Origin of the sequence: Paractinoplanes aksuensis (assembly GCF_024137025.1) — a bacterium.
In the GTDB taxonomy this organism is placed as follows: Bacteria; Actinomycetota; Actinomycetes; order Mycobacteriales; family Micromonosporaceae; genus Actinoplanes; species Actinoplanes aksuensis.
The window spans coordinates 1-56,927 of sequence record NZ_JAMYJR010000053.1; the positions used below are offsets into that span (position 1 = coordinate 1).

51 protein-coding genes and 2 pseudogenes (1 of these 53 running past the window's edge) are annotated in these 56,927 nt (G+C 70.1%); 26 read left to right on the forward strand and 27 right to left on the reverse strand.

What is annotated here, in order from left to right; translation table 11 throughout:
- Positions 1-78: 78 nt before the first annotated feature.
- Positions 79-798 carry an SDR family NAD(P)-dependent oxidoreductase gene (locus tag M1L60_RS41225; RefSeq protein ID WP_253243040.1) on the reverse strand — a complete coding sequence of 240 codons (720 nt, stop codon included), beginning with the start codon at positions 796-798 and terminating at the stop codon, positions 79-81.
- Positions 799-867: 69 nt separating this feature from the next.
- On the opposite strand from M1L60_RS41225, the gene M1L60_RS41230 reads away from it, so the two are divergent.
- Positions 868-1,695: a LysR family transcriptional regulator gene (locus tag M1L60_RS41230; RefSeq protein ID WP_253243041.1), complete on the forward strand. Its 828-nt coding sequence runs from the start codon at positions 868-870 to the stop codon at positions 1,693-1,695.
- Positions 1,696-1,775: 80 nt separating this feature from the next.
- Here the strand turns inward: M1L60_RS41230 and M1L60_RS41235 are convergent, their stop codons facing one another.
- Positions 1,776-4,025 (reverse strand): putative bifunctional diguanylate cyclase/phosphodiesterase, encoded by a 2,250-nt coding sequence (locus M1L60_RS41235; RefSeq protein WP_253243042.1) that lies wholly within the window; start codon positions 4,023-4,025, stop codon positions 1,776-1,778.
- 156 nt (positions 4,026-4,181) lie between these two features.
- On the opposite strand from M1L60_RS41235, the gene M1L60_RS41240 reads away from it, so the two are divergent.
- From M1L60_RS41240 to M1L60_RS41250, 3 genes are all read left to right on the forward strand, one after another.
- Positions 4,182-5,354 (forward strand): TetR family transcriptional regulator, encoded by a 1,173-nt coding sequence (locus tag M1L60_RS41240; protein WP_253243043.1) that lies wholly within the window; start codon positions 4,182-4,184, stop codon positions 5,352-5,354.
- A gap of 210 nt (positions 5,355-5,564) precedes the next feature.
- Positions 5,565-6,152, forward strand: a complete 588-nt coding sequence (locus M1L60_RS41245; RefSeq protein WP_253243044.1) for a transcriptional regulator — start codon at positions 5,565-5,567, stop codon at positions 6,150-6,152.
- On the forward strand, positions 6,149-7,405 hold the full coding sequence (locus M1L60_RS41250; RefSeq protein ID WP_253243045.1) for a PEP/pyruvate-binding domain-containing protein: 1,257 nt from the start codon (positions 6,149-6,151) through the stop codon (positions 7,403-7,405). Before M1L60_RS41245 ends, M1L60_RS41250 begins: the two co-directional genes overlap by 4 nt.
- On the opposite strand, the gene M1L60_RS41255 is transcribed toward M1L60_RS41250, so the two are convergent.
- Positions 7,402-7,758: a PRC-barrel domain-containing protein gene (locus M1L60_RS41255; protein WP_253243046.1), complete on the reverse strand. Its 357-nt coding sequence runs from the start codon at positions 7,756-7,758 to the stop codon at positions 7,402-7,404. The two genes, M1L60_RS41250 and M1L60_RS41255, sit on opposite strands and share 4 nt — an antisense overlap.
- A gap of 98 nt (positions 7,759-7,856) precedes the next feature.
- On the opposite strand from M1L60_RS41255, the gene M1L60_RS41260 reads away from it, so the two are divergent.
- Positions 7,857-8,393 carry a YbhB/YbcL family Raf kinase inhibitor-like protein gene (locus tag M1L60_RS41260; RefSeq protein WP_253243047.1) on the forward strand — a complete coding sequence of 179 codons (537 nt, stop codon included), beginning with the start codon at positions 7,857-7,859 and terminating at the stop codon, positions 8,391-8,393.
- Between the two features lie 54 nt (positions 8,394-8,447).
- Positions 8,448-8,807, forward strand: a complete 360-nt coding sequence (locus tag M1L60_RS41265) for a hypothetical protein (protein ID WP_253243048.1) — start codon at positions 8,448-8,450, stop codon at positions 8,805-8,807.
- An 85-nt stretch (positions 8,808-8,892) separates the two neighbouring features.
- Here the strand turns inward: M1L60_RS41265 and M1L60_RS41270 are convergent, their stop codons facing one another.
- Genes M1L60_RS41270 through M1L60_RS41280 form a run of 3 tightly spaced genes read right to left on the reverse strand, consistent with a single transcriptional unit; the run spans position 8,893 to position 12,312 of the window.
- Positions 8,893-10,224, reverse strand: a complete 1,332-nt coding sequence (locus M1L60_RS41270) for a dihydrolipoyl dehydrogenase family protein (RefSeq protein ID WP_253243049.1) — start codon at positions 10,222-10,224, stop codon at positions 8,893-8,895.
- On the reverse strand, positions 10,214-10,924 hold the full coding sequence (locus M1L60_RS41275; RefSeq protein WP_253243050.1) for an SDR family oxidoreductase: 711 nt from the start codon (positions 10,922-10,924) through the stop codon (positions 10,214-10,216). Before M1L60_RS41275 ends, M1L60_RS41270 begins: the two co-directional genes overlap by 11 nt.
- Positions 10,921-12,312, reverse strand: coding sequence for an MFS transporter (locus M1L60_RS41280; RefSeq protein WP_253243051.1), 1,392 nt, complete (start codon positions 12,310-12,312; stop codon positions 10,921-10,923). The genes M1L60_RS41275 and M1L60_RS41280 overlap by 4 nt, the downstream gene beginning before the upstream one ends.
- Positions 12,313-12,469: 157 nt before the next feature.
- Here M1L60_RS41280 and M1L60_RS41285 point away from each other — a divergent pair, with 157 nt between their 5' ends.
- Positions 12,470-13,081 (forward strand): VOC family protein, encoded by a 612-nt coding sequence (locus tag M1L60_RS41285; RefSeq protein WP_253243052.1) that lies wholly within the window; start codon positions 12,470-12,472, stop codon positions 13,079-13,081.
- Between the two features lie 187 nt (positions 13,082-13,268).
- Here M1L60_RS41285 and M1L60_RS41290 read toward each other — a convergent pair whose 3' ends face one another.
- Complete coding sequence (locus M1L60_RS41290) at positions 13,269-15,722, reverse strand: transglycosylase domain-containing protein (protein ID WP_253243053.1); 2,454 nt, start codon at positions 15,720-15,722, stop codon at positions 13,269-13,271.
- A 437-nt stretch (positions 15,723-16,159) separates the two neighbouring features.
- On the opposite strand from M1L60_RS41290, the gene M1L60_RS41295 reads away from it, so the two are divergent.
- From M1L60_RS41295 to M1L60_RS41305, 3 genes are read left to right on the forward strand one after another with little or no spacing between them, the layout of a single operon-like run.
- Positions 16,160-16,600: a hypothetical protein gene (locus M1L60_RS41295; protein ID WP_253243054.1), complete on the forward strand. Its 441-nt coding sequence runs from the start codon at positions 16,160-16,162 to the stop codon at positions 16,598-16,600.
- Entirely contained in the window at positions 16,597-18,861 is a 2,265-nt protein-coding gene (locus tag M1L60_RS41300) for a putative bifunctional diguanylate cyclase/phosphodiesterase (RefSeq protein WP_253243055.1), read from the forward strand. The genes M1L60_RS41295 and M1L60_RS41300 overlap by 4 nt, the downstream gene beginning before the upstream one ends.
- Before the next feature lie 2 nt (positions 18,862-18,863).
- The gene (locus tag M1L60_RS41305; RefSeq protein ID WP_253243056.1) at positions 18,864-20,306 is read left to right on the forward strand and encodes a GGDEF domain-containing protein; all 1,443 of its coding nucleotides are present in this window, start codon (positions 18,864-18,866) and stop codon (positions 20,304-20,306) included.
- Here M1L60_RS41305 and M1L60_RS41310 read toward each other — a convergent pair.
- Positions 20,291-20,890 (reverse strand): MarR family winged helix-turn-helix transcriptional regulator, encoded by a 600-nt coding sequence (locus M1L60_RS41310; RefSeq protein WP_253243057.1) that lies wholly within the window; start codon positions 20,888-20,890, stop codon positions 20,291-20,293. The genes M1L60_RS41305 and M1L60_RS41310 overlap by 16 nt on opposite strands.
- Positions 20,891-21,016: 126 nt before the next feature.
- Here M1L60_RS41310 and M1L60_RS41315 point away from each other — a divergent pair, with 126 nt between their 5' ends.
- Positions 21,017-21,547 carry a carboxymuconolactone decarboxylase family protein gene (locus M1L60_RS41315; RefSeq protein ID WP_253243058.1) on the forward strand — a complete coding sequence of 177 codons (531 nt, stop codon included), beginning with the start codon at positions 21,017-21,019 and terminating at the stop codon, positions 21,545-21,547.
- 3 nt (positions 21,548-21,550) lie between these two features.
- On the opposite strand, the gene lexA is transcribed toward M1L60_RS41315, so the two are convergent.
- The gene (lexA, locus tag M1L60_RS41320) at positions 21,551-22,195 is read right to left on the reverse strand and encodes a transcriptional repressor LexA (protein ID WP_253243059.1); all 645 of its coding nucleotides are present in this window, start codon (positions 22,193-22,195) and stop codon (positions 21,551-21,553) included.
- A gap of 69 nt (positions 22,196-22,264) precedes the next feature.
- On the opposite strand from lexA, the gene M1L60_RS41325 reads away from it, so the two are divergent.
- The 3 genes from M1L60_RS41325 to M1L60_RS41335 all read left to right on the forward strand — a co-directional run bounded on the left by M1L60_RS41325 (position 22,265) and on the right by M1L60_RS41335 (position 25,000).
- Entirely contained in the window at positions 22,265-23,278 is a 1,014-nt protein-coding gene (locus M1L60_RS41325) for a proline racemase family protein (protein ID WP_253243060.1), read from the forward strand.
- Entirely contained in the window at positions 23,275-24,168 is an 894-nt protein-coding gene (locus tag M1L60_RS41330) for a DMT family transporter (RefSeq protein WP_253243061.1), read from the forward strand. The genes M1L60_RS41325 and M1L60_RS41330 overlap by 4 nt, the downstream gene beginning before the upstream one ends.
- 205 nt (positions 24,169-24,373) lie before the next feature.
- Positions 24,374-25,000, forward strand: a complete 627-nt coding sequence (locus M1L60_RS41335) for a pentapeptide repeat-containing protein (RefSeq protein ID WP_256518358.1) — start codon at positions 24,374-24,376, stop codon at positions 24,998-25,000.
- Between the two features lie 24 nt (positions 25,001-25,024).
- Here the strand turns inward: M1L60_RS41335 and M1L60_RS41340 are convergent, their stop codons facing one another.
- The 5 genes from M1L60_RS41340 to M1L60_RS41360 all read right to left on the reverse strand — a co-directional run bounded on the left by M1L60_RS41340 (position 25,025) and on the right by M1L60_RS41360 (position 28,825).
- Positions 25,025-25,456, reverse strand: a complete 432-nt coding sequence (locus M1L60_RS41340; protein WP_253243063.1) for a peptidase inhibitor family I36 protein — start codon at positions 25,454-25,456, stop codon at positions 25,025-25,027.
- 107 nt (positions 25,457-25,563) lie between these two features.
- Positions 25,564-25,809, reverse strand: coding sequence for a hypothetical protein (locus M1L60_RS41345; protein ID WP_253243123.1), 246 nt, complete (start codon positions 25,807-25,809; stop codon positions 25,564-25,566).
- 329 nt (positions 25,810-26,138) lie between these two features.
- The gene (locus M1L60_RS41350; RefSeq protein WP_253243064.1) at positions 26,139-27,356 is read right to left on the reverse strand and encodes an outer membrane protein assembly factor BamB family protein; all 1,218 of its coding nucleotides are present in this window, start codon (positions 27,354-27,356) and stop codon (positions 26,139-26,141) included.
- Between the two features lie 187 nt (positions 27,357-27,543).
- On the reverse strand, positions 27,544-27,840 hold the full coding sequence (locus tag M1L60_RS41355) for a hypothetical protein (RefSeq protein WP_253243065.1): 297 nt from the start codon (positions 27,838-27,840) through the stop codon (positions 27,544-27,546).
- A gap of 1 nt (position 27,841) precedes the next feature.
- The gene (locus tag M1L60_RS41360; RefSeq protein WP_253243066.1) at positions 27,842-28,825 is read right to left on the reverse strand and encodes a 5'-methylthioadenosine/S-adenosylhomocysteine nucleosidase family protein; all 984 of its coding nucleotides are present in this window, start codon (positions 28,823-28,825) and stop codon (positions 27,842-27,844) included.
- A gap of 358 nt (positions 28,826-29,183) precedes the next feature.
- Here M1L60_RS41360 and M1L60_RS41365 point away from each other — a divergent pair, with 358 nt between their 5' ends.
- Positions 29,184-32,891, forward strand: a complete 3,708-nt coding sequence (locus M1L60_RS41365; protein WP_253243067.1) for a TIR domain-containing protein — start codon at positions 29,184-29,186, stop codon at positions 32,889-32,891.
- A gap of 12 nt (positions 32,892-32,903) precedes the next feature.
- On the opposite strand, the gene M1L60_RS41370 is transcribed toward M1L60_RS41365, so the two are convergent.
- From M1L60_RS41370 to M1L60_RS41380, 3 genes are all read right to left on the reverse strand, one after another.
- Positions 32,904-34,241 carry a UTP--glucose-1-phosphate uridylyltransferase gene (locus M1L60_RS41370; RefSeq protein WP_253243068.1) on the reverse strand — a complete coding sequence of 446 codons (1,338 nt, stop codon included), beginning with the start codon at positions 34,239-34,241 and terminating at the stop codon, positions 32,904-32,906.
- A 24-nt stretch (positions 34,242-34,265) separates the two neighbouring features.
- On the reverse strand, positions 34,266-36,518 hold the full coding sequence (lon, locus tag M1L60_RS41375; protein WP_253243120.1) for an endopeptidase La: 2,253 nt from the start codon (positions 36,516-36,518) through the stop codon (positions 34,266-34,268).
- Positions 36,519-36,640: 122 nt separating this feature from the next.
- Complete coding sequence (locus M1L60_RS41380; RefSeq protein WP_253243069.1) at positions 36,641-36,823, reverse strand: GNAT family N-acetyltransferase; 183 nt, start codon at positions 36,821-36,823, stop codon at positions 36,641-36,643.
- Between the two features lie 107 nt (positions 36,824-36,930).
- On the opposite strand from M1L60_RS41380, the gene M1L60_RS41385 reads away from it, so the two are divergent.
- A complete protein-coding gene (locus M1L60_RS41385) occupies positions 36,931-37,575 on the forward strand; it encodes a hypothetical protein (protein ID WP_253243070.1) in 645 nt (214 codons plus the stop codon).
- 56 nt (positions 37,576-37,631) lie between these two features.
- On the opposite strand, the gene M1L60_RS41390 is transcribed toward M1L60_RS41385, so the two are convergent.
- The gene (locus tag M1L60_RS41390) at positions 37,632-38,429 is read right to left on the reverse strand and encodes a (2Fe-2S)-binding protein (protein ID WP_253243071.1); all 798 of its coding nucleotides are present in this window, start codon (positions 38,427-38,429) and stop codon (positions 37,632-37,634) included.
- Between the two features lie 169 nt (positions 38,430-38,598).
- On the opposite strand from M1L60_RS41390, the gene M1L60_RS41395 reads away from it, so the two are divergent.
- The 4 genes and pseudogenes from M1L60_RS41395 to M1L60_RS41410 all read left to right on the forward strand — a co-directional run.
- Positions 38,599-39,933 carry a DUF1996 domain-containing protein gene (locus tag M1L60_RS41395; RefSeq protein WP_253243072.1) on the forward strand — a complete coding sequence of 445 codons (1,335 nt, stop codon included), beginning with the start codon at positions 38,599-38,601 and terminating at the stop codon, positions 39,931-39,933.
- Between the two features lie 58 nt (positions 39,934-39,991).
- On the forward strand, positions 39,992-41,461 hold the full coding sequence (locus M1L60_RS48110; protein WP_308208620.1) for a diguanylate cyclase domain-containing protein: 1,470 nt from the start codon (positions 39,992-39,994) through the stop codon (positions 41,459-41,461).
- A gap of 30 nt (positions 41,462-41,491) precedes the next feature.
- Positions 41,492-41,605, forward strand: a pseudogene (locus M1L60_RS41405) (transcriptional regulator); the annotation flags it as partial.
- Positions 41,606-41,677: 72 nt separating this feature from the next.
- Positions 41,678-42,061, forward strand: a pseudogene (locus M1L60_RS41410) (NAD-dependent epimerase/dehydratase family protein); the annotation flags it as partial.
- Between the two features lie 231 nt (positions 42,062-42,292).
- Here M1L60_RS41410 and M1L60_RS41415 read toward each other — a convergent pair.
- Complete coding sequence (locus M1L60_RS41415; RefSeq protein ID WP_253243124.1) at positions 42,293-42,643, reverse strand: hypothetical protein; 351 nt, start codon at positions 42,641-42,643, stop codon at positions 42,293-42,295.
- Between the two features lie 374 nt (positions 42,644-43,017).
- On the opposite strand from M1L60_RS41415, the gene M1L60_RS41420 reads away from it, so the two are divergent.
- Positions 43,018-43,224, forward strand: a complete 207-nt coding sequence (locus tag M1L60_RS41420) for a hypothetical protein (RefSeq protein WP_253243073.1) — start codon at positions 43,018-43,020, stop codon at positions 43,222-43,224.
- Positions 43,225-43,261: 37 nt separating this feature from the next.
- On the opposite strand, the gene M1L60_RS41425 is transcribed toward M1L60_RS41420, so the two are convergent.
- Genes M1L60_RS41425 through M1L60_RS41435 form a run of 3 tightly spaced genes read right to left on the reverse strand, consistent with a single transcriptional unit; the run spans position 43,262 to position 45,238 of the window.
- On the reverse strand, positions 43,262-43,681 hold the full coding sequence (locus M1L60_RS41425; protein WP_253243074.1) for a MarR family winged helix-turn-helix transcriptional regulator: 420 nt from the start codon (positions 43,679-43,681) through the stop codon (positions 43,262-43,264).
- A gap of 26 nt (positions 43,682-43,707) precedes the next feature.
- A complete protein-coding gene (locus tag M1L60_RS41430) occupies positions 43,708-44,688 on the reverse strand; it encodes an alcohol dehydrogenase catalytic domain-containing protein (RefSeq protein WP_253243075.1) in 981 nt (326 codons plus the stop codon).
- 49 nt (positions 44,689-44,737) lie between these two features.
- Positions 44,738-45,238 (reverse strand): hypothetical protein, encoded by a 501-nt coding sequence (locus tag M1L60_RS41435; RefSeq protein ID WP_253243076.1) that lies wholly within the window; start codon positions 45,236-45,238, stop codon positions 44,738-44,740.
- 106 nt (positions 45,239-45,344) lie between these two features.
- Here M1L60_RS41435 and M1L60_RS41440 point away from each other — a divergent pair, with 106 nt between their 5' ends.
- The 3 genes from M1L60_RS41440 (at position 45,345) to M1L60_RS41450 (ending at position 48,956) form a co-directional block, all read left to right on the forward strand.
- The gene (locus M1L60_RS41440) at positions 45,345-46,823 is read left to right on the forward strand and encodes an MFS transporter (protein WP_253243077.1); all 1,479 of its coding nucleotides are present in this window, start codon (positions 45,345-45,347) and stop codon (positions 46,821-46,823) included.
- A gap of 72 nt (positions 46,824-46,895) precedes the next feature.
- The gene (locus M1L60_RS41445; protein WP_253243078.1) at positions 46,896-47,456 is read left to right on the forward strand and encodes a TetR/AcrR family transcriptional regulator; all 561 of its coding nucleotides are present in this window, start codon (positions 46,896-46,898) and stop codon (positions 47,454-47,456) included.
- 96 nt (positions 47,457-47,552) lie between these two features.
- Entirely contained in the window at positions 47,553-48,956 is a 1,404-nt protein-coding gene (locus M1L60_RS41450; RefSeq protein WP_253243079.1) for a glycerophosphodiester phosphodiesterase family protein, read from the forward strand.
- Here M1L60_RS41450 and M1L60_RS41455 read toward each other — a convergent pair.
- Complete coding sequence (locus tag M1L60_RS41455; protein ID WP_253243080.1) at positions 48,919-49,836, reverse strand: carbohydrate kinase family protein; 918 nt, start codon at positions 49,834-49,836, stop codon at positions 48,919-48,921. The two genes, M1L60_RS41450 and M1L60_RS41455, sit on opposite strands and share 38 nt — an antisense overlap.
- An 86-nt stretch (positions 49,837-49,922) precedes the next feature.
- Between M1L60_RS41455 and M1L60_RS41460 the strand changes: the two genes are divergently transcribed.
- The gene (locus M1L60_RS41460) at positions 49,923-50,678 is read left to right on the forward strand and encodes an alpha/beta hydrolase (RefSeq protein ID WP_253243081.1); all 756 of its coding nucleotides are present in this window, start codon (positions 49,923-49,925) and stop codon (positions 50,676-50,678) included.
- Positions 50,679-50,738: 60 nt separating this feature from the next.
- Here the strand turns inward: M1L60_RS41460 and M1L60_RS41465 are convergent, their stop codons facing one another.
- Entirely contained in the window at positions 50,739-51,473 is a 735-nt protein-coding gene (locus M1L60_RS41465) for a CPBP family intramembrane glutamic endopeptidase (RefSeq protein WP_253243082.1), read from the reverse strand.
- A gap of 32 nt (positions 51,474-51,505) precedes the next feature.
- Positions 51,506-52,348 carry a helix-turn-helix transcriptional regulator gene (locus M1L60_RS41470; RefSeq protein ID WP_253243083.1) on the reverse strand — a complete coding sequence of 281 codons (843 nt, stop codon included), beginning with the start codon at positions 52,346-52,348 and terminating at the stop codon, positions 51,506-51,508.
- Positions 52,349-52,473: 125 nt separating this feature from the next.
- On the opposite strand from M1L60_RS41470, the gene M1L60_RS41475 reads away from it, so the two are divergent.
- Positions 52,474-53,472: an aldo/keto reductase gene (locus M1L60_RS41475; protein ID WP_253243084.1), complete on the forward strand. Its 999-nt coding sequence runs from the start codon at positions 52,474-52,476 to the stop codon at positions 53,470-53,472.
- An 88-nt stretch (positions 53,473-53,560) separates the two neighbouring features.
- Here the strand turns inward: M1L60_RS41475 and M1L60_RS48115 are convergent, their stop codons facing one another.
- Both M1L60_RS48115 and M1L60_RS41485 read right to left on the reverse strand, forming a co-directional pair.
- The gene (locus M1L60_RS48115) at positions 53,561-56,638 is read right to left on the reverse strand and encodes an ATP-binding protein (protein WP_253243085.1); all 3,078 of its coding nucleotides are present in this window, start codon (positions 56,636-56,638) and stop codon (positions 53,561-53,563) included.
- Positions 56,635-56,927, reverse strand: the final stretch of a protein-coding gene (locus M1L60_RS41485; protein WP_253243086.1) for a hypothetical protein. 343 nt of this gene lie beyond the right edge of the window; only the last 293 of its 636 coding nucleotides appear in the window; its start codon lies beyond the right edge, outside the window; it ends in the stop codon at positions 56,635-56,637. Before M1L60_RS41485 ends, M1L60_RS48115 begins: the two co-directional genes overlap by 4 nt.

Below are 56,927 nucleotides of genomic sequence, written 5' to 3' on the forward strand. Positions count from 1 at the left end.
ATTGGGCCGTTCTGCGGACGCCGTCAGGCGCGGGCTGGGCCACGCCGCAGCCCCGCGTGATCCACCAGATACGCCCTTCTACCAGGCGACCGGGCCGGCGTCGTCGAAGAAGGCGCCGGTCGGGCCGTCGTCGGGCAGCGTGGCCAGGTGGATCGCGATCGCCGCGCCCTGGGTGGGCGTGCGATAGCCGCTGAAGTGGTTGAGGTCGGTCGCCACGTAACCCGGGCACCCCAGGTTGATCAGGATGTTCGTGCCCGCCAGCTCCTTGGCGTACTGCAGGGTGACGGCGTTCAAAAAGGTCTTCGAGGGTGCGTACGCCGCGGAGACGGGCCCGGTCGCGTCCGTGTTCCCGCTCTGCAACGTCAACGAGCCCACGCTGCTCGACATGTTGACGATCCGCGGCGCCGCCGAGCGGCGCAGCAGCGGCAGCATCGCGTTGGTGACCCGGATGACGCCGAGCACGTTGGTGTCGATCACCGTGCGGATCATCGCCGGGTCGACCACGGTCGGCTCCTGCGGCATACCGCCGGTGATCGCGGCGTTGTTGACCAGCACGTCCAGGCCGCGCTCGGCCAGCAGGCCGGCGGCGGCGGTCACGCTCGCGTCGTCGGTCACGTCCAGGGGTACGCCGAACGCGTCCACGCCCGCGGCCCGCAACTTCTCGACGGCGGTCTCGCGCCGTTCGGCCGAGCGGGCGCCCACGCCGACCGTCCAGCCCAGCGCGCCCAGACCGGCCGCGATCTCGTACCCGATGCCCTTGTTGGCGCCGGTGACCAGCGCAATTGTCTTCTCGCTCATGAATCGATCCTGTCCGCGGCGGGCGATCCGGGCCAACACCATCTGGGTCGCCGGCGATACCGTGGGGGTATGGAAACGCGGGAGCTGCGCTACTTCGTCGCCGTGGCCGAGGAGCTGCACTTCGGGCGGGCGGCGCAGCGGCTCGGCATGGCCCAGCCGCCGCTGTCCCGCGCGATCAGTCAGCTCGAGCGGCGTCTCGGCGTGAATCTGCTGCATCGCACCAGCCGCTCGGTGACGCTGACCGAGGCCGGGGCGGTGCTGCTGCGCGAGGGGCGGGCCGCTCTGGGCGCGGTCGAGGCGGCCGAACGGCGTACGCGCCGGGCCTCCGAAAATTCGGGCCTGGTGCTCGTCTCGAAGGCCGGGGCGACCGGCGAACTGCTGCCGAAGCTGCTCGACGCCTACGCCGCCGAACCGGGAGCTGTGCCGATCGAGGTCGTGCTGTGCGGGGCGGGTCAGCAGGAGGCATTGCTGCGCGACGGGCGCGCCGACGTGGCGCTGCTGCACCTGCCGTTCGACTCGACGGCCGGACTCGACGCCGAGGAGCTGACCACGGAAAGTCAGGTGCTGGTGATGCCGGCCGGGCACGAGCTGAGCACGCGGGCCAGCGTGCGGATGTCCGACCTGGCCGGGTTGGCCCTGCCGCGCTGGCCCGAGCTCGACGGCACGTATCTGCAGGGGCCCGGGCCCGAGGTGCACGATGCCACCCAACTGCTGCAGTTGATCTCGCTGGGCCGGGCCGTGACCGTGCTGCCGGAGTCGGTCCGGGCGTCGCTGCACGAAGGGCTGACCACCGTTCCCGTTCTGGACGCGCCGCTGGTCACGACCGTGATCGCGTGGCCGCCGCACAGCCGGTCGCTAGCGCTGGCCGGGCTGGTTCAGGCAGCCACGCGCCTCTGAGACATCGACTCGGGCGACCCGCCTCTGATGGCCGCCGACCCGGGAGCGGCCCGGTCGACGCAGCGTTGCGCCGCTGGGGGTCACTGACGCGGGCGGGCCCGGTCGAGGCGGCGTTCCGCCTCCGAGAGTTTCGGGCTCGGGTGGGCCGGGTCGAGGCTGCGGCCCGCGTTGGTGAACACGGCCTCCAGGGGGCCCGGTTTCGCGTACAGGAAGCCCTGGCCGGTCGGGCAGCCGAGCGCGAGCAGTTCGCGGGTCTGGTCGGCGGTCTCGATGCCCTCGGCGATCGTGCGCAGCCGCAGCACCTGGGCCAGCCGGATGACCGCCTCGGCGATGGCCGAACCGGTCGGGGTGCCGTCGAGCTCGGCCACGAAACTGCGGTCGATCTTGAGGATGTCGACCGGCAGCCGGGTCAGGTAGTGCAGCGACGAGTATCCGGTGCCGAAGTCGTCGACCGCGATCCGGATGCCGTGCCCGCGCAGCTCGTGCAGGGTGACGATGCTCTTCTCGTCGACGATCGCGGACTCGGTCACTTCGAGAACCAGGCGCTCCATCGGCAGCCCGGCCCGCTTCACGGCCGACAACACGTCGTGCACCAGCGTCGGCGTTTGCAACTGCCTCGGTGACAGATTCACCGACACGTACGGTGATCCGGGCGCGTGCACCAAGTCCGTGCAGGCCCGGGTGAGCACGTACAGACCGAGGTCGTAGATCAGGCCCGTCCGCTCGGCGACCGGGATGAAGTCGAGCGGCGGCACCAGACCGCGGACCGGGTGACGCCAGCGGACCAGGGCCTCGTACCCGCTCGGGTTTCCCGTCGCCAGGTCGACGATCGGCTGGTAGAGCACGATCAGCTCACCCCGCCCGGCCGCCCCGGTCAGGTCCTCGGCCAGCAGGGCGTCCATGGCGCGGCGGTCGACCATCGACGGGTCGTGCTTCATCCAGGAGTGCGCGCCGGCCCGCTTGGCCGCGTACATGGCCAGGTCGGCCCGGCGCATCAGCTCCTTGCTCGTGTCGCCGGGGCGGGTGCCGGTCAGCCCGATGCTGGCGTGCACGACGACCGTGTCCTCGCCCAGCCGCACCGGATGGGCCGCGAGCGCGGTCAGGATGCGCTGGGCGACCAGGTCCGGCCCGACCCCACCGATCAGCAGTACGGCGAACTCGTCACCACCGATGCGGGCGCACGTGTCCGGGGCCCGCACGACTGCGCGCAGATGATGACCGAATTCGGTGAGCACGGCGTCACCGGCGGCATGCCCGTAGGCGTCGTTGATCAGCTTGAAGTCGTCGAGGTCGATGAGCAGCAGCGCCACCGGTTCCTCACGCCGGGCCGCGGCGGCCATCGCGTCGTCGAGCCCCGTGCGGTTGGCCAGCCCGGTCAGCGGGTCGGTGACGACCAGGTCGCGGGCCGAGCGCAGCGACACGGTCATGTGCACGACCACGGCCGCGACCATCAACAGCAGGCAGCCGACCAGGCCGCCCCACGGGAACATGTCCTGCTCGGCGATGGTGACCGCGATCATCATGCCGACCCCGGTCAGCAGCGACACCATGACCAGACGCTGCGACCAGGCCGGGGCCCGGGCCGGCGATACGCGGGGGCCGTGCTGCGCGAGCGCGGTGATCGGGGCCAGGGTGAGCAGCAGGCTCGCGCCGACCATGCCCAGGCCGACCAGCCAGATGTCGGCCGTGCCGTCGCTGTGCAGGTCGGTGGCGTTCCAGGCGAGGTCGGTGACCAGCAACAGCGAGAGCCCGCCGACCAGCGGGGTGCCCGGCCGGGCCCCGCCGAGCAGCAGCGAACAGACGGCGGTGAGCACGAGCAGGTCACCGACGACGTAACCCAGGATGCGGCTGAGCTCGGGCCCGGCCAGATGCTGGGCGAAGGCCTGGTCGATGACGAAGTACCAGGCCAGCATGGTCCCCGCCGACACCACGATGACCACCTCGGCCGCGAACGACCAGCGGCTGCGGCCCCGGATCTCGAACAGCCGGGACAGGAAGGTGGCCGCGGCCAGCAGGACGAACATGAGCCCGCGGAGCCCGATGCCGGCCCAGTAGGCGAAGGCCGAGCCCGAGACGGTGAACCAGAGCAGCGTGAAGAACGCGGCCACGGCGCTGGCCCGGGCCAGACCGATGAGCCGCCAGCCCCACGGGTAGGGGCTGTTCCGGACGGCCCGGAAGCTGAACCAGACACCGACGGCGTCGAGCAGCAGCACCGAGCTGAACAGAACCGGCCGGCGCAGGTCAGGCACGGCCAGCGAGGCGATCTGACTGACGACGACCAGCCCCACCAGCGCCGCCGCGACCCGTGAGACCGGCCGCCACCTGGTCATCCGGGACAGTACGGCCACGCCCTCCCGATCGGACGAAAACCCCCGGCGCTGAGCCGGTCGAGATCGAGGCGGATCCGGCGGGATGTCTCCAGCGGCAGCCGTCACTCGCACTTTCGGATGTTCACGTCATCCGAATGATATGAGTATCCTGATGCGGTGAGAATCTCACGGGTGGAACAGCAGGCCCGCACCCGGCGGGCGGTGCTCGAGGCGGCCCGATCCGAGTTCGCCGAGCGCGGCTTCATCGAGGCCAAGATCGACCGAATCGCCGACCGCGCCGACCTGACCCGCGGCGCCGTCTACTCGAACTTCGCGAGCAAGCGGGCGCTCTACCTGGCCGTCCTGCTCGACACCGCCAACAGCGACACACCCCCGACCGGGAGCAACGCGTTGCCGCTCAGCGATGACGCTTCGAGCAGAGACGCAGCGAGCGGTGGCGCGTCGAGTGGGTCGGGGGACGGCGGGGGGCTCGACGGGGCCGGGCGGATCGTGGCGCTTGATGTGGCTGGTGCGGTTGAGGCGTTCGCGCGCACGTGGCTCGAACGGCTGCCGCTGGCCTACGGCGACACCACCGCCGGGCGGCTGCAGGCGCGGTCGCTGACCGGGGTGTTCGACGAAGACCCGCGCGGGCGGGCCGTTCTGGCTCAGATCACGCGGCTCGAGTCGTTGCTGCTGGCCGTCGCGCTCGAGTCGTGCCGGGCCCGGACCGCCGGGCGGCGGGTGCGGCTGGCCGAGCTGATCCTCACGATGTTGCACGGCGCGGCCGGCCTGGCCGAGACCGCGCCCGGCTTCGGCGACGCGTTCGACGTGGCCCGGGCCTGCCGTCACCTGGCCGGGCTCGACCTCGCCGACGAGTGGGATCCGCCCTATCTGCCTTACGTCCACCCGGCCCGGCTGGTCCGCGAGGCCTGGATCCCGCCCGGCGAAACGATCGACGAGCTCAGCGGCCGCCCCTTCACCGTCGGCGACGGCATGATCGTGGCCCTCGGCCCCGGCCGGATCGGTGGCGCCGAGGACGCGGTCCGCGCCGCCCGCCCGGGCGAGATCGTCACGATCGCCGCGGTCATCGACGACCCGGCCGAGACGGGCGCTCTGGTCCGCCTGCGACTCACCGACCTGACCGCGAACCTGCGCCGGCTCTTCGGCCCGGCCTATCACCCGTCGCTACGCCTCGTCCTCGATGACACCGGCGCCCTCGCCTCGGCCGTCGGCGTCACCCCGGCCTTCGACACCGAGGTCTCCATCCGCGTCAGCGCGGACACGATCGTCAACCGAGCCGAGGGCCCCGGCGCCGCCTACGCCACCGCCACCGCCCGGGACTCGCCATGAACAGCATGTTCAGGCTCGTGGACACCTCCAGCGCGGCGTGCTCACGCTCGGCGCACCCCGCCGGAGACGGCGATCCGCGACTGGTTGGCACGGGCCTGCACAAGCCATAACAACCCCGGCGGAAACTCGGTCGGGCCCGAACGACGGGGACCGCAGGCGAGGCGCGCCGAACACCGGATTTAACGATATGAAGAAACGCAGGTGGGCGTGGTGAGTGATGTGCTGCATGTGTTGCGGTGTACGGGTTTTGCTGAGCTGGCGCGGGTGGCCGACGCCGCTGGGCTGAGCGAGGCGGAGACCGAGTCAGGCCTGATCGACCTGGCCGTCGACGGGCTGGTGACGCGCGAGATGGGGGCCTGGGGGCTCACCGCGGCCGGCACGGCGGAGGACCTTCGGCGGACCGCGGCCGAACTGGCGGCGGCCGGCACGGAAGGGCTGGTCGGGTCGGCGTACGAGAAGTTCATGGTTCTCAACCCGGAGCTGCTCGACCTCTGCTCGGCCTGGCAAATGCGCAGCGTCGATGGGGTGCCCACGCCCAACGATCACCGCGACACCGCGTACGACACCAAGGTTCTGGAGCTTTTCGGCGATCTCGACCGGCGCGCGGAAGAGGTGTGCGCCGAGCTGGCCAAGGCCCTCCCCCGGTTCGGGCGCTATCGGCACCGGCTGGGCGCGGCCCTGGAACGAGCCCGCGGCGGTGCCCGGGAGGAACTGGCCGACAGCATGACCTCGTACCACGTGGTGTGGTTCCAACTGCACGAAGACCTGCTGGTCACCCTGGGCCGGCCGCGCGGATGATCCACCCGCTCGAACCCGGCCTCGACAAGACGGCCGACGCCATCGGCGGCAAGGCGGCCGGGCTGGTCACCCTGATGCGGCTCGGTCTGCCCGTGCCACCCGGTTTCGTCGTGGACGTCGATGCCTGCCGGGCCTTCCTGCGCGACGGCACGATGCCGACCGGCCTCGAGGAGACCCGCGCCGCCCTGGATGCGGTCTCGGTGCGCTCCGGCGCCGCCGTCTCCATGCCCGGCATGATGACCACGGTGCTCGACGTCCGCGGCCCGATCTCCCCGGCCGTGCGCGACGTCTTCGCCTCGTGGAACACGCCCCGCGCCCGGACCTACCGCACCCTGAACGCCATTCCCCACGACCTCGGCACCGCCGTTGTCGTCCAGGCCATGGTGTACGGCGACCGCGACCCCCACAGCGGCAGCGGCGTCGCTTTCAGCCGCGACCCCACCACGGGCGCCCGCGACCCGTACGGCGATGTGCTTTTCGGTCACCGCGGCGACGACGTCGTCTCGGGCCGCTCAGCCACCCTCCCACTGGCCGCACTCGAAGACCGGGAGCCCGCGACCTGGGCCGAGCTGACCGACGCGCTCGTGCGGCTGGAGAAGCACTTCGCCGACGCCTGCCACGTCGAATTCACTGTGGAGTCCGGCCGCCTGTGGCTGCTGCAGGTGCGCCCCGGCGGCCTGACCGCGCGGGCCGCCGTACGGGTAGCGGTCGACCTGGCCGACGAGGGACTGATCGACCGGCGCGAAGCCGTACGCCGCATCTCGCCCCAGCTTCTCCGGTCCGCCGCCGTCCCCCGGATGCTCGCCGGTGACCGCTTGGCCCTCGGCCGCGGCGCGTCGCCCGGAGTGGCCACCGGCCGGGTCGCCCTCACCGCCGACCGGGCCGTGCGCCTGGCCGCCGACGGGCCGGTCATCCTCGTACGCCCGGAGACCTCGCCCCTCGACCTGCACGGGCTCGCCGCCGCGACGGGCATCGTCACCCACCGGGGCGGGCTGGCCAGTCACGCCGCCGTGGTCGCGCGGTCGCTGGGCCGCCCGGCCGTCGTCGGCGCCGCCGATCTGCGGCTCCCCGAGGGCACGGTCATCACCATCGACGGCACGAGCGGCGAGATCGCGCGCGGCAATCCCGGCCTGACCCCGGCCGTGGCCGACCCCCACCTGCACCGGCTGCTGGCGTGGGCCGACGACATCTCGGGCGACCGCTCCCCGCGCGGCGGCGAGGAACGGCTGGCCGCCGCCCGCGGAACGCTCTAGCGGCGGGCCAGACGGCGAACCCCGGCCGCACCGGTCTCGTACGGCAGGTTGTAGTGGGCGAAGACCTTGGGCTCCTCGGTGGCCGCCAGCTCGCCGTCGACGTCGATCGTCGGGGCGTCGCCGACCGTCTTCTTGTCGTAGCGCACGCGGACGGCGCCCGGCAGCACGGTCGCGCCGTCCAGGGGTACGAAAACCAGCCGGTGGCGGCCGATGATGCCGACCCGGACGGTGGCGAACGCGGGCTGGTCGGTGGCCGTGTCGACATACACCGCCTCCAGGTCGCCGATCTTGGCGCCGTCGGGGTCGATGACTTTCTCGCCGCGCCAGTCGCGCAGGTTCTCAGCGGGGAACATGCACGTCAGATGCCCTGCGACCGCCCCCGCGAAACGGCCCGGCCGGCGGCAGTAGGTTTGATGATCGTAGGGACCCGTTCTCACCGAGGAGACAAACGATGAACGACCCGTTCGCCCGGCTGCCCGAGGTGCCCAGCTTCACCGTCACCAGCACCACCGTCAAGGACGGCGAGGTGTTCGGCGCCGCGCAGATGTCCGGCCTGTTCGGCGTCCCCGGCGGGCAGGACGCCTCGCCCCAGCTCAGCTGGAGCGGCGCCCCCGAGGGCACCAGGAGCTACGCGGTGACCGTGTACGACCCCGACGCCCCCACCGGTTCCGGCTTCTGGCACTGGGCCGTGGCCGACATCCCGGCCGCCGTCACCTCCCTGCCCGAGGGCGCGGGCGACGAGGCCGGCTCGGGCCTGCCCGAGGGCGCCTACCAGCTGCCCACCGACGGCGGCGCGGCCCGCTTCATCGGCGCCGCCCCGCCCGCCGGCCACGGCGCGCACCGCTACTTCATCACGGTGCACGCGCTCGACGTCGAAAAGATCGGCGTGCCGCCCACGGCCACCCCGGCTTACCTGGGCTTCAACTTCCTGGGCCACATCCTGGGCCGCGCCACCCTGGTCGCTACCGCGGAGACCCCGGCCGCCTGAGCCCCACTGGCCGCAGGGCGACTGCCCTGCGGCCGGTACGGGTATAGACCGGGCATGGCGAAGTACGAGGTCAACGACAAAGCGGTCAGGCGGGCGTCGAGTCTCATCGCGGCCCGCCAGTACGTGCTCGACAGCGACTGGGGCCAGGTCCAGCCCCGCGCCGGCGACGAGAACGCCTACCTCGAGAGGCACTCGTGGGACGACTACGCCGGCTGGCACCTGGGCCTGACCGACGGCGCCACCGACGAGACCAAGGCCCGCTACGCCTTCGTCTACGGCGACCTGCGCCGCGTGCACCGCAGCGCCCTGATCGCCTGCGTCTACCGAGCTTCGGAATGGCGCCACAAGGCCGTCGAGCTGGCCGCCCACAACCTGCTGCAGGAACTCGACGCCGCCGCCGGCCTCGCGGAGTGAGACCCGGGTTTTCCGGGGGTGACCACCCCCGCACGTGGAGCGAAGCGACCCTCGGCGAGAGCTGCGGTCCGCACCACCCACCCTGCTACGACATCTTGATTCTTCTCAATGCTTCTACGTAGATCTCGGAGAACGTGGGGAAGGGCTGGATCGTGTCGCGCAGGACGGCGAGCGGGATGCGGGCGCGGATGGCCAGCGTGGCCTGTTGCAGCCACTCGCCGGCTTCGGGGCCGAGGGCGTACGCACCGACCAGCACTTCGCCGTCGCTCAGCAGGGTCAGAAAGCCCGGCGATTCGGCGTACGCCCGGGACCAGGTCTCCATCTTGGCCACCTCCCGGATCGGGACCGTCGCGGTGAACGGCGCCTCGGTCGCCCCCACCGCCGCCGCCTCGGGGTCGGTGAAGACCGCCCGCGGCACGGCCCGGTAGTCGGCCTCGCGCGGCCGCCCGAGCAGGTTGTCGGCCACCACCTCGCCCTGGTACTTGCCCACGTGGGTCAGCATGTGCAGCCCGGTCACGTCGCCGATGGCCCACAGCCGCTCGGCCACCCGCAACCGGCCGTCGACCGGCACGCCGGCCTCGTCGACGGTCACCCCGGCCGTCTCCAGCCCGAGGTCGTGCACCCGGGGCCGCCGTCCGGTCGCCACCAGCAGGCGGTCGCCGCGCAGTTCCCGCCCGTCGTCCAGGGCGAGCACGTAGTCGTCGCCGTCGCGCCGGGCCCCGACCGCGGCCGGTCCCAGCACCACTTCGACGCCGTCGCGGCGCAGGATCTCGCCCAGCGCCTTCCCCAGCGGCGCCGGTTCCCGCGGCAGCACGTGGTCGCCGCGGGCGGTCAGCACGACCCCGCCACCCAGCCGCCGTACGGCCTGGGCCATCTCGACCCCGACCGGGCCCGCGCCGAGCACGATGAGCCGCCGCGGCACCTCGGTCAGACCGGTGACCTCCCGGTTGGTCCAGACCCCGTCGAGCTCACGCAGCCCGGGGACCGGCGGGATGATCGGCGACGCCCCGGTGGCCAGCACGACGTGATCGGCGGTGTGGCGCATCCCGTCGACCTCGACCAGGCCTGTCCCGGCCAGCCGGCCCCGGCCGCGCAGCAGGTCGATCCCGTTGTCGGCCAGCCATTTCTGCTGCCCGGCGTCCGAGTAGTTCGACACCATGAAGTCGCGCCAGGCCAGCGCCCGCTCGACGTCGACCTCGGCCGTCGACTCGGCCTCGCGGGCCGCGTTGACCGCCGCCCCGGGTCGCAGCAGCGTCTTGGACGGGATGCAGGCGTAGTACGAGCACTCCCCGCCGACCAGTTCGCGCTCGACGACCGCCACCCGCAGGCCGCCGGCGGCGAGGTACCCGGCGCAGTGCTCCCCCGGCGAGCCGCCGCCGATCACGATGACGTCGTAGTCGTTCCGCTCAGTGGACAAGTTGCTGACCTCCGTCAACGTCGTAGACGGCGCCGGTCAGGGCGGTGTTGGTCATCAGGTGGAGGACCAGGTCGGCGACGTCGGACGCGGTCACGACCCGGTGGATCGGCAGGGTGTCGCGCAGGTCCTGGCGGCGGGCCTCCAGGTCCGCGCCCAGGATCCGGGCCGACAGCGGCGTGTCCACGAACCCGGCCGCGACCGCGTTGACCCGGACCGGCCCGATCTCGAGGGCGGCGTTGGCCACGATCGCCCCAATGGCGGCGGTGCCGATGGCGGCCAGGCTGATGCCGACGGCGGCGTGCCGGGCGCCGGTGCCGCTGATGAACGTCAGCGAGCCACCGGGCCGCACCGCGGCCGCGCACAGCTTGACGATCCGCAGGTAGCCCAGGATGTGCTGGTCGAGGAAGGCCCGGGCCTGCTCGAAGTCCATGTCGGCGATCGGGGCGTAGAACGGGCCGCCCCCGCTGACCAGCACGTGGTCGACCGGCGTGGGCAGCCCGGCGAAGAACCGGGCCACCGCCTCGGTGTCGGCCAGGTCGAGCGGCTCGGCCACCGCGCCCAGCTCGTCGCGCACAGCCTCGAGCCGGGCCCGGTCGCGGCCGGTGACGACGACGTCGGCGTCGGCCGCGCGGGCCATCCGGGCCGTCTCCAGACCGATGCCGGAGGTGCCGCCGATGACGACGACAGTGCTTCCCTTCATGATCCACTTCCTTTCATCAGTACGGCGTTGGTCCGCACGCCCCGGGCGGGGACGAACAGGGCCGTCAGCACGGCCGCGCCCAGGGTCACGACGGCCAGCACGACCATGGCGAACCGGTAGCGGTCGGCCAGCGGCCCGGCGAAGTCGGCCGCGCCGCTCACCCCGAGCAGCAGCGGGACGAGCGCGATCAGCACCACGCCGCCGACTCTCGACGCGGCGTCGTTGATCGCCGACGCCTCGCCCAGGTCCTGATCGGGCACGGCCGCCAGCACGCCGGCGGTGAGCGGCGCGACGGCCAGCCCGAGGCCCAGACCCCACAGAATCGCCCCGGGCAGGATCGCCCGGACGTACGGTTGGCCCGGCTGCGCCGCCGCGAGCCAGACGAACCCGATCGAGACCAGCAGGATCCCCGCCGCCATGGGCCAGCGGGTGCCGATCCGGGCCACCAGGGCGCCGGCCAGCGGCGAGACGATCAGGAAGACCGCCGACTCGGGGATCAGGGCCGCGCCGGCCTCGGTCGCGCTGTAGCCGAGGCGCAACTGGCACAGCAGCACGACCAGGTACGAAGCGGCCGAGATGGCGCCGTAGAACAGCACCGTGGCCACGTTGATCGCGTCGAACGGCCGCGACCGGAACAGCGACGTGCGCAGCATCGGGCGGCCCAGCCGCGGCTCGAGCAGCACCAGGGCCACCAGACAGGCCACGCCGAGCACGCCGATCGGCCACGAGGTCGAGGTGAGCGCGAAGATGACCGCGCTCAGACCGACCACGGCCAGCAGCGCCCCGGCCACATCGACCGACAGCGGCCGCCGGTCCTCCGCGTCGGCCGGCACCCGCAGCAGCGCCAGCAACGCCAGGCCGATCAGGGGCACGTTGACCAGGAAGACCCAGCGCCACGACGCGTGATCGACGAGCCAGCCCCCGCCGTACGGGCCGAGGGTCGTGCCCAGCGTCGAGATCCCGGCCCAGATGCCGATGCCGCGGGCCCGGTCCGCCGTCGGCAACGATCCGTTGAGCAGGGCCAGGCTGCTCGGCACGACCAGCGCCCCGCCCGCGCCCTGCAGCAGCCGGGCCGCGATCAGCGCTCCCGCGTTCGGGGCGACGGCGCACGCGACCGAGGCGACGAGCATCACGAGCAGCCCGGCGATCAGCACCCGCTTGCGCCCGAACCGGTCGGCCAGGGCCCCCGAGAGCAAAAGCAGCGAGGCGACGGTGATCAGGTAACCGGTCAGCACCCACTGGATCTGGGTCACGCTCGCGGGCAGGTCCCGGCCGATCGCGGGCACGGCCACGTTGATCATGTACGCGTCCACGAAGCCGACCATCGAGGCCAGCACCGTCGCCGTGATCAGGGCCACCCCGTCCGGCGAGCGCAGCTTGACTGTCATGCCGTTCAGCCTCGGGCCCCGGGACCCCGGTTCGCACCCGTGGCATGCCCTGGTGCCGGGACGACCAGTGGGTCTCCCGGGCGCGATCCCGGGCCCGCGGGCGCGAGATTCGACGAGTCAAGTTTTCCGGTACGAACCCAGGAGCGCAGCAATGGACATGAAGCTCGAAGTCGTCGTGGTCCCGGTGTCGGACGTCGACCGGGCCAAGGAGTTCTACACGAGGCTGGGCTGGCGGCTGGACGCCGATTTCGCCACCGACGACGGCTTCCGGGTCGTGCAGGTGACCCCGCCCGGCTCCCCCGCGTCGGTCATCTTCGGCAGTCTGGTCACCCAGCAGGCCCCCGGCTCCGCGCAGGGCCTGCACCTGGTGGTCAGCGACATCGACGCGGCCCACGACGAGCTCAAGCGGGTCGGCGCCGACCCGAGCGAGGTTTTCCACGACGCGGCCGGCGTCTTCCACCGCGGCGGCACCGACAACCGGGTGGCCGGCCCCGACCCGAGCCGCAGCAGCTACGGCTCGTTCCTGTCGTTCAGCGACCCCGACGGCAACGGCTGGCTGCTGCAGGAGATCACCAATCGGCTCCCGGGCCGGGTCGACCCCAGCACCACGGCCTTCGCCACCACCGCCGACCTGGCCGCGGCCCTGCGTCGGGCGGCCGCCGCGCACGGCGAGCACGAGAAGCGCATCGGCGCCGAGGACCCGGACTGGCCCGACTGGTACGCCGACTACATGGTCAAGGAGCAGGCCGGGGCCGAACTGCCGCTCTGAGGCCGGGAACAGGACGGGCGGGGGGGGGGGGGGGGCCCCCCCCCCCCCCGGGGGGCGGGGGGGCGGCCGCCCGTCGGCCCCCCCCCCCCGTGGCCCGGGGCGGGGGGGGGCCCCCCCCGCCCCGGGGGGGGGGGGCCCCGGGCGGGGGGGGGGGGGGGGCCCCCCCCCCGCCCGAAGCTGTCAGTTCCTATCGTCCGCCGCCGTTCCCGCCACCGTTCCCGGGGAAACCGGTGTTCGGGTCGTTGTTGATCGGCGGGGTGCCCGTCCCGGGGTTGTTCGGGTCGCCGCCCGGGTTGTTGGGGTCGGTGCCGGGCGGGCAGACGGTGCCGCCCAGGATGCAGCCGTTGTTCTCCGGCGGCGGGGGCAGCGGGTCGAGGCCGTTGCCCTTCTTGCTCGGGTCGCCGACCTTCACGTCGGCCGGGAAGCGGCTCTTCTCGGCGTCCATGGCCTTGTTGGCCAGGTCCATGAAGACCTTCCAGGTGTCACCGGGGGTCGAGCCGCCGGTCATGCCCTTCTTGCCGCCGCCGGGCTTGTAGATCGGCATCAGCTGCATCTTGTCCTTGACGACCTTCTCGCGGCCGATCCAGACCGTGGCGGCCAGGTTGGGGGTGCCACCGACCCACCAGGCGTCGCCGTTCTCGCCGCTCTTGCCGTCCTTGTACTCCCAGGTGCCGGACTTGCCGATGGCCTCGTAGCCGCTGCGCAGGTTCTGCCCGTTCTTGCCGGGGATCTTCTGCAGCACGTGGTCGATGGCGGCCACCACGTTCGGGTCGAAGACCTGGGTCGCCTTGATCCGCTCGGTGTGGAAGGTCTTGAACTTGCCGGTCTTCTCGTCGCGCTTCTGCACCGACTTCACGAAGTGGGCCTTGTTGTAGCGCCCCTCGTTGGCCAGCGTGGCCACACCGTTGGCGTGGTCGAGCGCGGTGATCGCGTACTGGCCGTAGCCGATCTCGTTGCCGTACTGCTTGAGCGCGTCGCCCTTGGCCTTGCCCAGGTCGACCCGGGCGCCGATCTTGGTCGGACTCGAGATGAACTGGATGCCGGCCTTGTGGGCCGCCTCGGCCACCTTGTCCGGGCCGAGCGCCGCGGCCAGGTGGTAGAAGGGGAAGTTGTACGACTGGACGGTCGCCTCGTCGAGCGGGCAGCGCCGCTTGTCACAGGTGAAATTCGTCCGGCTCGAGTTGTTGATCGCGTCGCCGCCGACCTTCTTGGCCTCGGAGTCCCAGGTCGTGTCCAGCCCGTAGCCGTCGCTCAGCGCGGCCAGCAGCGTGTAGATCTTGAACGACGAGCCGGGCGGGCGGCCACCGCCGATGAAGTCGCCGTCGCTGTTGTAGTTGGGGCCGGCGTAGTCCCAGCCCACGCCGTCCGAGCCGCCGTAGTAGGCGAGCACGTGCCCGGTCTGCGGGTCGATCGCGACCAGGGCCGTCTTGTACGTGGCGTCGAGCTTGCGCAGCGGCGACTTGCTGCTGGTGCGCATGGCCGCGGTCTCGGCCGCCTTCTGCACGGCCGGGTTGATCGTCGTGGTGATCCGCAGACCACCCTTCTTCTGCTCGGCGTCGCTGATGCCGATCGCCCGCAGTTCCTGCTTCACGTACTTGACGATCTTGCCGGTGGCGTTGTCGCCGCCGCAGGAGTTGCGGCACGCGTCCGGGTCGAACTTCTGGACCTTGGGGTACGCCGTCGGGAGCTGCTTGATCCAGCCCTTCTCGAGCATATTGGCGAGCGTGTACTTCCAGCGGATCTCGGCGTCGGGCCGGTTGTTCTGCGGGTCGTAGCCCCGGTGCGTCTTGGACGGCTCGGGCTGCTTGATCACCGAGGCGATGACGGCGGCCTCGGACGCGGTGATCGCGCCCTTCTGGCCGGGCTGGGTCAGCGAGGAGCGGTTGGGGCCGAAGTACGCCTTGACGGCCGCCTCGATGCCGTTCGCGCCCCGCCCGAAGTACACCGAGTTGAGGTAGCGCCCGAGGATCTCTTCCTTGGAGTAGTGGTCCTCCATCTTGCGGGCGATCACGGCCTCGCGCAGCTTGCGGTTGTAGCTGATCTCTTTCAGCTCGGCCGCGTGCCGCGCGTACTGCTGGGTGATCGTCGACGCGCCCTGCTGGTCGCCCCCGGTGAAGTTGTTCCAGGCGGCGCGGGCGATGCCCTTCATGTCGATGCCGCCGTGGTCGTAGAAGTTCTTGTCCTCGGCCGCCATCACGGCCTGGCCGATGATCGGGTTGATGCCCTGGTAGGGCACCAGCGAGCGGGTCGAGTTGCCGATGGTGGCGACCACCGTCTTGTTGTCGGCCGCGACGATCTGGCTGACCTGGTCCTCGGCCTTGGGCTCGGTGAACTGCACGTCGTCGAAGAAGTAGGCGCCGCCGACCACGCCGGCCCCGAGCACGATGACGAGCACGGCCGCGGCCACGGTCAGCAGGTTGGTGCGGCGGCGCTTCTTGGCCGCCTTGGCCAGATCCTTGGCCGGCTTGGGCGGGGTCGAACCGGGCGGCGTGGGCCGGACAGCCGCGCGGGCCACGGCGGCCGAGGCGCCGACCTTGGCCGCGCCGACCGGCGCGGCGCCCACGGACGCGGAACCGACCGAAGCCCGGCCACCGACCGGAGCGGCGCCCACGGACGCCGAGCCGACCGAGGCGGAACCCACGGAAGCCGAGCCCACCGAGGCGGAGCCGACCGAGGCGGAACCGACCGAAGCCCGGCCGCCGACGGAGGCGGAACCGACCGAAGCGCGCCCGCCCGCGGGCGCGGGAGGCACAGAGGCGGAGCCGGCGCCGGGCACGCGGGCCCGGGCGCTCGGAGACTGCGGATCGCCGTAGGGGTTCATCTATCCTCGTCGTCGCCGGAGTGAATCTCCTATTTACACGACCCGGCCAAGACCGGACAACGCGTCCTGACCGTGTCGAGCGCTTCTGAAGCCGAGTTCGGGAAGACATGATAGAGCGCGGGGCCTGAAATCGGGTGCTCACGTTCCGTGTCCGGCCTGGTCCGGCCGCTTGACCTGCGCCGAAAACTCAACGAACCGCTCTGCCTGCCGAAGTGATCCGCGACACCGTACGCACACTTCCCCGGACGGAGAACCCGGTGACCGCCGAACCGCGCACGAGCCCCAGCTGGCTCAGCCCAGTCCCGCCGGCCGCGGGCCATACGACCCAGAACATGCAGGTCAGGCAGCAGGCGAGCGGTCTCGGGGACCGTTACCGAGGGCCGGCCCCGGCCCAGGCCAGGCCGTTCGGCACGCCGCCCTCGTCGGCCTATCCGGGCCGTAGCGCGGCGCCCGCGCCCCGCAGCCTGCCGCCGTCGGCCCAGCGGCCGCCCGGCATCGGCACGATCATCGTCGTCACATTCATTTTCGGCCTGGTCGGGCTCGTTCCGACCATGCTGCGGGCTCGGAAGGCGGCCCTCATGGGCGCTTCCACCACCCCGTACTGGATGTCGTTCGGCTGCACGATGGCGGTGGGCTACGCGCTCGGTCTCGCGCTCGTCCTCTACTCGGTCATGAGCCTGGGCCTGAAGCTGCCGTGAACGACCGGGGCGAACGGCTGATCGACGTCGCCGTCGCCGGGTGCGGGGTCTTCCTCGCCGCCTTCTTCGTCTTCTACGTGGGTGGCTGGGGCAGCGATGCGCTGCGGCAGCTGGTGACCGACGGCGCCTACCTGCCGCCGGCGCTGCTGGCCGTGGTGGCCGGCGTGCACCTGGTGCGCGCCGGGGGTCTCGACCCGCGCGCCCGCCGGGCCTGGTCGCTCATCACCGCCTCGTACGTCTGCCAGTTGGTCGCCCACAGCGCCTGGTTCGTCGAGGACAACTTTCTCGGCGGCCCGCCGCCCTACCCGGCCGTCGCCGACTACGGGTTCCTCGCCTTCATCCCGTTCATGCTGGCCGGTCTGCTCCTGCTGCCCGGCGTACGCCGGACCCGGACCGAACGCACCAAGCTCGCCATCGACTCGCTGATCGTCGGCACCGGCACCTTCATGGTGCTGTGGTACCTGGTCATCGGCCCCTCGATCCGCGCCGCCGGCGCCACCGGCCTGCAGGTCTTCGTCTCGTCGGCGCTGCCGGTGGGCGACCTGCTGCTCGTGCTGGCGCTGGCCTCGACGCTGCTGCGCCGGCGCGAACGCAGCGAGGCCACCCTGCTGCTGGCGGGCGCGGTCGCGCTCTACATTGTGGCCGACGTCGCGTACAGCTGGATCACCCTGAACCACCAGTTCACCGGGGGCACCTGGCCCGACCTGTTCTGGCTGGCCGGCAACTACGTGCTCGCCCTGGCCGCCCGCCGGCGGCACCGGGAGGGCCGGGCCGCGACGCACGGCCGCGCCGGCCGGGCCCGGCTCACCCTGCTTCCGTACGCGGCCAGCGCCATCGCCTACGGCCTGCTCGGCTATCTGGCCCGGGAGCAGGACCTCTACCCGCTCGGCGGCATGATCATCGGCGCCATCGTGCTGACCTCGCTGGTCGTCGCCCGCCAGATGTACGCGCTGCGCGAGAACCGCAACCTGGCCGTCACCGACCCGCTGACCGGGCTGGCCAACCGCACCCTGGTCGGCGAGCGGCTGACCCAGCTGGTGACCGACCCGCCGCGCGACGGCCGCACGGGCGCGGTCATGCTGATCGACCTCGACCGGTTCAAGCCGATCAACGACGCCTACGGGCACGAGGCGGGCGACGCGGTGCTGACCGCGGTCGCGACCGCGCTGCGGTCCGTGCTGCGCCCCGGGGACACCGCGGGCCGGCTCGGGGGCGACGAGTTCGCGGTCGTCTTCCCCGGCCTGCCCGACCGCCTCGCCGCCGAGCGGATCGCCGAACGGCTCGTGGCCGCCCTGCGGACCCCGGTGATCTTCGGCGACCTGGTGCTGACCGTGGCCGCCAGCGTCGGCGTGGCCTTCCGCGAGAGCGACACCCAGGACGCCGAGGAGCTGCTGGCCCACGCCGACACGGCCATGTACGCGGCCAAGCGCTCCGGCCGCGCCCAGTACCTCGTCTACACCCCCGAACTGGACACCCGGGCCCGCGACGCCGAGCTGCGCGCGGCCGTCGAGCGGGACGAGTTCGTGCTGCACTACCAGCCGGTGGTCGACATGGCCACGGGCGCTGTCACCGCGGCCGAGGCCCTGGTGCGCTGGAACCACCCCGAGCGCGGCCTGGTCATGCCGGGTGAGTTCATCGACCTGGCCGAGGAGACCGGCGCGATCGTGCCGCTGGGCGAGTGGGTGCTGCGCGAGGCCTGCCGGCAGGCCGCCGAGTGGCGGGCGGAGATCCCGGCCGCCGAGGGCATCTGGCTCACCGTGAACCTGTCCCCGCAGCAGATCAAGAAGGGCAACCTGCTGCAGGTGGTGACCACGGTCCTGGCCGAGACCGGGTTCCCGGCCGACCGGCTGGTGCTCGAGCTGACCGAGCACGAGGTGCTGGAGCCGGACGAGGCGACCGTGGCCCTGCTCGAGCAGCTGTGCGCGACCGGGGTGTCGTTCGCGGTCGACGACTTCGGCACCGGCCACGCGGCTATCAACTACCTGCGGGCGCTGCCGGTCCAGGTGCTCAAGATCGACCGGTCGTTCGTGGCCGGCATCGACGAGAGCGAGGAGGAGTACGCGATCGCCGACGCCGTGGTCGCGCTGGGCACCGCGTTCGCCATGCACGTGGTGGCCGAGGGCATCGAGCGGCCCACCCAGGCCGAGCGGCTGCTGGCCATGGGCTGCCGCTACGGCCAGGGCTTCCACTTCCACCGCCCGCAGCCGCCGGCCCAGCTCGCCGAGCTGCTGCGCGGCGCCGCAGTCACGATCGGCCGCTGAGCATGGGGCGCGGCTGGAAGACGTACGTGGCCGTCATGGCGGTCACGGTCCTGGCCGGCTCGCTGCTGACCGACGGCAGCCCGGCCGAGCTGACCGTCAGCTTAGGCACCGGGCTGTCGATGGCCGCGGCGATCCTGATCGGCCTGCGGCGGGTCCCGCACGGCGAGCGCGCGCCGTGGCGCTTCTTCGCGCTCGGGCTGCTGCTCACCGCGCTGGCCTCGCTGGCCGACGGGCAGGGGGCCGACGTCCTGCCGGGCGACGGGCCGGACCTGGCCGACGCGCTCTACCTGGCGTTCTATCCGGCCATCGGCATCGGCCTGATCCTGATGATCAAACTGTCGCGCCGCCGCACGGACTGGGCCGCCCTCGTCGACGCGGCCACCGTCACCGCCGGTCTCGCCCTGCTGGCCTGGATCTACGCGATCGGCCCGGCCCTGCGCGACGACACAGTCGGCCTGGCCGCCCGGCTCGTCACCATCGCGTACCCGATCGCCGATCTGCTGCTGCTGGCCATCACCATCCGGCTGCTGCGCAGCAACGGGCGCGAGGGCCGCCGGGCACCCACACTGGTCGCTGCGGCGGTCCTCGGGTACCTCGCCGGCGACATGGCGTGGGTGATCGTGCCCCACGTGAACGAGGCCTGGGCCGACGTGGCCGGGGTGGGCCAGGTGATCAACACCGTCTACGAGCTCTCGGTGCTGGTGCTGACGATGGCAATCGCGTGGCCTCAGGTCCGCGGCGACGGGCAGGGCGCGGCTTCGGTGTCCCAGCTCAGCCGGGTCCAGCTGGCCGTGCTGACCGCGGCCGTGATGATCTCGCCCGCCCTGATGATCGAGCAGCAGCTCACCGGCGGGATCACCAACGGCCTGGCCATCGCGATCGGCTCGGCCATCATGTTCCTGCTGGTCATGGCCCGGTTCACCCAATTGCTGAAGCAGGCCGAGCGGCAGTCCCGCACGGTCAGCGCGCTCTCCCGCACCGACGAGCTGACCAACCTGCCCAACCGGCGCGCCTGGAACGACGAGCTGCCACGCGTGCTCGAACGGGCCCGATCGGCGCGGGCCCCGGTCGTGGTCAGCATGATCGACCTCGACCACTTCAAGAGCTTCAACGACACGTACGGGCACCCGGCGGGCGACCGCCTGCTGAGCGCGGCCGCCGCGGCCTGGTCGGCCGAGCTGCGCGACGGCGACGTGCTGGCCCGTTACGGCGGCGAGGAGTTCATCGTCCTGCTGCCCGGCACGGACGAGAGCAAGGCGACCGCCGTACTCGAAAGGTTGCGGGCCGTGACCCCGGCCGCCCAGACGTTCTCGGCCGGCCTGGCCCGGTGGGACAACACCGAGACCTCGGAGGCCCTGATCGCCCGGGCCGACAGCGCGCTGTACGCGGCCAAGGCGGCCGGCCGCGACCGCATCCTGGCCGCCGAGGCCTACGCCGTCTCGTGATCGGGGCAGGTGACCCGTAGTTCGGCGTCGCCGAAGGGCGCGTCGACGAAGTTGCAGTGATGTGGGCGTTCCCGGTCGTCCGGGTGTGCCTCGGGCACGAAGAAGCGGCAGGTCAGGCACATCCGCGAGACCGGGATGGCCCGCCTGTCCTGCAGCTCGCGCATCAGCGTGGTGGCGCCGCGCAGCATGGCCGCGAAATCCTCGCCGGGCAGGGCGGCCACCGCGCCGCTGAGGGCCTCGGAGGCGACGGTCAGCCGGTCGGCCTCGGTCCCGCCGGCCGGGGTCAGGCGCACGAGCAGCACCCGGGCGTCGCCGGGGTCGCGGGTCGAGTCGACCAGTTCCTTGCGGCGCAGCACCTTCACGGCGTCGCTGATGGTGGGCGGGGTCGAAGCCAGCGCGGCCACGATCTCGCCCTGGCGCAGCGGGCGCGCGCTGTCGCCGAGCAGCGTGACGATGTCGGCCTGCAGCGGCGAGAGGTTGTGGGGGCCGGTGTTGCGCCACGCCTCCATCCGGACGGCCTGGCCGAGCCGGGCCAGACCGAGCAGCAGCTGGCTGGCCGGCGGTGGGCCGGGTACGTGCTCCATTAGCACATCGTACGAAGCAATTGTTGGCAGAAACAAATAACGCTGTGTGCCGCTGAACACGTTGCCGGCGAACTCGCTGCGGGCGATAGTTGGCAGTGCCAACAGATACGAGGAAGGACGATTCACATGTCACGTCTTGCCACCGTCGACCCCACCACCGCCGAGCCCCAGGCCCGGGCCCTGCTGGGCAAGGTCGAGCGCGCCCTCGGCGTCACCCCCAACATGATGCGGGCCATGGCCAGCTCCCCGGCCGTGCTCGACGCCTATCTGCAGTTCAGCGGCGCGCTGTCCAAGGGCCGGCTGCCGGGCCGCGTGCAGGAGCAGATCGCGCTGGTCGCCGCCGTCGAGAACGAGTGCGACTACTGCCTCGCGGCCCACACCGTGCTCGGCGCCCGGGCCGGCGTCAGCGAGGACGACCTGGCCGCCGGGCGCAAGGCGCAGGCGTCGGACCCCAAGGTCGAAGCTGCGTTGAGTTTCGCGAAAGCGGTCATCGCGACCAAGGGTTTCGTCACCGACGAGGACCTCGCCGCGGTCCGGGCCGCGGGTTACAGCGACGGCGAGATCGGTGAGATCGTGGCCGCGGTGGCGCTCAACACCTTCACCAACTACTTCAACTCGGTCGGCCAGACCACGCTGGACTTCCCGGCCGTACGTTAGAACTCAGGTGCGGCGCAGCACCGACACGACCTTGCCGAGCACGGTGGCCCGGTCGCCGTCGATGTTCTCGTAGGCCCGGTTGCGCGGCTCGAGGACAACGTGGCCGCCCCGGCGGCGATAGACCTTCACGGTCGCCTCGTCGTCGATCATGGCGGCCACGATGTCCCCGTTGTAGGCCTCGTGCTGCTGCTTCACCACGACGATGTCACCGTCGCAGATGGCCGCGTCGATCATCGAGTCACCGCGTACGCGCAGACCGAACAGACTGCCCCGGCCCACCAGGTCGCGGGGCAGCGCGAGCACCTCGTCGGAGTTCTGCTCGGCCAGGATGGGCGTGCCCGCCGCGATGTCACCGAGCAGCGGCACGCCCACGGTCGCCGGCTGCTCGGGCTGCCGCTGCTGAGGCAGCAGGAACATGCGTACGTCAATGGGCCTGGTCGCCCGCCCACGGCGCAGGAAGCCGGCCTCCTCGAGCGCGCGCAGATGCCGCCCGACCGTCGAGGTGGAAGCGAGCCCGAGCGCGTCCGCGATCTCCCGCGACGAGGGCGAGTAACCGTGGCGCTGGGCCCAGGTCTGAACGACGGTGAGGATCTGGCGTTGCCGCTCAGTCAACCGCGACGTGTCGTAGTAGTCCTCATCCGTCAGCACTCCAAGATCTTGCCAGGCCCATCACCACCGGCCCGGGAGGCGCGCCGACAGATGCCTAGGCTGATCCGCATGGAGCGGATCAGCACGATCGACTATCACACGGCCGGTGAACCGTTCCGGATCGTGCCGGAGCCGCCGGTGCCGCTGCCGGGCGCCACGGTGGCCGACCGGCGCCGGCTGGCCATCGACAGCGCCGACGCCCGCCGCCTGCGCGAGCTGCTGTGTTTCGAGCCGCGCGGGCACGCGGACATGTACGGCGGCTTCCTCGTTCCGCCCGACGACGACGGCGCCCACCTGGGCGTGCTGTTCTGGCACAAGGACGGCTTCTCCACCGCCTGCGGCCACGGCACCATCGCGCTCGGCGTCTGGGCCGTGGATTCCGGCCTGGTCGCCGCGCCGGCCGACGGCAGCGTCGAGGTGGTCGTCGACGTGCCCTCGGGCCGGGTCACGGCCCGGGTGCACCGCGACCATGGGCGTACGGCCGCTGTTGATTTCATTAATGTGCCGAGCTATGTCGTGGCCAGCGACATCAAGCTGACCACCTCTCGCGGCGAACTGTCAGTGACTGTCGCCTACGGCGGCGCCCTCTACGCTACGGTCGACGCCACCACGGCCGGCCTGCGCGTCGACCCCGGCCACTACCGCGACCTCATCGACCTCGGCCGCGAGATCAAATGGGCCCTCGACGACAGCGCCCACGCCGCCCACGCCAGTGATCCCCGGCTCAGCGGGATCTACGGCACCATTTGGTACGAGGAACTGCCGTCCCCCGACGGCCAGGTGCACCAGCGCAACGTGACGGTGTTCGCCGACGGCGAGGTCGACCGCTCCCCGTGCGGCTCCGGCACCAGCGCCCGCCTGGCCGTGCTGGCCGCCGAGGGCCGCGTCGCCGTGAACGGCCCGCGGTTGCAGCACGAGTCGATCGTCGGCTCCCGCTTCACCGGAACGGTCGTCGCCACCACCACCGCCGACGGCTACCCGGCCGTCATCCCCCAGGTCACCGGTCTGGCCTACCCGACCGGCGAGCACACGTTCGTCGTCCACCCCGAGGACCCGCTCGTCCCCGGCTTCGTCCTGCGGTGAACCGGCTCGGACTGCTGCAGGTCAGCGCGGCCGGCATCCTGTGGGGCACGGGCGGACTGGCCGTCACCCTGCTCCACGAACGCGACGACCTGGGCGCGATGACCGTCAGCGCCTGGCGGATGCTGCTGGCCGCCGTCGCCCTGATCGGCTTCGCCGCCCTGACCCGCCGCGCGCGAGCCGTCCTCGACCTGTTCCGCGCCCACCCCGGCCGAACCGTGCTCGTCGGCTGCGGCACGGCGGCCTACCAGGGCCTCTACTTCGTGTCGGTGCTGCTGGTGGGGGTCAGCGTGGCCACCGTCGTATCGCTCGGCCTGGCCCCCGTCCTGGCCGCCGTCTGGGAACACCTGCGCGCCGGCACGCGCCCGCCGGCCCGCCAGACCACGGTGCTGATGGCCGCGTTGACCGGCCTCGTCCTGATCAGCGCGACCGCCGGGCACGGCTCGGAAGGGCCGGGCGGTTCCCCGTACGCGGGTCTGGCCCTGGCCATAGCGGCCGGAGTCACCTATGCGGCGACCACCCTCCTGGGACACTCGCTCGCCCGGCGCACCGACCCCATCACGCTGACCACCGCCACCACGACCGTCGGCGGCGTCGCCCTGCTCCCGTTCCTGGCCCTGGCCGCCGTCACCGGCCGGCCGCTGCTCGGCACGAGCGCCGCCTCCCTGGCCCTGCTCGCCTACCTGGGCCTGGCCACGATGGCCCTGGCCTACGGGCTGCTGTACGCGGGCCTGCGCACCACCTCGGGCTCGGCCGCCACCATCGCCACCCTGCTCGAACCCGTCTCGGCCGCCCTGCTGGCCGCGGCCGTCCTCGGCGAACGCCTCCCCTGGCCCGCCCTGCTGGGCGGCACCCTGATCCTGGCCGCGGTGGCCGCGTTGCGTCCCGCCTGAGCGCACCAATGGTCCGACAGCAGGCGGGAGACCCGTGGCACGCTCCCCCGAGCGTTGATCTCACCGACAGTAGGTATCGAGTTCCGATGCAGTCCTCCCCGGCCGGCGACGGCAGAGTGCCGCTACAGCCTCCACCCACGAACCGGCTGCCCAACCGGCTGCGCCGGCGGATTCGAGCACTAGGCGCCTATACCGGCATCCGCCATTGGCTCATGGTCCGCGGCACGCTGTCGGCGGCAGCGGAACGCTGGAGTCCGCGAACCTGACCGGGGCGGATCTCTCCGGGGTGGATCTGTTCGGGGTGGACCTGTGTCACGCCCACCTGTCCGGGGCGACGCTCACCCGCGCCGACCTGTCCGAGGCCGACCTCACCCGCTCGAACCTCGCCGGTGCCGATCTCTCCGCGGCGAACCTGCTGCGGGCCGACCTGTCCGAGGCCGACATCACCGGCGCCAACCTGGCCGGAGCTAACCTGACCCAGGCCTTCCTCATCAATGCCAACCTCACCCAGGCCAACCTGACCGGTGCGCTCATGGGAAAGCGCACCGTCCTGTTCGGCGCCAGACTCATTGACGCCCGCCTGACCGGCGCCCGGCTCACCGGCGCCAACCTGTCCGGAGCCGACCTGTCCGGAGCCGACCTGGCCGATGCGGACCTGACCAAGGCCAACCTGGCCGACGCCTGCTGGAACACGGCAACGACCTGGCCCGAACCCGACGCCGGCTGGATCACCGAGCGCTCGGACCGGCTTCGGACCGGCCACTACCGCATCCGAGGCGGCCCCCGGAGCGCCCGGGACGGCGCGGGGTCAGCCCGCCACCCGGCGGCCTGACCCCGGCTGCTCAGACGTGGGTACTTACACGCACCACTCCGAACCGCCGCACGGCTCCTCCTCGAAGCGGGCCGACGAGGCCGAGTCGTTCTTGACGCCGCCGCCGGTGAAGTTGGCCCACGCGTAGGGCTGGACCCACTGCGTACGGCCGGAGCCGAAGTTGTTGTGCTCGTAGACCCGCAGCCACTGGTTGGTGTTGTTGTGCACCGAGGAGGCCTGGTCGTTGAGGTTCACGCCGTTGTGGAACTTGTGATCCCAGAACCAGCCGACGCCATTGCCGCCCTGAGCCAGCCCGGCCAACGTGGCCGGACTGCCGTTACGGTCCTTGTCCTGGTAGAAACAGACCTGTCGCGCCGGGCACTGATACCCCGCCGAAGCCGGCGAGGAAATCCCGAAGAGCGACCCGGTGACCGCCACAGCGATCCCGATCCCGGCCGCCAGAGTGCGCCTGTTCAACAGGTTCACCGAACCTCCAAATTGTACGAGAATCCCTTTCCTCGACGACCGTACGGCGGAGGTCTTGAAGAGTTGTTGACGTCCACTGGAGCCCGGTGCGCGCCCGGTCAGAAACCGGAGTTGTAGCGCTCCACACCCCGCGCGGCCGCGATCGGCCCGACGATGAGAAAGGCGATCCACGTCAGCGGGTAGGTCACGATGCCGACGAACACGAAGACCAGCAGGAAGTTGACCCAGAACAGCGCCCAGAAACTGACCATGAGAGCAATGCCGAGCCCGACCCGACCGGCGTACAGGTTGCCGACCCCGAAAATACCGAAGACGCCGAGGATGATCTCCAACGCGACAGCCACCCCGGCCGAACGCTGAGGCCGGGCAATCACCGGCCCGCCGTAGGGCGCGGGCTGAACACCGTATGGCACAGGCAGTGGAGCCTGCTGGTAGCCGTACGGAGCCTGGTACTCAGGGCCACCCGGTTGAGGGCCGCCCCCGTAGGGATAAGTCACACCAATGACTTTGACTCAAATGCGCTCCGGGAGTTGTCCCCCTAACGGCCGAACTGTTTCTTCCAGCGGCTGAACAGAGTTGGCCGGACTGCTCCGAGAACCGCCTGCACGACGCCGGTTCGTTCCCTGTCAAGGCGAACACCCCGGCGTCGGGCTCGGCGCGCAACGGCGTGCGGTTACGGACTCAGCATCTGCACGACCTCGTCATCGGTCCGGCCGACACCGGTGAGACCGGCGCCCACGATCGGCCGGCAACTGTCCGCGTCGCCCGTGTAGGACAGCTGTTTGCCGGTGGCCGCGTCCAGCGTCACGAACTGGTCCTTCGTCCGGACCAGGACGTTGCTGGACGTGAGGAGGCAGGTCGACAACTCCGGGACCTTCAGGGACCACACCTTTTTGCCGGTCGTGACGTCAACGGCCATGTACTCGACGCTTTTGCCGCCGCCGTTCGGAGCCCGAACGATCAGCACGATTTTGTCGTTGATCGATTGGACGTTGTCGTTGAAATACTTCGGCGTCTTGAGGCGCCACAGGGGCTTCGCCGATGGCAGCTGGAACGCACTGACCGAGTACGGAACACTGTGCGGACCGTTCCCGACGACGCTGACGATGATCTCGCCGCTCGGCGTCGACACTGTCTTCTCCCCGGAATCGCCGGCGAAGGCATGCCCGGTCCAGGCCATGGTCCCCGTCTGGGGGAGGTCGATCGCCCCGGTGGTGACACCGGACGATCTGAACGTGCCGAGCGTCTTCCATGACCCCGGCACGGTCATGCGTACGGTGTTCGACTCGCCCGCGTAAACCGTCTTGTCGGTGCCGACGGCGACGTAGTTGCCGATCGTGCCGAGCAGATCGGCCCGCGGGTACAGCCGCCCGGTCGCCAGATCGACGGCGAGGCGGAGCAACTTCTGCGGCTGCGGCCAGAGCAGCACGCCCCACTTGCCGTCGAAGGTGGTGGACAGCGCCTGAAGGTTTCCGTCGTAGGCCTGGCAGGAGAGGTCCTCTGGCGACGGCTTGATCACCGTGGTCGACCAGACCTGCGCGCCGGTCTGCGCGTCCCAAGCGTCCAATTGCAGAGCGTGGGTCTCCTCGGTGAGACCGGCGGCCGGAACCGTCTTGATGAGCACGGTCAGGATGAGGCGCTTGCCGTCCACGATGACGTCGTCGGCGCCGCACTCACCGGAGAAGGAGCCTGCGGTCAGGCCACCGAGTGGCGTCCCGTCGGCGTCGTACACCTGCAGGGTGGATTCGTCGTAGGTGAAGTCACGAAGGAAGCTGCTGACGATGTCGAAACCGCGACCCTGCACGTTGGCGATCACGTTGACCCGCCCGGGCCCCTCGATGCGGGCCAGCGCCGTGCCCGGCGTCGGCGGGGCGGCCGACGGAGGCGGCAACGATGGCGAAGGCGATGGCGAAGGGGTGTCCGTCGCCGCGGTGGTAGTGACGGCGGTGTCAGTCGGAGCCGGTGGTGTTTTGGCGGCGGGGGAATCACCGCACGCGGCCAGCGCGAGCACCGTCACCACGACGGCGAAGCGGGATATGGATCTGAGCAGCACAAATTTCCCTGTTCGGTAGTCGGAATCAGACTCGTCGGCGCAGCCATCGGCGGGCGATCCCCACCGTGACCACCACCAGGAACAAAAAGATGACGGCACGCCACAGATCACCGTCGGTGTTCTTCCCGGTGTACGACATCGCGCCGACGACGAAGAACACGATGTCGACAGCCACGATCACCAGGAGGGCCTTCGTGTCCGCCCCCAGGCCTCTGGGGGCCAGTGGCGCGTGGATGATCTGGTCACCGGTGCCCTGGTTGGCGTAGACGTGGCCACCGCGCTTCGGTGCGTTCTTCTGCACGAACTCGTCCGGCGAATCCATCTCATTCCTCCACTCGGGCCCGCAGGTTGATGATCTGATGGCCGCTGCCCTGATTGGCGTAGACGGTTCCCCCGGTGGGCTGGTTCTTCTGGACGAACCTGGTGCCCACTGGTCGTTGCTCCGACCTGGTCGGATCCGGCCGCTCGGCAATGGCTGCGGTATCGAGCACCTCGAAGGCGAGCGCGGCGGCATGGCGGGCCGCGGCGCCCTGCCAGCGCTCGTCGTTGGCCGGGCTCTTGTCGCTGAGCAGATCGGAGATTCCGCGGACGACCAGAGTGGACACGCCCTCGTTGACATAGGCGCCGCGCAGAAAGCCGTAGCTCTCCATGTCGACGGCCAGCGCATCACCGCAATACGCGGTGAGCAGCTCGGCGGTGCTCGACCGGTCGTGCGCGACCACCTTGCCCCCGGCGGCGATGGGCTTCACGAACGCCGTCGGACGGTCGGCGGGCGGAGCCGGCCGGATGCGATCCGGCCAATGTCCCCGGCGCGCCACCGCCTGGGCGCGCTGAACGAGCCCGAACGAGGGCGCCTCGGTCTTGATGCGCGGCGCGTACGCGGTTCGGCCGTCCTTACCAGCCTCGTAGTCGTACACGGCATCGGCCACGACGACATCACCGTGCCGAACGTCCTTGCGGCCCCCGGCGATCCCGACGAACATCGCGACGTCCGGCGCGAACGTCGTCACGGCCCGCTCGAGCAGGATGCCGGCCGTGGCGTTACCCGGCCCCGCCTGGGCCACCGCGACCTGCCACGAGGTCCGGCCCCGGAACGTCCCGACGTCGAACAGAAGGCCGCGCTCGTAGCGCTCGGTCAGCGGCTGTGTCAGGTGGTCCACGACGGCCGTGTGTTCCAAATCCAGTGCGGTGAGAAAGACCACCGTCGGCATCGATCTCCTCAGTGAGAGTCCTGTTTGGATTCGCCGGCCGGAAATCCTGCCGTCCGGCGCGGGCTCATCGTGGCGTCGGCAACTGCCGGTCACCATCCGCTGGCCGCCGTCAAGCAGGGGCACGATCGGCCGCCACGAAGTCCGGACGGCTCGATTTGACACCCGGATCGGCGGATGCCCTCACGTCCAGATGTCTCGTCCCAGGTGCGAATCACAGCCCGGGTTCGGGCCGGTCCCCAGGATCATGGAAGGACCTTCCGGCAACCTTCCGGCAACCTTCCACCGACCGGCCGCTTCCGGTCCCGTCGTCGAAGACGACGCGGTACTGCGGATCGCCTGAATCCGGCGGCACCCGAACGGGCGAGTTTGCCGCCGGCCGCCTCGGGTATTTCTCGCCCGGGAAGGTGACCTTTGGCGCCTTCCCGATCACATTCCGGGGCGACGGCGAGAAGTCATGACGAACTTCTTCATCAGCTACACCCACAGCGATCGCGACTGGGCCGTCTGGCTGGACTGGCTGCTGCGATCGGCGGGTTACAGCGTCGTCATGCAGGAGTCCGACTTCACCGTCGGCGAGGACTTCGTCAAGAAGATCGAACAGGCCACTCAGGAGGCCGAGCGGACAATCGCAGTGCTGAGCCGGCGATACCAGATGGCACCGTTCGCATCGGTGGAATGGCGGGTGGCCTTCGCTCGCGACCCGGACGGATCCCGGGGCCTGATCATCCCGGTGCTGGTCGAGGACTATCCGGTGTCTGGCCTACTGTCCCTGCGCACGCACATCGATGTGACCGATCTGAGCAACGGGCAAGCGACCACCGCCATTCTCACTGGTCTGGACCGACTGCACCTGGACAAGACCGGCGACCCGCACTTCGACCGGCCCCAGCCACCGTTCCCCGCCCCGCCGCCCACCCCCTCCGTACTGGAGCAGGGCGGCGACGCCGAACAGCGCCTCGTCACCGTCGCGTCGATGAAGGTCGCCATGCGGGTCGGCCCCGAGGTCGACGGCCTGCGGATGCTGCACGCGAATCAATCCCTGGAACGCATCGTCGAACCGATCGTCGGCGAGTACGGCGGCGTGAGCTTGACCCGCACCAGCCTCGACTTGCTGCTGGTCTTCGGCGCCCGGCAGGCGCACGACGACGACGCGGTGCGGGCGGTCCTGGCCTGCCTGGAGATCCACAGCGCCCTCGAGGCCAACGTCGAACTACCGGAGGTCACCGTCAGCACCGGGGTCGCCACCGGGACAGCCTTGATCATCGACGACGAAGGGCGGCCGTCCTATCCCTTTCTGGTCGAGGGCCCGGTCATGCAGATCAGCGGTCACCAGCAGTCGCTAGCGGCAGAGAATCAGATCCTCGTCGACCGGATGACTGAAGCCATCACCAACCGGGACATCACCTACGAGGCCCGGCGGGACGGCTACGAGCCCGCTGGCCGGCTGCTCGGAGTGGTCGACACGCCGAGACTGGTCGGGCTGGTCGGTCGTGACGCCGAGTTGCGCCGGCTGACCGCGACCTACGAGTTGGTCATGTCAGCCGGTAACCCCGAGTTCGTCACCGTTATCGGCACTCCCGGCGTCGGCAAGACCCGACTTCTCGAGGAACTGCGCAACAAGTTGGCCGGAACCGTTGCGCATTGGCAGGTGGTGCGCAGCTATCCGTACGGCGATCCGGTGTTGTGGCCGCTCGCCCGGCTCTTCAAGGATTACGCCTCGATCAGCGACCACGACTCCGAAGAGGTGTTGGAGACCAAGCTGCGTTCCGTACTGCACCGGTTCCGGCTCGAGGAGGTCGAGGTCAATTGGCTGCTCGGGCACCTGCTGCCGTTGATCGGGACCAGCGAGCGCGCGGACTGGCAGCCGACCGACCGGGACGAGGCCTTCGGGGCGTACCGCCGAGTCCTGGAAGAGATCGCCTCGACCGGCCCCACTGTGATCGTCTTCGAAGACGCGCACTGGGCCGATGAGTCGTTGTTGGACTTCATCGAGGACATGGCCGAGTCGCTGTCCGCCACCCGGTTGATGGTCGCCATCCTGGCCCGCCCGGAACTCACTCAACGACGAGACACCTGGCTGGGCGGCCGTCCGCGGGTTACCACGATCACCCTCGAACCGCTGACCGAGTCCGAGACCCGCACCCTGATCGACGAGATCGCGTCCGCGTCCGGCGACGGCCTGCCCGAGACCGCCGTCGCGATGATCGTCTCCAAGGTCGGCGGCAATCCGCTGTTTGTCGAGGAGTATGTGAAACCCCTCCTTGACGCGCAGGCCGGCGAGACCGCGGCAACCGCGGCGGAGGGTCTGCAGCCTCCGCCCACTATTCACGCCTCGATCGGCGGCCGTCTCGACCAGCTGCCCGAGGTCGAACGCAGCTTTCTGCTCGACGCCGCGGTCATCGGCCGGGTGATGAGCCTGCCGTTCCTGGGCCACCTCACCGACCAGGACGAGCCGAGTACCCGCCGGCTCGTCGACCGTCTGGTGCGGCACGGGTTCTTGGTGCAGGTACGTCGTGGTGGGGCGAGTTACCGGCGCGAGTACGTCTTCCGGCATGACGTGATGCGCGACGTCGCCCTCTCCCGGATGTCCCGCCGTTCCCGGCTGAACCGGCACCTACGCGCCGCCGCCTACCTGGCCTCGCGCGTGGGTGAGGCGGTGGCCGACACAACCGAGTTGCTCGCCTTCCACTATCACGCCGCCATGCAGCTGACCGAGGCGCTCGGCGACGACTCGGAAGGTTTGCGTGACCCGGCGGTGGACGCGTTCATCGCGGCCGGCGACCGGGCGGCCGACCTCGGTATCGCCAGTAACGCCGTGAAGCATTACGACCTGGCGCTGACGCTCTGCCCGGCCGGCGACGACCGGTTGCCCGAGATCATGCTCCGGGCCGGGCGGGCCCAGTTGCACTCCGGCGTGGACAGCTCCGACCTGCTCAGCCGCGCCCGGGAAGAGTTGCGCCGGCTGGGCCGCTACGAGCGGGCCGCCGAGGCCGACGTGCTGCTGGCCGGGATGGCCCTGGCCACCGGCGACCGGCAGCGGGCCGACCGGCTCGTCATGCAGGCGCTCGAACTGGCTGCCAGTGGCAGCCCCACATCGTCGACCACAGTCGCGATCTTGATTACCTGTTCAGCGCATCTGTGTTTGCTCGGCCGCTACAAGGAGGCGATCAGTGCGGGCCTGAAGGCCATCCAGATTGCCGAGCAGCGCGTGTTGCCCAGCCGGGTCGCCCGGGCGCTGACCCACGTCGGCCTGGCCCACGTGATGACCGGGCGGCCCTCGGGCATCGGGGAGATCAAGCAGAGCATCGAGATCCAGAAACGGCTGGGCGGTAGTGTCGCGCCCATCTCCTACAGCAGCTTGGCCTACGCGTACGCGAATCTGGGTGATGTTGCCGGCACCCTCGAGGCGACCGAAAGCGGATTCCGGGTGGCCACCAACCAATGGTCCCGGCCCGAGCGCCTGTGGTTGCGCGGCGAGCAGGCGTTCGGCGACTTCTGGCGGGGCGACTGGGACGCAGTGCTGAAGACCGCCGACTACTTCGAGCGGGCGTCCCGGCGGCATTTCATGGAGCCGTCGGTGCGCAACCGCCGGGCGGCGATCCTGCTGGCTCGGGACGAGTTCCACGAGGCCCTGTCCGAGGCCAGGGAGTCGCTGCGGCTGACCGAGAAGTTCACCGCGCCGATCGGTATGCCGCCGGCCATGTCGGTGTACGCCTCCTGCCTGCTCCGCTCCGGCCGGATGGAAGAGGCCGGCGATCTGATCGGCAAATTGCTCGACTTCCAGCGCGGCAAGGTCCTCGACCCAGCCCTTGGCATTGAGTTCCCGGTCCAGCTCAAGGCGCTCGGCTTCGGCTCGAGTGTGCTGCAGGAAATGGAGATCAAGCCGTCCGGCTGGCTCGACGCGGCCCGACTCTGTCTGCAGGGCCGGTTCGGCGACGCGGTGGAGAAGTATCGGGCCATCGGCTCCCTGCCTGACGTCGCGATCGGGCAGGTGATGGTGGCTGAGACGCTGATCGCCCGGGCCGAGGTGGTCGAAGCCGGCGACCGGCTGCGTGAGGCTCACGCTTTCTTCCGCTCGGTTCACGCCCGGCACTACCTGGAACGCGTCGACGAACTCTTCCGCATCGCGGGCCCCAGCGCCGGCTCACCAGACGTCGAATAGACCAGCGGTGGTTCAGCTCGGCAGGGTTCGGCCGTCCGGGACGGTCAGGGGGCCGGTCAGGTTGACCTCGCCGTCGATGGTGACATCGGCGCCGAAAGTGACCTCTCCGGTGACCTTCAGGCGGGTGGCGTTGCGTAGGGAGGGTGGGCCGGCCGGGAAGTAGCGTTCGAAGTCCGGCAGCAGCTTGTAGTGGGCCGGGTCCAGGGTCACGACCGGGCCCGGGGGCTCGTAGGTCGGGACCAGGTGGCCGTCGGCCGTCAGGTCGTAGGCGTCGGAGCGGACCACCAGCAGGTCGTCAGTGGTCTTGACCGGGGCGAAGCGGGTGCGGGGAACCAGCACCGGCCGGGCGCCCTCGATGGAGCCGATGGCTGCGCCCATGGCTGTTTCGAGCTGGATGACCGGCGTACTGGAAGAGTCTTTGGGGTCGACCGTCTTGCGGTTGACGATGAGCGGGAGCGAGGGCGCCGCCGGGTCCGCCTCTTGCAGCTGCTTCAGCGCCTGCAGATCGATCCACAGGTTGTTCGTGTTGTAGTACTTCCAGCGTTCGATGGCGCTGAACGACGTGTCGCCCTCGGGGACCTGGGCCGTCTCGCGCAGCACGACCCGGCCCTGGTGGCGGGCCAGGTGCCCGCCCTTGCGGTCGGCCTCGGTGCCCTGCACGACCTCCATCGCGAACGGGATCTGTTCCGACGCCATCCAGGCGGCCACGCGGACGTCGACCGTGGCGCCCAGGTTGTCGGCGTTCGAGACGAAGCACCAGCGCACGCCCGACTCGAGCAGCCGGTCGAGCGTCCCCGAGGCGGCCAGGGCCGTGTACAGGTCGCCGTGGCCGGGCGGGCACCATTCCAGCGACGGGTCAGCCGGCCACTCGACCGGGAACAGGTCGTCGGCGCGCAGCTTGGGCTCGCGGCCTTGCAGGAAGTCTTGAGCCTCGATGCGGGCCATCGACGGGCCGCGGGTCGCCGCCGAGTTCATCAGCAGCAGCGGCAGGCGGGCGCCGTAACGCTCGCGGACGGCTGCCACCTGGGTGGCCACGATGTCGAGGAAGTTCTTACCGGGCTTGACCTCGAGCATCGACTTCGGGCCGGTCAGGCCCATGCTCGTGCCCAGGCCACCGTTGAGTTTGAGCACGGCCAGCTGGTCGAGGATCTCACGGGCCCGGTCGGCCGAGGGCTCGGGCAGGTCGTCCAGCCCGGGGACGTCGGTCAGCGGTTCCAGTTCGTCGCCGGGGAGCAGGCCCGCCCGGGGCGCCACCACCTGGTCGAGCCGGCGGCGCAAAGCTGCCAGCTCGACCGGGTGGGCGCCGTCCTTTTCCGCCTTCGACAAAGTTGCTTGGGCAAAAGCCTCCATGCCGAAGACACTATCGCCGGGGACTTACGCCGCGGCGACCATCCCCGAAGACACGGGCTCCAGAGCCGAACTCAGGATTTCCCGTACGTCGGACACGATGTGCACGGTGAGGGCCGCCTTCACGTCCGCGGGCACTTCGTCCAGGTCGGGCTCGTTGCGCTTCGGCAGGTAGACCTCGCTGAGGCCGGCCCGCTGCGCCGCGAGCAGTTTCTGCTTGACGCCGCCGATGGGGAGGACCCGGCCGGTCAGCGACACCTCGCCGGTCATGCCGACCTCGGCCCGGACGTTGCGGCCGAGCAGCAGCGACACCAGCGCCGTGGTCATCGTGACGCCCGCCGACGGTCCGTCCTTCGGCACCGCGCCCGCGGGCACGTGCAGGTGGATCGGGTGGTCGAGCTGTTCGGGCGAGATGCCCAGCTCTTCCGCGTGGGCCCGCACGTACGACAGGGCGATCTGGGCCGACTCCTTCATCACTTCGCCGAGCTGGCCGGTGACCGACAGCCCGCCCTTGTCGCCGGGCAGCAGCGACGCCTCGATGTAGAGCACGTCACCACCCATTCCGGTGACGGCCAGGCCGGTCGCAACCCCAGGCACGGCCGTACGCTCGGCCGACTCCGGTTCGAAGCGGGGACGCCCGATGAGCTCCTTGAGGTCGGCCGCGTCGACGGTGGTGGGCAGCTCACCCAGCGCCGCCTTGCGGAACGCCTTGGCCAGCAGGCGCTCGAACGACCGTACGCCGGCCTCGCGGGTGTAATTGGCCGCGATCTCGCGCAGGGCGTCCTCGGTGACCGTCACCTCGTCGTCGGACAGCGCGGCCCGCGACAACTGCCGCGGCACCAGGAAGTCGCGGGCGATGGCGACCTTGTCGCTCTCGGTGTAGCCGTCGATCGCGATGAGCTCCATCCGGTCGAACAGGGCCTGCGGGATCGTCTCGAGCACGTTCGCCGTCGCGATGAACACGACGTCGGACAGGTCGAGGTCCAGGTCGAGGTAGTGGTCGCGGAACGTGTGGTTCTGCGCCGGGTCGAGCACCTCGAGCAGGGCCGCCGCCGGGTCACCGCGGTAGTCGCTGCCGACCTTGTCGACCTCGTCGAGCAGGACGACCGGGTTCATCGAGCCCGACTCCTTGATCGCGCGCACGATGCGACCGGGCAGAGCGCCGACATACGTACGCCGGTGGCCGCGGATCTCGGCCTCGTCGCGGACGCCGCCCAGGGCGACCCGGACGAACTTGCGGCCGAGGGTACGTGCCACCGACTCGCCGAGCGAGGTCTTGCCGACCCCGGGCGGGCCGGCCAGCAGGATCACGGCGCCGGAACCGCGGCCGCCGATCTTCTCCAGGTGGCGCGACTCGCGGCGGGCCCGCACGCCCAGGTATTCGACGATGCGGTCCTTGACCTCGGTCAGGCCGTGGTGGTCGGCGTCGAGCACGGCCCGGGCCGCCACCAGGTCGGTGTTGTCCGTGGTGCGGACGTTCCAGGGCAGGTCGAGCACGGTGTCGAGCCACGTGCGCAGATACCCGGCCTCGGGGTTCTGGTCGCCCGCCCGCTCCAGCTTGCCGACCTCGCGCAGCGCGGCCTCGCGGACGTCGTCGGGCAGGTCGGCCGCCTCGACCCGGGCGCGGTAGTCGTCGTTGCCCTCGGCCCCGTCCTCGCCGAGCTCCTTGCGGATGGCCTTGAGCTGCTCGCGCAGCAGGTACTCGCGGTTGCGCTTCTCGACCGACTCGCGGACATCGCTGTCGATCTTGTCGCTGACCTCGGACTCGGCCAGGAAGTCCTTCGTCCACTCGATGAGCAGGCGCAGCCGGGCCTCCACGTCGGGGGTCTCGAGCAGCTCGCGCTTGCGGTCGTTGGCCAGGTAGGGCGCCCAGCCGGCGGTGTCGGCCAGGTCACCGGGGTCGTCGATGGCGCTGACCGAGTCGATGACCTGCCAGGCCTCGCGGCGCTGGAGCACGGTCACCACCAGCTGCTTGTACTCGGCGGCGAGCTCGCGGGCGTGCTCGGTCGGGGCGACGGCGGGGACCGGTTCGGCCTCGACCCACAGGGCCGCGCCGGGGCCGGTGACCCCGCTGCCGATGCGGGCGCGCAGGCCCGTACGCAGGACGGCGGCGGGCGTGCCGCCGCGGGACTTACCGACCTGCCGCAGGCTTGCCACGACGCCGTGGGAGGCGTAGCGGTCCTCGAGCCGGGGCGCGATGAGCAGCTCGGAGCCGGCCGATGTGCGGGCCGCGTCCACGGCGGCCTGGGCCGCCTCGTCGAGCTCGACCGGCACGACCATGCCCGGCAGCAGCACGATGTCGTCCAGGAACAACACGGGAAGTCGCTTGGTGGACACCCGGCACCTCCGAAAAGTTGAGTATGAGCCGCTCAACCTCGGACCCCGTCAACATCTTCCGGCGTTCACTGCCAGCGAACATCGCCTGAAAGAAGACTGAGAAGCACCCCGTCCACGAACGCGCCGTCGACCCAGGCCGAGCCGCGGCGGATGCCCTCCTCGGCGAAGCCGGCCCGGATCGCGGTGGCCCACATGGCCACGTCCGACTCGATGCGGGCCCGCAGCCCGACCTTTTCCCCGCGAAGCATGTGCCCTGTCTATCACCGCCGCGAGTGGCACAAACAGGTGATTCGTCCGGAGTGGGGGTGGGTAGACGATCGAACGACGAAGATCACAACCCCTGGAGGTTCCTCCCGTGCGTCGCTCCGCAACCCTTGCCACTTTGACCGGCCTCGCGCTGGGCCTGTCGGCGTGCAGCACGCCTACGCCCAGCCCCACTCCGGTTGCGGCCGCGCCGACGTCCTCAGCCGCGTCGCCGGCGTCGTCATCGCCGGGCGCGACCGCCACCACGGAGACCACCAAGGTCGATCCTGTCGCGGCGACCAAGCAGATCCTGGCCGGTGAGCGGCAGGCGCTGATCCACATCACCGAGGACGACAAGGACTGGAGCGCCACCTACGAGGGCCCGATCGCCATCGGCCCCGGCACCGACGACGGCGCCCGCTTCCGGCTCGTCCCGTCCGGCGGCGATGGCCTGTTCCTGATCGAGGCGCTGCGGGCCCGCGAGGAGGGCGGCCGCTGGTGCGTGAACGCCGACACCCGCGACGAGCCGGTCAGCCTGGGCACGGTCAAGTGTGCCGAGAACGAGAAGACCCTGTTCCGGGTCAGTGCCACCGGCAAGAAGGACGACCAGGGCCGCCCCACGCACTGGATCAACAACGAGAAGTACGGCACCGTCCAGGTCAAGAACGACGGCTCGGCCCTCTACATCCAGGAGGTCGGCGACGGCGGCAGCCGCGGCACCTTCAGCTTCGTCGACCGCGGCGCCGTCGAGGGATAGACGCGGACGCTCGCGACGCCGTTGATGGACAGGGGAGCAGGCGCTCGCGGCGCCGCTCAGGGGTAGGCGAGCAGGCGCTCCCGGCGCGAGTCGTCGTCACGCAGGGGGCAGGTGTCGCAGCGGTTCTCGGCCGGCGGCCCGGGCTCGCACGTGCTGCGGTAATAGAGGCAGCACGTGCCCCGAACCTGGTGCAACCGCTCGCCCACCGGGAACGGCCGGCTCCGCAGGAAGCGGATCGGGGCGTGCCGGGCCAGGGCGTCGAGCAGCCGCTGGGCCCTCGTCCAGGCGGCCTGCTGGTCGCGCCCGGCCAGTTCGGCCAGCCACAAAGAAGTGGCGGTGACGTCGTCGGCGGCCAGCCCCCACAGGTTGCGCAGGCCGAACGGGGCCCGCGTGCGCACCGCCTCGAACAGCGGGGTCAGCGTGGCCGCGACCCCCACCGCCCACCATTCATCAAGGGCTTTTTCGTCGGGCAGCACGACGCTGTCCGGATGGGCGGCCGCCGGGTCGACGGCCAGAACCGCAATTCTTCCCGTACGAACCCCGCGCGCGTCGAACTCGCCCGTGCCCGACGGCAGCGCGGTCAGGTTGGCCGGCGCCGGATCGGGGCAGCGCCGGTCGAGCAGCATCGAGCCCACGGTCGGCCCGATCACGGCGGCGGCCAGGGCGGAGCCGAGGGTGCTGCCGGCAACGTTACGACCGCCGTGCTCGGCGATCAGCAGGGCGAGCCACCGGTCGAGGAAACCGTCGGCGGCGGCCAGCGACACCCAGCCCGCTCCCGGTCGTACGGAAAAGCCCGCGTAGTCGTCGAGCGCCGCCAGCCGAGCGGCGGTCTCGTCGACCGGGGCAGGCGTCATGCGGTAAGGCTAACCTAACCGCGGACCGAGGCCGACGGGGAAGCGCTTCCCCTCGTAAAGCGCTTGTTTCTGCACATAGTGTTGATCGCCGAGCGTCAATATTGAGAGAGCGCTTCCCCGAGCCTGATACTGCCTGGCATCCCCGTCCCTCCCCCGAAGGGAATCCCCGATGCGCAGGTACTTAGCGGCGATACTGCTCGCCGCGGCCACCGTCCTCGTGGCCTCCGCGCCCGCCGGCGCCGCCACAACGACGGTGCAGGCCGAGGCGTACGCCGCTCAATCCGGCAGCCAGGTCGAGCCCACTGCCGACACGGGCGGCGGCCAGAACGTCGCCTACCTCGGCGAGGGCGACTGGCTCCGGTACGACAACGTCATACTGACCGGCGTCACCAGCGTCTCGGCCCGGGTCGCCTCCGCGGTCGGCACCGGCCGGGTCGAGCTGCGCACCGGCTCGGCCACCGGACCCCTGCTGGCCCAGTTCACGATCACGGCGACCGGCGGCTGGCAGACCTGGACCACGCTGACCGCCGCCGCGACAGCCAACCATCCGGTTGGTTCGCAAACCGTCTTCGCAGTGCTGCGCAACACCACCGGCGGCGACTTCGTCAACCTCAACTGGTTCACGTTCGGCGACGGCACGCCACCCGCCCAGGACGGCTGGGTGCCGATCGACACCGCGGCCTGGAACGCGCAACTCGCCGAGTTCCGCGCACTGACCCCACGGCCCGTGCCGGCCGGCACGGTGCGCGTACCCGAATTCAACGCGACCTGTGCCTACAGCCACTCGCACCCGGACGACCCGATCATCTTCCCGGGCCTGCCGGGCGCCTCGCACATGCACTCGTTCCTCGGCAACACCAGCACCAACGCGTACACCACGACCCGCACCCTGCTGGCCAACGCGGGCACCACCTGCCGCCCCGCGCCGGACCTGTCGGCGTACTGGATCCCGACCCTGTACCAGGGCGACCGGGTCATCGAGCCCAAGGACGTGGTCGTCTATTACGGCTCGCGCCTGACCGACCCCTCGGCCACGGTGCCCTTCCCCCAGGGCTTCCGCATGATCGCCGGCGACGCCAAACTGCAGACGCCGACGCCCGCGGGCTCGGTCAACGCGTTCTACTGCGCCGGGCCGGGTGGCGAGATCGGGCGCAGCGCCGACGGCAACTGGCCGGTCTGCGCACCGACCGCGGTGCTCATGTTCCACCTGGTCTTCCAGGACTGCTGGGACGGCCGCAACCTCGACAGCCCCACCCACAAAGCACACGTGTCGTACAGCTACGACGGCACCTGCCGCGGTGACTACCCGGTGGCCATCCCCAACCTATCGTTCCTCATCGCCTACCCCACCAGCGGCAGCTCGAGCGGCCTCCGGCTGGCGTCGGGGATGGCCTCGTCGATGCACGGCGACGCGTTCATGGCCTGGGAGAACCGGGCGCTCGGCGAGCGGGTGAAGAACTGCGTCGTCCAAAAAGCGAAGTGCAACACCAACGGCGACTTCTAAACCGGGTCCACCGTTCGCCGATCATGCCCGGGTCAGAACACTGGGCAGGGGGTACGCGGTGGGCAGATGGCGCCGGCCGGCGGCCTGGCAGGCCTACCTCGCCCTGTGCGCGTTGGCCTCCGGGGTCTACTACGCGTTTCCGTACGAAATCGTGCAGTCGGTCGTCGTCGCCGTGCTCGGCATGTCGGCGGCCGGCGCCATCGTGGCCGGCGTCAAAATCAACAAGCCGGCCGTACGCTGGCCCTGGTACCTGCTGGCGGCCGCGCGCGCCTGTTTCGCGCTGGCCGAGGTCGTCTACTGGTTACAACACTTCTCGACCGGGGGCGACGTCTTCCCCGGGTACGCCGACTGGTTGTACCTGGCCTTCGCGGTCATGCTGGCGGTGGCGGTGGTCGGCCTCGTCCGGGCCCGCCGCCCCGGCAAAGATCTGCCCGGCCTGATCGACGCCCTGGTGCTGTCCACCGGTGCCGCCATGCTGGCCTGGGTCTTCCTGCTGGTTCCTTATGTACGGGCCGAGGACCTGAGCGCTCTGGGCCGGGCGGTCTCCCTGGCCTATCCCGTCTCCGACCTGCTCGTCCTGGCCGTGCTGTCCCGCCTGGTGACCGGCCGCGGCGACCGCCCGCCGGCCTATTGGCTGTTCGTCGGCAGCGTGATCGCCCTGCTCATCGCCGACGTCGGCTACGCCCTGCTCGAGCTGAGCATCGGCTACACAGCGGGCAACATCGTCGACCTGGGCTGGCTGGCCATGCAGGCCCTGGGTGGCACGGCCGCGCTGCACCCGTCGGTGGCCGCGCTGTCGAGACGCAGCGCCCCCGTGGCCGCCCAGGCCACCGCCCCGCGCCGCCGCGTCATCATGCTGGCCGCGGCCAGCCTGACCGCGCCGGCCGTGCTGGCCATCGAGTGGCTACGCGGCATGCCCATCGACGTCCCGGTCATCGTGGCCGGCAGCACCATCCTGTTCCTGCTGGTCATCGCCCGCATGGACGGCCTGGTCCGCCAGCTGGCGGGCGCGCTGCACGCGGTCGAACGCCAGGCCAGCACCGACCAGCTGACCGGCCTGGCCAACCGCCGCCGGTTCTACGACCGCTGGTCCACCACACTGACCACGTCCACCGGCCCGACCGCGCTGCTCTATCTCGACCTGGACGGCTTCAAACCGGTCAACGACACGTACGGCCACGAGGCCGGGGACGCCGTGCTGGTCGAGGTGGCGGCCCGCATCAACGCCGCGATCCGCGTGGGCGACGTCGTGGCCCGCCTCGGCGGCGACGAGTTCGCCGTGATCCTGCCCGACACCGACGACGAGCTGGCCGGCACGGTCGCCGAGCGCATCCTGAAGTCGCTCTCGGAGCCCTTCGACGCCCTCTCCCACGAGGTCTGCGTAGGCGCCAGCATCGGCGTCATCACGGCCACCCCCGACGCCAACCCCGAAGCCGAACTCCGCCGAGCCGACCAGGCCATGTACACCGCCAAAAACAGCGGCCGCAACCGCGTGCACCACAGCTTCCCGGTAACGTCCGCCGTCTAGGCTCTCCCGAGGGCGAACGGGGCGCTCGGCATCTTCCTGCGATCACGACGGGAACGGGTCACCCCCGAGGCGGTCGGCCTGGCCCCCGGGCCCCGGCGTCGCACACCCGGCCTGCGCCGGGAAGAGGTGGCGCTGTCGGCCGGTCTGACAGGAACTCCGGATTCCACGGTCCGGTGTCCTACCGCCCCGATCGCGGGCGAGCCTACGGTCGGCGTCATGCGGGTTCTGGTCACAGGCGGTACAGGATTCATCGGTTCGGCCGTCACCACGGCGCTGCTGCGGGACGGCCACGAGGTCGTGGCGCTGGTCCGCGACACCTCCCGGCCGCTGACGGCCGGGGTCACCGCGCGCCCGGGAGACATGACCCGACCCGAAACGTACGCACCGCTGGTAGCCGACGTCGACGCAGTGATCCACGCCGCGCAACTGTCGGCCGGCGGCCGGCTGACCCGCGGCCGCGCCCGCGCGGTCTTCGCCGCCGACCGCCTGATGACCAGGACCTTGGCCGAGGCCTGCCTGACCCACGGCCGCCGGCTGATCTACACCGGAGGCTGCTTCGACTGGGGCGACCACGGCCACGACTGGATCGACGAGGACACGCCCCGGCACCCTCACCGACAGGCGCCGGCCACGCCGAACAAGCGACCCGGCTGGACGAGCGGCATCGGACGGAGGGGCTCGACCTCGGCTTCTGCGGTTGCTCCTGGCCCCGCCGGCCGTCGCGGACGAGATTCGCAACACCGTGTGCGGACGCGGCCGCTCTCACGCGCGTACGAAGGGGCGAGAGCGGCCGCGTGTGACTGTCAGCGGTCGATGATCCGCAGTTCGGTTCTACAGGTCCGTCCGGGGGCCGCCGGGAGCGTCGACCCACTCCCGCCAGTGGAACGAGTACTGCTGGACGCGGTTGACGACCCGGTAGATGATTTCGACGTAAGCGTTGCCGTATTGCCCTTGCCACGCGATCATGCGGTTGTAGGCGTCAGTGTGACTGCCGTACCAGATGCCCCAGTCGAACCAGGGGGACCAGTAGGCGGGCTCGACGTCTCCCGACGAGGCATTCACGGTGACACCGGCCGGCGGGGAATCAGCCGGTGCAGCTTGAGCCGGTACGGCAGTCGCGGTGAGACCCACAGCAATTGCCGTGGCCACCATGCCGAATTTCACGGCACCCAATTTTCTCACTCGTACTCCTTGGATCTCGACACTTCGGGCTCGCCGAACGGCGGACCACGACTTTCACTGTCCACGCTAGACAATCCGAGTGGAGATCTTCTTTACCAGTTCGGCGAAGTCGTATGGCGGAAGTAAAGAACGGGCCTTCCCTGCTGGTCGACCGACGAGTTACTTCAATGAAGTCAGTATCAAGTCTTTTTTCACAGCAACTTGGAACACTCAACTCCGCCAGAATTGAGGACTACCGTGGGGGGTTCATGCGAACGCGACGGGCATTGTTGATCGGGATAGCGACTGCGTTGATCGCGGGTGGAGCCGCGGCCGGCACTCAATCCGAGGGCTTGACGGCATCGACCGGTTCGGAGTTGTCGCGAGGAGTCGCGGTGACCGTTTGGCGCGCCGTCTACTGGTCACAGAGATACGAGCAAGCCTATCAGCTTTACGCCCTTCTCTCCGAAGAGCACTATGGCGATAAAGAATACAAACTGAATTACTCGAATGGCGCTTGGACCGTCTGGGAACGGAACATCTACGCTGATCCCGGAACAGGAACGGGCCGCATCCGGCAGTCGCGTTCGGTAGCGCTGTAGGCCCGTCGGGCGCCGCGCACCAGCCACCTGGAGGTTGTCAGGCGCTGGCGATGGCCTTGTCCAGCAGGGCGTGCAGTTGCTTTTGCTCTGTTTTGTCGAGGCCGGCCAGTGGTGAATGCCGCGCGACGAGTTCGATCAGTTCCTCGCGTACTCGCCGGCCGTCGGCTGTCAGTACCAGGGTGCGGACCCGGCCGTCGCGGGGGTGGGGGCGGCGTTCGGCGAGGCCGCGTTCTTCGAGTTTGGCGCTCAGCAGGGTGACGTTGGACGGGTCGCAGTGCAGCTGGGCTGCGAGCTTGCGCAGGGGTAGCGGGTCGGTGTCGGGGCGCAGCAGCCAGACCAGGTTGGCCACCGACTCGGTGAGGTCGAGGCGTTCGAGGCCGGCCCGCATGCGTTCGGTCACCTGGCCGGACAAGGTCATCACCTGCCCCAGCAGGGCCACCGCGATCTCGTCCGCCACGAAGCCGACAATAGCCTGCGCCTCGTTCAAGGGATCAGGACGAGCTTGCCCTGGACTTCCCGGTTCTCCAGCCGCCGGTGCGCTTCTGCGGCTTCGGCGAGCGGGAGTGTCGTCACCTCGGGCGCGATGCTCCCGTCGGCCAGCAGGTCGATCAGCGCCGTCATGTCGGCCCGGAACGCGGCCGGATCCTTGCGCACCATATTCAGTACGGTGTGGACTGCCAGCCGAGGGCCGGGAGTCAGTTTCGCTCGGGCGATGGCGGCGAGAGTGCGCGCGAGAGCGCCGGCCTTCGAGTACCCGGCGTCGGCGGTGAAGCTGAACCCGTACGAAATAACCACGCCTTCGCGAGATGTCGCCCGCCGGGACACCGCTAGCGAGGGACCACCGACGGGATCGAAGGTGGCCGCCACCGGCGCGGGAAGCGCGGTGGGGTCCGCGACCCAGGTCGCACCGAGCGATTTCACCCGTTCGCGGCGGGCCGGGCTGGAGGTGCCGTAGACCTCGACGCCGGCCGCGCGGGCGATCTGCGTCAGCGCCGAGCCCACTCCCCCGGCCGCACCGAGCACGAGCACCGACTGCCCCGGGCGGGGTTTCGCGACGTGATGGAACATCTGCCACGCGGTCAGGTAGTTGAGCAGCAGCGCGTCCAGGACGGCCGCGTCGAGCCCGTCCGGCATCGGCACGACCTGGGTCGTGGGCGCGAGCACATGGGTGGCGTAACCGCCCGTCCCGACCAGGGCGCCGACCCGGTCCCCGACGGCGAACCCCGTCACCTGCGGCCCCAGCTCGAGCACGTGGCCGACGACGTCGAATCCCAGCACCTCGGGCAGCGCGCCGGGGCTCAGCCCCCGGCGGGTGGCGATGTCGTGGAAAGCGACGCCCGCCGCTTCGGCCCGGATCAGCACCTGCCCCGGACCGGGTGCCGGCCAGGGAGCGGTCTCGGCCACCAGCACTTCTGGCCCACCGGGAGAGGTCAGTCGTACCCGGGTCATGCTCACGTCGCTCATGCTTGAGACAATACATGAGTTACTCAAGCTTCTAGGATGCCCGCGAGTGTCAGCGAGACTCCTGGAGCAGCCGCACGTAGGTGATCACGTTCTGGGCGGCATGGAAGATCGGGGACTGCGGATGACGGCCCTTGCCCAGGTCATTCTCGGGGGCCCGCAGCGCATGCTCGCCGCTGTAGGCCAGGGCGCGCAGGACAACCTCGCCCGCCGGCGGGAGGGAGGCGTCGATCGAGGGCGACAGGTGGTCGAGATGTTCTTCGACGACGCGCAGGGCGTCGCGGGTGGCCTCGGCCACCTGGGGGTGCTCCCCGCAACCGATGAAGCCGCCGCCGGTGCTCGTATAGAGGCTGGTGGTGCCATCGGCGAGAGCGACCAGCGTGTAGCCGCCCTTCTTCCAAGTCGTGTCCATCACCAGGCCCCACACGCGCGGCAGCTCAGAAGTCGGGGCGACGCCGACCTCGGCCGGGGTGGTGCGCAGGATCATGCCGCGCAGTTCGAGGTACTGGTCGTCGGGCTTCGGGGCCGGGTTCCGCCGGAATCTATCGAACACGGCTCATATCTTGGCCGGAACGTGTGACGTAAGCAACTGTTTACTTATGGCGGGAGGGGATCATAATAAGTCAGCAGGCGTTTACTTCTAGCTGTTGGGAACACCCATGACGCAAACCGTCGAAAAGACCGAGGCCAAGAGCGGCGGATCGCTGCTGGTGCTGTATCTGGCGCTGGGCGGCCTGGCTTTCGCCGTGCTCCAGTCGCTGGTGTCGCCGGCGTTGTCGACCATCGGGCGCGAGCTTCAGGTGTCGACCAGCGACGTCAGTTGGGTCGTCACGGCGTACCTGCTGTCGGCCTCGGTCCTGACGCCGATCCTCGGCCGGCTCGGTGACATGCGGGGCAAGCGCAAGGTGCTGATCGGCGTGCTGGCGATCCTCGCCGCGGGCACGATCGTCGCCGCGCTGGCGCCCAACCTGACCGTGCTGATCATCGGGCGCGTGCTGCAGGGCGCGGCCGGTGCGATCCTGCCGCTGTCGATCGGCATGGTGCGGGACGAGCTTCCCCGCGAGCGCGTGGCCACCACGGTCGGCCTGATCTCGGCGATCTTCGGCGTCGGCGCCGGTATCGGCATCGTGGCGGCCGGGCCGATCGTCGAGCACCTGTCGTGGCACTGGCTGTTCTGGCTGCCGCTGGTGCTGGTCGTGGTCGCGCTGCTCGGGGCGATCTTCGGCATGAAGGAGTCGGCCGTCCGTACGCCGGGCAAGCTGGATGTGCTCGGCGCGACCATCCTCTCCGTCTCGCTGGTGTCGCTGCTGCTGGCGATCAGCAAGGGCCAGGCCTGGGGCTGGGGTGACGGCAAGACCGTCGGGCTGCTCGCGCTGGGCGTCGTCGGCCTGATCGGGTTCGTGTTCGTCGAGCTGCGGGTCAAGGAGCCGCTGATCGACATGCGGCTCATGAAGATCCGCGGTGTGTGGGCCACCGACCTGGTCGCGCTGATCCTCGGCTTCGCCATGTTCGGCACGTTCCTGCTGGTCCCGACGCTGCTGCAGCTGCCCGCGATCACCGGCTACGGCTTCGGCAAGTCGGTCTCGCAGGCCGGTCTGTTCCTGCTGCCGACCGTCGTCATGATGGTGGTGTTCGGGCCGCTGGCCGGCATCCTGAACCGCAAGTACGGGCCGAAGCTGCCGATGTTCCTCGGCGCGCTCTTCGTGGTCGCCGCGTTCACCCTGCCCGCCATCGCGCACGGCCAGATCTGGCAGGTTCTCGCCTCCGGCATCCTGACCGGCGCCGGCATCGGCTTCGCCTTCGCGGCGATGTCCAACGCCATCATCGAAAGCGTCCCGGCCGCCCAGACCGGCGAGGCGACAAGCGTCAACACCATTGCCCGTACGATCGGCAGCAGCATCGGCACGGCCGTCGTCGCCGCCGTGATCACCTCGAACACGACGCCGCAGGGCCTGCCCACCGACGCCGCGTTCACCAACGGCTTCTGGGTCTGCGCCGCCGTGGCCGCGCTCGCGGTTGTCGCCGCCCTGGCCCTCCCCCGAGCCCACAAGCGCCACGAGGAAGCGGTCGAGACCGGCGTGGACGACCTGCCGCCCGAGCCCGACGAGATCCACGTGCTGCACCGCACCAACGCCTGAGCAATTCCCGACGGGGTGCGACCGCGCGACAGCGGCCGCACCCCGTCGCGCTACCAGCAGAGAGGACGGCGGATGACAACCGAGCGGCGCCGGCGCGACTCCGCGCAGACCCGGCAGGACCTGCTCGACGTGGCGCGGAACCGGTTCGCGCGCCACGGCTACGCCGCCACCACGGTCCGCGACATCGCCGACGAGGCCCGGGTCAACGTCGCCCTCATCAACCGGTACTTCACCTCGAAGGAAGGCCTGTTCCGGGCGTGCCTGACCTTCGCCGCGTCCGACGTGAGCCGGGAGGAGACCGCGACCGGGCCGGCCGAGATCGCCGCCCGGCTCGCACACCGGCTGGGCAGTTCGCTGGACGACCGGCGGCAACTCGACGCGCTCCTGCTGCTGATCCGGACGTCGGGCGACGAACGCATCGACGACCTGCGGCGCTCGGTGCTGCGGTCGCTGAGCGAGAAGCTGGCCCCGGGCGGTTCCGGCGAGGCGTTGCTGCGGTCCCAGATCGTGCTGGCCGCGGCGGTCGGCATCAGCCTGATGAGGGCCGCGCTCGACCTGCAGCCGATCGCCTCGGCGACCGAGGACGATCTGCGCGAACCACTTACCGATCTGATCCAGTCGTTGTTGCGCTGACCGGAGCCGGCGGCCCGCGATAGCAGAAGCTTCAACCACGACTTCGTCACCGGCCCCACCGGCGGTTGGCGGCCGCATGGTTCGATGTGCGACGTCATGCGCGTCCCCATCATTGCCGTCGCCACCCTGGTCGCTCTCGCCGGCGTTGTTCTTCCGCTCCGGGAGACCGCGGCTGTTCCGCCACGAGCGGCCGAGAAGCCGGCCGCCATGTTCCTGCGGCACGGCGCGGGCGCGCCCGTCATGGTGGTCGCGCACCGCGGCTACTGGCGGGGCGCCCCGGAGAACTCGCTCGACGCGGTCACCAAGGCTGTCGCGCACGGGGCGCAGGTGGTCGAACTCGACATCCGGCGCACCAGGGACGGCGAGCTCGTGCTCATGCACGACGACAGCGTCGACCGGACGACCGACGGCAAGGGACGGGTCGCCGACCTCACGCTGGCCGAGGTGCAGACGCTGCGGCTGCGCGAAGGACTGGGCGGCAAGTACGCACCGATCACCGGCGTGCGCGTGCCGACCTTGCGGGACGCGATGCTGGCCCTGCGCGACAGCGGCGCCCTGGTCAACCTGGACCGCGGGTGGGCCTACCGCGACCAGATCTACGACCTGCTGGTCGAGCTGGGCCAGGTGGAGCAGGGCATCTTCAAGAGCGGCGCGCCGATCGACGAGGTGACCGCCTTCCTCGACCGGGATCCGCGGATCGTCTACAACCACGTGGTCGGCGACGCCAACGCCATGGACATCGGCGCCTTCCCGCCGGGGCGCCCGCCGCAGGCGTACGAGCTGGTCTTCGACCGCCTGACCGACCCCCAGATCCAGCCGGCGGCGGTGGCCCGGGCCAAGACCACGAGCCGGGTCTGGGTCAGCACCATGTGGTACGGGATGGCGGCCGGATACACCGACGAGGCGTCGCTGCGGGACCCGGCGCTCGGCTGGGGCTCGCTGGTCGACCGGCACGGCGCCGACATGATCCAGACCGACGACCCCGACGACCTGACCGCGTGGCTGACCGCCCGCGAGCTCGGCCAGCCGTGGCCGCGGCTGCCCGGCGGCACCGTGCGGGTGCAGGCCGAGGACTACTCCCCCGCCGGCCAGGGCACGGGCTATTACGACCTGGACGACATCAACCGCGGCGGCGCGGCCCGCCCGTTCGAGGGCGTGGACGTCGGCGACACCGCGGGCGCGATCGTCGTCGGCTGGATCCGGGCCGGCGAGTGGATCCGCTACGACATCACCGTGCCCCGTACCGGCAACTACCGCGTCTCGGCCCGGGTGGCGTCGCCCTACCGCCCCGCCGGCCGGTTCACCCTCACCTTCGACGGCAATCGCACCACGCCGCCGGTCGAGGTCGTCACGACCACGTCCCATTACGCCTTCACCTCCCAGGTCGTCGCCGACTCCTGGCCCCTGACCAAGGGCACGCACTCGGTCGTCTTCCGGGCCGACGCCGCCGTCTACCAGAACTTCAACCTCGACCATCTGGACTTCCTGCTGCTCCGCTGAGCTTCAGCCGGGCCAGACGCAGGCCGCGCTCGCATCCGGCCACCAGCCGCGCCGGGTCGACGGCCAGTTCGAGCAGAAGCCCGGCCGCGAAGACGTCACCGGCCCCCGTGGCATCGACGATCTCGCTCTCGGTCAGCGGTGTCTGCGCGATGAAGGTGCCGTTGACGTCGATGCCGTCCGGCTGCTTGACGACCAGGACGGCCTGGGCCGGCGGGTCGGTCAGCTCGCGCCGCTCACGCCGGTTGAGCAGCAGATAGTCACTCAACCGCAGCATGCCGTCGATCTCGTCCGTGCGATCGACGCACCACACATGACCGGGGTCGCACGAGATCAGGGTCTGCGGGCTGGTCGCTTTCACGGCCCTCAGCACGGCCAGCAAGCGGCCCGGCGTGCGCTCGTCGAGAAACGACGTGACGTGGATCAGCCGCGCCGAGCCCAGATAGGCGACCACCTCGTCGAAATGGGCATCCAGATGATCGGCAAGGGCGGTGTTGGCCCCGGCATGGGTCAACAGGGTGCGCTCCCCCTCGTGCATCACGGAGACGCACACGCCACCCATCCGATCGTCCGAGAACACAAAGCGACGATCCGTCCCGTACGCGTCGAGGGCCGCCACCGCCGACAACCCACCCGGAGGCACCCACCCCGCCACCCCCACATACCCGAGGCGCAGCCCGCTGCCGGCCCGAGCCATCGTGTGGATCGTGGTGAACGCCGACCCACCGAGCGCCACCTCGTAGTCGGTCGAGCCCAGCACGTCCGCGACAGTCCCCGCGCCAACGCTGTGCTCGACCCCCCGCTCCAGCGCGGGCGGCAACACCACCCGCGCCAGGTAGTCGAGGTTGAGCGCACCGACACCGACAACATCCGGACCAGTCATGTCCCTGATCCTGCATCTCGGTCCGCGGGGCCGGCGAGGCACATAATCACTGCATGGTCCGGATACGAGTGGCACTCGTCATCCTCGTGGTGCTGGCCCTGATCCTGGCCGCGATCTGGTTTCTGCAACGACGTTTGATCTATTTCCCCGACCCGGCCGACCCACCGCTGGTGACCGGGGCCGAGCGGGTCACGCTGTACACGAGCGACGGGCTGGAACTCGGTTCCTGGCTGTTCCGGCCCCCTTCCGGTGCGCCGGATCAGCGCATGTCGGTGCTGGTGGCACCCGGCAACGCGGGCAACCGGTCCGGACGCGCCCCGCTGGCCGCCGCGCTGGCCGCCGAAGGCTTCACCGTCCTGCTGATCGACTACCGCGGCTACGGCGGCAACCCCGGCCGCCCATCAGAACAAGGGCTGGCCCGCGACGCCGAAGCCGCATGGCAATTCCTTACCGCTGACTTCGGCGACAGGCTCATCTATTTCGGCGAAAGCCTGGGCGCGGCGGTCGTGACCGGCTTGGCTACGCGGCACCCGCCACAGATGCTCGTGTTGCGCTCACCATTCATCGACCTGGCCTCGGCGGGTCGTGAGCACTATCCGTTCCTCCCGGTCGACCTGATGCTCCGCGACAAGTTCCCGGTCGCCGCACCGATCAGCAAAATCACCGCACCCACGCTGGTCATCTATGGCACCGCCGACAGGGTCGTCCCGCCCCGGCAGAGCACGACGGTGGCCGACAACGCCGCCGGCCTCCTCCGCGTCATGTCCGTCGAAAACGCAGGTCACAACGACGACTACCGCAAACAGCTGGTCGAAGGACTCGCCGAGCGAGACTGGTCGTAAGCCTGGCAACACAGGCAGTGATGGCTCGGCGTACTCGCCGTCGGAGCTTCCGGCAGTTGGTCAGGCGAAGCTGGTTGTGGCGAGCGCAGCCGCGACAAGCAGGCCCAGGCCGTTGGTGGCCCAGTGCAGGGCGGCTGCGGCCAGCAGGCTGCCGCTTCGGCGGCGGAGCTCGCAGAGCAGCACACCAGCCAACGCCGTGAAGGCCACCGCCCCCAGCACGGCCAGGATGCGACCGGTGGCGCCCGAGCCGAAGACCGAGCCGACGGCGGCATTGGCGCTGTTGAGGCGCAGCGAGGGCAGGATGTGCCACAGGCCGAACAGGACCGAGGACGTGATGCTGGCCCAGACCGCACCCCGGTGACGGTTGACCAGGCCCAGCAGGACGCCGCGGAAGGCGATCTCTTCGAGCAGCACCGTGCCCAGCGGCACGATGATGAACGCGGTCATCAGGGCGGCGCCGGGGTGCAGATGGTAGCGGACGTCGTGGAACGCCGGCCTGGTCAAGGGCAGGGCCACGCCGATCCCGTAGACGACGGCGACGGCCAGGACGGCGCCCACCGCGTACTTGAGGCCGGGCACGAACGTGCGGCGTGAGAGCCCGAGATCGTGCCAGCTCAGACCGGCCCGGCGGGCCAGGAGGACGAGCAGCACGGCGACGACCGGACCGGCCACCAGACCGGTGTGGTGCGGGCCGAACTTGTCGGCGACGTTCACCGCGGCGAGGATCAGGACGACGGCGCCGAGGAGGAGGAACAACCTGCGGCGGGACTGAGGTTTGACGGCAACTGAAGACATGACCGGCCGAAGCGTACCCGCGAACGCGGAACTCACACGCCGGCCGGGAACTCTTGGAGACCGAGCACACGCAGCAGCTCGAACCGCTCTCTGGTGTCGTCGTCGGCCGGGGTGAGCACCAGCAGCATCTGGCCCAGGTCGGGCGTGACCAGGGTTTCACAATCCATGAGCAGCGGCCCGACCCGCGAGTTCACGAAGGTCTTGCGGTCGAAGCGCCGGACCGCCACCTCGTGCTCGGCCCAGAGCCGGCGGAAGTCGTCACTCTCCGCGGACAGCCGCGCGATCAGGTCGGCCAGCGCCGGGTCGTCGTGCCGGCGCCCGGCCACCGCCCGCAGGTCGGCCACGATCACCCGGGAGTGACGGTCTTCGTCCTCCGAAGGGTGGACGGCGCGGGCCGACGGGTCGGTGAACCACCGGTAGGCGTGGTAGCGCCGGTGGCCGGTGAGGCCGACCTGGTTGCCCGAGAGCAGCAGGGCGCCCCGGTTCTGAGCGAGCGTCTCCCCGAGATCCGACAGCACGACCGCGGGGGTGTCGCCGAGAAGGTCGAGCATGCGCAGCAAACCGGCGCGGGCCAGCCGGGCCGGGCCCTCGGCCGGGGGCGGCTGATGGCCGGCGAGGTGGAACAGGTGGTCGCGCTCGTCGTCGGACAGCCGCAGCGCCCGCGCCAGCGACGCCAGCAGCTGGGTGGACGGCTGGCTGCTGCGGCCCTGTTCCAGCCGGACGACGTAGTCGACCGACATGCCGGCCAGCATCGCCACCTCTTCGCGCCGCAGCCCCGCCGTGCGGCGCGGGCGACCGTCGCCCAGACCGACCTCGGCCGGGCGGATCGCCTGGCGCCGGCGACGCAGGAAGTCGGCCAGCTCATCCCTTTGCATGCGTCCATGCTGCCTCGATCGGCAGTCATGTAGCCAGGGAGCGCCGATCCCACGATGAACGCTCCGCTGCCGCCCGGCTCGCATCGGGGGCATGGTCGGTGAGAACAACGACGAAGGAGCACACGATGCAGACAGTCACTCTCGGCAAGACCGGTCCGACCGTGAGCAAGCTCGGCCTCGGCGCGATGGGCATGTCCCACGGCGTCTACGGCCCGGCCGACCGGTCCGAGAGCATCGCCACCGTGCACGCCGCCCTCGACGCCGGCGTCACGCTGATCGACACGGGCGACTTCTACGGCATGGGCCACAACGAGCTGCTGCTGGCCGAGGCCCTGCGCGGCCGTCCCCGCGACAGCTACGTGCTGAGCGTCAAGTTCGGCGGCCTGCGCGGCCCCGACATGTCCTGGAACGGTCAGGACGGTCGCCCCGAGGCGGTCAAGAACTTTCTGGCCTACACGCTGACCAGGCTCGGCACCGACCACATCGACATCTACCGCCCCGCCCGTCTCGACCCCGCGGTGCCGATCGAAGAGACCGTCGGGGCGATCAAAGAGATGATCGAAGCCGGCTTCGTGCGTCACGTCGGCCTGTCCGAGGTCGGCCCCGACACGATCCGCCGGGCCGCCGCGGTCCACCCGATCGCCGACCTGCAGATCGAATACTCGCTGATCTCCCGGGCGATCGAGGCCGACGTCCTGCCCACTCTGCGCGAGCTGGGCATCGGCCTCACGGCGTACGGCGTGCTGAGCCGCGGCCTGATCTCCGGCCACTGGAACGCCGACCGCGGCGGCGACCCGGGCGACTTCCGCGGCCACACCCCGCGCTTCTCCGGCGACAACCTCGACCACAACCTGTCCCTGGTCGAGGCCCTGCGCCGCGTCGCCACCACCAAGGGCTGCACGGTGGCCCAACTGGCCATCGCCTGGGTGGCCGCCCGGGGCGACGACATCGTCCCGCTGATCGGCGCCCGCACCCGCGACCGCCTGTCCGAGGCCCTGCCCGCCCTCGACGTCGACCTGACCGCCGACGACCTGGCCGAGATCGAAAAGGCCGTCCCGGCCGGCGCCGCCAAGGGCGACCGCTACCCCACCGCGATGATGAACACCCTCGGCGCCGGCAACTAACTTGTCCGACGGGGCGCCCACTCATCGCGGCTGTTACTCGAACCTAGACTTCATACAACAACCCAGATGAGGGGTACTCCGGCTGCTTTCAGGAACGGCGATGAGCGCGCGCTACCACCTCGTCCTCTCGTAACGGACCACCGTCATGGCTCAAACACAGCGGTGCTTGGATCTTTGTAAACGAAGTGCCTTCACCAGCTCCATAAAACATGCCTACGCTCAGGCTGCTGAGATCCTCCAGCGAGGTGTTCCGCAATTCAGCTGTGTGCTGGGCTGCGGCGATCTGGGCGGGTGCAGTCAGCCGCCCGAAGAATTGGTTGGCCGTGTTGCCAAAAACCTGGTTGTGGATTCCTTTAGGCGCTTGCGACGCGAGGACGACGCCGAGTCCGTATTTGCGAACCTGACGAATAATTTCGATCGTGCTGTTCGTACTCGTGTTTGCCCCGACTGCCGGAACAAAATTCTGAGCCTCGTCCATGACCAGCAGACCGCCGAGCCTACCGACGCCCGCCGGATGCGCCTTGAACCACGAGAAAAGCGTTGCCTGGAGGCGGGCGACGAAGCGGGTCCCCTCCTCCTTTGAGAGCCCGACGAAGTTGATGACCGAAATTCTGGAGGACATGCCCTCGGCTGGGGTCAGCAGCATGCCGGGATCAGCGGCGGGGATCGACTCGTCGAACAGGCGGTCGGTCTCCGCCACTGCCTCCAGGGTGTCCGCGATCTGCATGGCGATGCGCCTCGTGCGGCTGTTGAACAGGCCGTCTGGCGGCTCATTGAGATAATCGACAAAGCCGGTCAGTGTGCGCTCGCCGCTCCTGACGTAGGTGGCGAGCGCACGCTGCAGAACACCCTGCTGCTGCAACGCCCGAGAGCCGTTCCCTCGGATTCCAGCCTGGGGCCCGAGACTGGCCACGGTAGATGCGATGAGGCGTTGGAAGTCGTCCTCATCCGTTAGGACCGGTCCGAAATCGGGTAGGGGATGGAAGGAGAGCGGGCGGCCCCGCTTGAGGCCCGGGGTCCATACCAGCACCTCGGTTTTCCCGAAGTAGCGCTCCGCTTGCTCCTCCTGCTCCGGCGTCCACCCGTCCGGCGGCTGAGGCCAACGGTCTCCCAGCCGGGCCAGATCGTCATTTGGATCAAGGACGATGGCCGACACACCACGGAGAGCGCATTGCTCGATGAGCCGCTTCACCAGAACGGTCTTGCCGGAACCCGCAGCGCCTACCACTACCGTGTGTTTGGTGAGCTGGCTGGTTGCCACAAGGAATGGAGCACCCCCTCGGGCTTTCACGCCGACTATGATGTCCGCCGGCGCCGTTGCCTCGACTGATTCCTGGTCAGTTGGTCCGTTGAGGTACTGCCGCAGATCGTCAGCAACGACAGCAAACAGCTCGGTCCGGCTGGACGGTTTCGCGGTGCGCAACCAGGCTTCCAGCCCCGGTGGTCGCTGGTTGAGCATTGTTCGCAAGGCGGCCAGCGTGCGCAGGTCGCCCCCGCTGATCGGGACCGGCAACCCGCCGCGAGCGACGAAATCCTCCCGAATCTCAGTCATCCTCTGACCGCTCGGATAGCCCGTATTACGGAGTAAGGTCAGGCGGCGGGTCGGAAGGCCTTTGGCCAACCCTGCTTCGGCAACCGCGTCACGAATCCGGTTCTGCGCCGCGATCGGGTTTTCACTTGCGATCCCGCGGAACGACCAATGCGCCTCTCTGTCGGTCCGCTCGGTGATTTGATAACGCAGCCGGGCGTGCAGAGCGTGCTTTCCACCGAAGTCCGCGTCGATTGTGAACTTGGCTTGGTCCACCTCTAGTTCATGTATGAGGCTCAGCAGCCCGGCTTCGAGTAGCGCGGGCATCACGCTGTCCTCGGTCGCTTTGTCGAGCGGTGTCGTAGCGTCTGCTTCGTCCCGTAGCTTGTCGAACAGGTCGTTGAGAACTTCACTGTCGACCGTGGCCACTGGACGCGTCAGCGCCGGCGATGCAACCCTGTCCTCCAGGGATTCCAGTTCGGTGACCACACCGCTTTGGACGCATGTGGCGATATGTTCGGCCACACGAACGAGCAGCCGTCGTGCGGTATATCGAGACGGCACTTCAGCGAAAGCCCTATCGGCGATCGGCCACGTGGCATACGGCGGCTCGAACTGCACAGACTCATAAGCCAATCGAAGCCGTCGGCTGACAATCGCGGTGGCGGTCACCTTGTCGGGAATCTCCCCCAGAGCCGGCAGCACCTCGAAGCGATCCAGAGCGCTTCTCACCACTGCTGCCCGTGAGATCTTCTGCCAGGAATCCTCCTGACACGCGACGATCATCAGCGTGCGACGAGTTTCCTCTCGCAGATCCATGAGTCCGGACGCGATGTCTCCGCTCATACGCTGCGCGATGCGGCTCTCCCGATTGGCCGGGCTCGCAAGCGAGGTATCTGAGGCGCGTACAAGGTCGTCAAGCTGGTCGAACGCGAACACCAGCGGTCCGGCGAGAGCGAAGAGGCGCGTCAAGTCACGCAGGAGAAGCTGGGCCGGTCGCCGTCGACCTGAAAGGCCCCATTCAGCCCGAGTCTCGACAGCGCCGGGGTCGTCGGCCAGATATGCCTTGCCGTGTTCAACGGCATCGCCGTAGGACGCCAGTAGTGCAAGTGCACGAGCCGTGTCGGCGGCTTCGTTGCCGACCTGCCGGTCCAGGCGCCGGATTCCGTCGACGAACGCATCGACAGCAGCACGCGTCAGCGTCAGTTCACCCAGAATGGCAGCGCGATGCTGAACATCGATACCGGCGTCCCTTGTCAGCACGCCGAGAAGGTAAAGAAGCTGGTCCTGACCGCCGTCCTCCTTCCGGTATAAGCTGTCGATCAAGCTTCCGGTAGCACTGGTCCAGAAATCCTGACCGGCCACCAACTTCATGTAGAAAAAGAAGCCTCCCTGCCGCTGGATCTCTTGCCGGGCCCAGCCCAAGAGGTGGGTCTTGCCGGACCCGCGGTCGCCCTGCAGTACAGAGATCGTCGGAGTGTTCCTTTGGGCCAGCAAGGTAATCGACCGGGACAAACGCCTGGACACCGTCGAATGGAGACTTCCCACGTGGTGCGGTTCCAACGATGCCCACACCTCCTCCGAGGTGAGGACCGGGCTGAGGTTCACCGCGTCGAGGGCTGCGAGCTCCCGGCTCACACCGACGCCTCGATCTTGAGCAGGTGCCTGTCCTCTCCTCCGATCCTCAGCGATGCCTCCCGGTCAGCATCGGTGAGGGCAGACTGGTTGAGCTCACTCTTCAAATGGAATCCGGGGAGCTCGATCATCCGGTCGAGCGCGGCATCCACCATGTCGCGTGACGTGGTGCCAAGCCTCGGCCGCAGCGACGACAGCTTCACCCACGATCCGGGACGCCGAGACGTGAGGTCGGCGTACGCTGCGTAGATCCACGTCTCGAGGTCGGGCTGAAAGAATTCCTTGAACTTCG

Bases quoted from the DNA above. Each gene is read 5' to 3' on its own strand.
- M1L60_RS41455 (WP_253243080.1), bottom strand. From the start codon at position 49,836: ATGACTGGTCCGGATGTTGTCGGTGTCGGTGCGCTCAACCTCGACTAC.
- M1L60_RS41265 (WP_253243048.1), top strand. From the start codon at position 8,448: ATGGCGAAGTACGAGGTCAACGACAAAGCGGTCAGGCGGGCGTCGAGT.
- M1L60_RS41360 (WP_253243066.1), bottom strand. From the start codon at position 28,825: ATGGTGACCGGCAGTTGCCGACGCCACGATGAGCCCGCGCCGGACGGC.
- M1L60_RS41395 (WP_253243072.1), top strand. From the start codon at position 38,599: ATGCGCAGGTACTTAGCGGCGATACTGCTCGCCGCGGCCACCGTCCTC.
- M1L60_RS41440 (WP_253243077.1), top strand. From the start codon at position 45,345: ATGACGCAAACCGTCGAAAAGACCGAGGCCAAGAGCGGCGGATCGCTG.
- M1L60_RS41275 (WP_253243050.1), bottom strand. From the start codon at position 10,924: ATGAAGGGAAGCACTGTCGTCGTCATCGGCGGCACCTCCGGCATCGGT.
- M1L60_RS41370 (WP_253243068.1), bottom strand. From the start codon at position 34,241: ATGGAGGCTTTTGCCCAAGCAACTTTGTCGAAGGCGGAAAAGGACGGC.
- M1L60_RS41230 (WP_253243041.1), top strand. From the start codon at position 868: ATGGAAACGCGGGAGCTGCGCTACTTCGTCGCCGTGGCCGAGGAGCTG.
- lon (WP_253243120.1), bottom strand. From the start codon at position 36,518: ATGGTCGTGCCGGTCGAGCTCGACGAGGCGGCCCAGGCCGCCGTGGAC.
- M1L60_RS41380 (WP_253243069.1), bottom strand. From the start codon at position 36,823: ATGCTTCGCGGGGAAAAGGTCGGGCTGCGGGCCCGCATCGAGTCGGAC.
- M1L60_RS41250 (WP_253243045.1), top strand. From the start codon at position 6,149: ATGATCCACCCGCTCGAACCCGGCCTCGACAAGACGGCCGACGCCATC.
- M1L60_RS41445 (WP_253243078.1), top strand. From the start codon at position 46,896: ATGACAACCGAGCGGCGCCGGCGCGACTCCGCGCAGACCCGGCAGGAC.
- M1L60_RS41255 (WP_253243046.1), bottom strand. From the start codon at position 7,758: ATGTTCCCCGCTGAGAACCTGCGCGACTGGCGCGGCGAGAAAGTCATC.
- M1L60_RS41285 (WP_253243052.1), top strand. From the start codon at position 12,470: ATGAAGCTCGAAGTCGTCGTGGTCCCGGTGTCGGACGTCGACCGGGCC.
- M1L60_RS41355 (WP_253243065.1), bottom strand. From the start codon at position 27,840: ATGGATTCGCCGGACGAGTTCGTGCAGAAGAACGCACCGAAGCGCGGT.
- M1L60_RS41260 (WP_253243047.1), top strand. From the start codon at position 7,857: ATGAACGACCCGTTCGCCCGGCTGCCCGAGGTGCCCAGCTTCACCGTC.
- M1L60_RS41325 (WP_253243060.1), top strand. From the start codon at position 22,265: ATGGAGCGGATCAGCACGATCGACTATCACACGGCCGGTGAACCGTTC.
- M1L60_RS41390 (WP_253243071.1), bottom strand. From the start codon at position 38,429: ATGACGCCTGCCCCGGTCGACGAGACCGCCGCTCGGCTGGCGGCGCTC.
- M1L60_RS41315 (WP_253243058.1), top strand. From the start codon at position 21,017: ATGTCACGTCTTGCCACCGTCGACCCCACCACCGCCGAGCCCCAGGCC.
- M1L60_RS41470 (WP_253243083.1), bottom strand. From the start codon at position 52,348: ATGCAAAGGGATGAGCTGGCCGACTTCCTGCGTCGCCGGCGCCAGGCG.
- M1L60_RS41310 (WP_253243057.1), bottom strand. From the start codon at position 20,890: ATGGAGCACGTACCCGGCCCACCGCCGGCCAGCCAGCTGCTGCTCGGT.
- M1L60_RS41235 (WP_253243042.1), bottom strand. From the start codon at position 4,025: ATGACCAGGTGGCGGCCGGTCTCACGGGTCGCGGCGGCGCTGGTGGGG.
- M1L60_RS41430 (WP_253243075.1), bottom strand. From the start codon at position 44,688: ATGAGCGACGTGAGCATGACCCGGGTACGACTGACCTCTCCCGGTGGG.
- M1L60_RS41280 (WP_253243051.1), bottom strand. From the start codon at position 12,312: ATGACAGTCAAGCTGCGCTCGCCGGACGGGGTGGCCCTGATCACGGCG.
- M1L60_RS41450 (WP_253243079.1), top strand. From the start codon at position 47,553: ATGCGCGTCCCCATCATTGCCGTCGCCACCCTGGTCGCTCTCGCCGGC.
- M1L60_RS41305 (WP_253243056.1), top strand. From the start codon at position 18,864: ATGGGGCGCGGCTGGAAGACGTACGTGGCCGTCATGGCGGTCACGGTC.
- M1L60_RS41475 (WP_253243084.1), top strand. From the start codon at position 52,474: ATGCAGACAGTCACTCTCGGCAAGACCGGTCCGACCGTGAGCAAGCTC.
- M1L60_RS41465 (WP_253243082.1), bottom strand. From the start codon at position 51,473: ATGTCTTCAGTTGCCGTCAAACCTCAGTCCCGCCGCAGGTTGTTCCTC.
- M1L60_RS41225 (WP_253243040.1), bottom strand. From the start codon at position 798: ATGAGCGAGAAGACAATTGCGCTGGTCACCGGCGCCAACAAGGGCATC.
- M1L60_RS41365 (WP_253243067.1), top strand. From the start codon at position 29,184: ATGACGAACTTCTTCATCAGCTACACCCACAGCGATCGCGACTGGGCC.